We start from the raw sequence: 57671 nt of genomic DNA, 5'->3' as shown, positions 1-57671 counted from the left end.
TCAACGGGCTGCTGGGCAAGTTCGACCTCGGCCCCGTCGGCTTCCTTGAGGAGGCCGCCCTCGTGCTGCCCGCGCTGGCGGTGGTGTCGGTGTGGAAGGGCTTCGGCTACTCCATGCTGATCCTGCTCGCCGGTCTCAAGTCGATCCCGGCCTCCTATCTGGAGGCGGCGACGGTCGACGGGGCCGGGCCGTGGCAGCGGTTCCGCCGGATCACGCTGCCACTGCTCAAGCCCACCCTGTTCTTCGTCGTCATCATCGAGACCATCGGCGCCTTCCAGACGTTCGACACCATCTACGTGATGACCGGCGGCGGGCCCGCCAGGGCGAGCTACACGCTCATCTACGGCCTGTACGACCAGGGCTTCAAATTCTCCAACCTCGGCTACGCGGCCACGATCGGCATCGTGCTCTTCGCGCTGGTGCTCGTCGTGTCGCTGGTCCAGCGCCGCCTGCTCGATCGGGGAAACGCATGACGCTCACCGCCACCCGGCCCGCCACCGCGGTCGTGAAGCCTCCGGTCAAGGCACGGCGCGGGTCCTTCCGATGGCCGCTGTGGGTGCTGCTCGCGCTCGTGTCGGTGATCACGGTCAGCCCGTTCTTCATGATGTTCGTGGTGGCGCTGTCGCCGCCGGGCGAGCCGACCCTGCCCGTCCAGTGGCCGGAGTCGCTGTCCCTGGACACCATCGCGGACCTGCTGTCGTCCTCCGGGTTCGCCGGCTGGACGGTCAACACGGTGATCTACGCGCTGGTGTCCGTGGTGATCACCCTGCTGACCGCGTCGATGGCCGGGTACGCCTTCGCCAAGAAGCGCTTCCCCGGGCGCGACACGATGATGTGGGCGTTCCTCGCGACGCTCATGGTGCCGTCCCAGGCGACGCTGATCCCGATGTTCGTGCTCATCTCCAACCTCGGCGGGGTGGACACCTTCTGGGGACTGATCGTGCCGACGCTGGCCAACTCGCAGGCGGTCTTCCTCATGCGGCAGTTCATCCGTGACCTGCCCGACGAGCTGTTCGAGGCGGCCAAGGTCGACGGGGCCTCCGAGTGGCGCGTCTACTGGCAGATCGTGCTCCCGCTGACCAGGCCGATCCTGGCCACGCTCGGGGTGTTCGTGTTCCTGTGGCACTGGAACGACTTCCTGTGGCCGCTCGTCATGGCGCAGTCGGACGAGATGCGCACGCTCACCGTGGGGCTGGCGTCGATGCGCACGGAGGGGTCGTCGCTGGCCGTGCTGATGGCCTCCGCCACGCTGTCGGTGCTGCCATGCCTGTTGGTGTTCGCGCTCCTGCAGCGGTACCTGGTCAACAGCATCACGATGACCGGACTCAAATAAAGTCTTTTAGATGGATATATCGTCACAGGCCGCGCGGCTGCGGGAGCAGCTGCGCGGCACGCTGCTCGCGGCGGCGGCCACCCCCATGACGGCCTTGGGCGAGGTGGACCTCGACCTGGTGACGGCCTATTTCCGCGGCCTGCTCGCCGACGGTGCCGACGGGCTCGCGGTGCTCGCCCACACCGGCCGCGGCCCCTTCCTGCCCCCGCCGGTGCGGTCCGCCGTGATCGAGTGCGCGGTCTCCCTGGGAGTACCGGTGCTGGTCGGCGTCGGCGGCGCCCCTGATGAGACACGGACGGGCGGAGTCACGGTCACGTTGAGCACGGCGCGACCGGACAGCTCGGCGGCTCCCCGGGACGCGCCCTCGGGTTCGGTGGAGCGGGCCGTCGAGGAGGCGCGAGTCGCCGCCGGGCTCGGGGCCGCCGGCGTGCTGGTGTTCCCCTCCGCCACCGACCGGCTCGCCCTGCACGATGCCGTCTGGCGGGGTGCGGGGCTGCCCATGATCGCCTTCGATCTCTACACGCTGCCCTGCCCGCCCGCCGTACTGAAGGAGATCGTCGGCCACCCCGGGGTGGCGGGACTGAAGGCGGCGCTGCTGTCGGACGCGATGGGATGCCAGGAGGCGATACGGATCACCCGTGAGGCGGGACGGCTGGCGATCACCGGGGAGGACCGGATGTTCGGCCCGTCGCTGCTGTGGGGTGCCGAGGCGGCGCTGGTCGGCCTCGCGGCCGCGCGGGTGGGCGTCACCCGCGACGTGATGCGCGCCTTCGCCGGGAACGACCTGCGGGAGTTCGAGCGGGCGTCTGCGCGGCTCGACCGGCTGGCCGCCGCGACGTTCACCGCGCCGATGGAGGGCTACGTCCAGCGCATGCTGTGGCTGGCCGCCGCTGAGGGGCGCGTTCCGCGCTCGCACGCCTTCGACCTGTACGGCCCGGCGACGGAGGAGGCCGTCCTCGCCGAGGTCTGACCCACCCCGCGCCCGGGCCGGTCAGCCGAGCGGAAGGCGGAAGAGGGCGGCGGCGTTGCGCCAGGCCAGGCGGTCGGCCGCGTCGCCGGTCAGTCCCGCCGCCGCCACGGAGCCGAAGGCGGAGGCCGGGTCGATGAGCGTGGAGTCGGTGCCGAACAGCAGCTGTTTCGGGTCCACCGCGGCGGCGACCTCCGCGATGCGCCCGGCGGGGAAGTGCGACCAGCACGGCTCCAGGTAGAGGCGGTCGCAGGCGCGGGCGGCCTCGATGGCGTGCCGGTAGCCGTCCGCGCCCATGTGCCCGGCGATCACGCGCAGGCCCGGGGTGTCGAGACAGACCTGGGCCAGGTCGAGCACGGAGGCGCCCCAGGTGTGCACCAGCGCCGGGACGTCCGCCGCCGCCGCCAGAGCCAGCGCGTCGCGCAGCTGCGGGGAGGTGACGGGGGAACCGGTGTAGTCGGTGTGGATCTTCACGCCGACGAACCGGCCGGTGGGCAGGTAGGTGTTCAGGTCGCGCTCGGCCTCGGCCAGGCGGCGCGGGTTGACGGTCACGTAGCCGTACAGGCGGGCGGGGCCGGACACGGAGTCCAGGTAGGAGGCCAGGACGCGGTTACCCGCCGGGGCGTCGTAGATGACGGCCTCGGTGCCCGACACGATGGCCAGGTCGATCCCGTAGCGGTCCATGGCTCGGATCGTCAGCGCCGAGACGTCCATGGTGAAGAACCACGGACCCCAGTGCGCGTGGACATCTATGATCATGAGGGTTCCCCGAGGAGCAGGCGGCGGGCGTTGCCTCCGGCGACGAGCGCGACCTCGTCGGGCTTCAGGTCGCCGGTGGCCAGGCGGAGCAGGGGAACGAGCGGCTCGTAGTAGGGCGTGCGGGAGCCGAACAGCAGGCGGTCCGCCCCGATCTCGCCGGCGACGGTCTCCAACGCGTCAGGGGAGTTGAGCAGCCGGGTCGAGGTGTGGAAGCCCGGCTCGCCGGCGGCCGCCACGAGGAAGTCACCCAGGTGGTAGAAGTGCGTGTCGAGGAAGACGACCCGCAGGCCGAGACCGGTGAACGGCTGCCAGAATCGGCGCACGTCGCCTCCGGTCAGCACGGTCAGGCCGAGCGCGGCGGCCCGTACGGCGACGTGTCGCACCGAGGGGAAGCCCGCCTCGACGCCCTGCTCGTCGGGGAAGAGCCGGACCGCCCGTACTCCCAGGGCGGCCAGCCGCTCCATCTCGCGCACCGCGCCCAGGGGGTCGCGCAGGTCGAGGGCTCCGACGGGCACGACCGCCGCGCCGCCTGCGGCCGGAAGTGCGGTGCCGCCGGTCGCCGAGGCGAGGGTCTCGTCGTTGCCCGACGCCATGTCGAAGAGCGCGGCACGCAGGCTGGCCACCGCGCCCGCGGTGATGTCGTGGCGGGCCAGGATATGCGGGGCGGGCTCTTGGGGGAGGTCGCGGTCGGGGTAGGCGCCGCCGAGCACGTCGGCGTCGAGCGTCACCACCAGGTCGCCGATCAGGCGCCGGGTGTCGAAGGGTGTCATCCGGGCATCCTTCCGTTCGTATACCGGTCATGACCATAATCTTCGAGACCGGTGACCGCAAGGGTGGGAGCGTTGACGGTTTCCGGTTGAACAGGCTGTTCGGGCGAGAGTGTTGACGGCTTCTGCTCACTTGATTACGGTCTGGACCAATATGGTGCAGAAGTGAATTCTCGCAAGGAGTGGTCCCATGCCTCCCAGCCGATCGCTGCGAGCCGTCCTCGTCACCGCCGCCGCGCTACCCGTCCTGCTCGTCCCCTCGATCGCCGCCGCCGCGCAGGGGCCGCCCGCCGAGCAGAGCCCCGCCGTACAGAGCTCGCGGACTCAGGAGGCGCAGTGCGAGGGGACCGGGGTGCAGAGGTTCGGCCCCGCGTCCGTGACCGGCGCCATCGTCGGCGCCGTCACCCATGAGGGGCGCGGATACGTCGTCACCCGCGGCCTGAAGCCGCCCGTGCTCGCCGAGATCGACCTCGCCACCCGCAAGACGCTCCGCTCGGTGCGGCTGCCCGACGCGCCCGCCGCCGGTGAGGCCGAGGGAGCCTGGGCCATGACGGTCGCGGGCGGCAAGATCTATGCCGGCACCTACCCGGTGCCGGACCTGTACAGGTTCGATCCGGCGACGGGCGAGGTCGAGCACCTGGCCTCCTTCGGCGGCAGCGGCGGGTACATCTGGAGCCTGGCAGCCTCCCCCGACGGGAAGATCTATGCCGGGACCTATCCCGACGGCAGGGTCCGCGAGTACGACCCGGCCACCGGCGCGGTACGTGTCTTCGGGGTGCTGGCCGCAGGCGAGCGCTACGTGCGCAGCCTCACCGTCGACGACCATAACGTCTATGCCGGGCTGCTCGACAAGGCCAAGCTGGTCGCGATCGACCGCGCGAGCGGCGCGGTGCGCGAGCTGGCGGCGGGCGGCACCGGGTTCGGCGCGGTCGCCGAGCACGGTGACCGGGTGCTCGGGGCCAGCGGGAACACCCTCTTCGACGTGCGGAAGGACGGCACGGACGCCAGACAGGTCGGCCTCGGCGACCTCACCCTCGACATGATCGGCTTCGCCGGCGACGGCACCGCGTACGTGTCGTCCAGGCCGCGGGGCACGATCTACCGCTATCGCACGGGCGACACCGCGCTCACCGAGGTCGGCACCCCCAGGACCGGCGAGGAGACCCGCCGGTTGGTGCCCGAGGGCGACACGCTGCTCGGCTTCTCCGGCAGCGGCGGCATGTGGACGATGGACGTGCGCACCGGCCAGACCGCGTTCACCGACTTGATCGAGGCGGGCCTGCCGACCGGCTCGGAGCGCCCGCAGTCGATGCTGCTCGACCGTGGCCGGACGCTGTACGTCGGCGGCCATTTCTCCCTCACCATCCGCGACCTGCGCAGCGGCGACCAGCGCCGGATCTGGCTGCCGGGAGAGCCGAAGGACCTGGTCCGCCGCGGCGACAAGATCTACGCCGCGATCTACCCCAGCGGGCAGATCGTCGAGATCGACCGGCGCGACCGCGTCCGCAGCCTCGGCTACCTCGGTCACGGTCAGCAGCGGCCGTGGGACCTGGAGTACGACCCCCGCACCGACAAGCTGCTCGTCGCCTCGGCGCCACTGGGCGCCAACCTGAAGGGGGCACTGTCGGTCGTCGACCCCGACACCGGCAAGATGGACGTCTACCTGGACGTCATCCCCGACCAGAGCCTCATGAGCCTCTCGCTCGACTCCCGCAAGGGCATCGTCTACCTCGGCGGCGACGTGCTCGGCGGCGGCGGCACCCCGCCGGTGAAGACGTCGGCGTCCGTCGCGGCGTTCGACCTGCGCAGCCGCAAGGTGCTCTGGCAGGTGGACCCGGTCGCCGGCTACCGGACCTTCCAGGACATCAAGGTGCACGACGGCGTGCTCTACGGGGTCTACAAGCGCAACGCGAGCTGGTTCGCGATGGACCTGGCCACCCGCACGATCACTCACCAGGGCCCGCTGCCCGGGTACGGCGAGTTGACCGTCCATCGGGGCCGCGTCTTCACCTCCACCTTCTTCGGCGGCGGCAACGTTTACGAACTGGGCACCGAGGCCAAGCTCGTGGCGACCGGTCTGGGAGACGAGTGGTACACCAACCCGCAGCTCCACTTCGAGCACGGCTCCTGGAACGCCTGGGCCCTGGCCGGGCGTGACCTGGCGCTGATCCGGCTCGATCCCCGCTGCCCGACCTTGACGATCCCTCCGGCCTGAGATTCGCCTTCGAAGCAGACCCAGCCAGGTTCACGAGGCCCTCGTGAACCTGGCACAGCCGGATCAGATGAGCGTCATGTCGCGATGGCCCAGATGTTGTCGTCCACAGCCTGTGCTCCCCTGGCCGCGAAGAAGAGCTCCTCCTGCGTGAGCGACTCCTCCCGCCCGGCGCCCGGATCCCAGACCTTGAAGTTCATGGGCATCCATGGGATGTGGCTCGCGTTGGTTGTCTCGAAGCCGCCGTAGCCGTGGATGACGATGTAGTGCCGGACGCTCCCGGACACGTTCGGAGACCAGGGCAACTGGCCAGGCTTGACGAGAACGGCGACCGGCCTGCCCCTCGACAGCGACGTCACAATCGTGTTGAGTCCGATCTCCCTGGCGGTCCCGCTGGGAGGGATGTCGTAGTCCTTGTAGGGGAAGTCCTGAGGCACGCTTGCGTTGAGGCCGAGTTTCATCATCCACGGCATCGTTCCGAGGGCGGTCGTCTCCGAGATATCGGCCAGGCTGGACTGCGAGGGAGCCGAGATGCCCATCGTGGCGATGATCGTCTGCGCCGATCCGGGACCGCACCAGTTCGACTTCTCCTGATACTTGGCGGAGAGAGTCATGTCCAGGGCGCGTACGGGCGTCCTCCACGCGCCGGCGATACCGAAGGTGGCGTCGGCCACCACATAGGGCCGCCTGAGCGCGGTCCATCCGGTCCAGCATGCGCGACTGCCGTTAGTCGTCATCGTCGGGCACGACTGGGGGATGCTGACGCCGTTGCCACCGAACCAGAGCCTCATGTTGACCTGGAAATTGGTGTACGCGCCGGGGTTGATGAAGGAGATGGCCCGCACTTGCGTGCGTGCCGAGTTGAACTCCAGGCACACCTGATAAGCGGTCCCGTTGTAAGTTCTGGAATTGGAACAGGTCCTGTTCCCGGAACTTGTGGGGTACTCCCCCCAGGTGCCGGCCTGCGCGGGGATCGCGGGGACGGTGACGAACGCGAGCACCGTTCCGCTCAGGACCGCGAGTAATGCTCTGATCATTCTTCGCACGAGCCTGCTTCCTTTGTGTCGAGGGCATGGCTGGTCGAGAGGCCCATATCGGTTCAGGCCGAAGTAAGAGAGGGGCTGTCCTCACTCCTGGGGAACGGCAAGCCTGTACAGCCGCTCGTTGATCTTGTAATAGAGATTGCCGAGGCCGTCGGCCGTCAGGCCTTCCATCCCTGGGATCGTCAGCAGCACGGTCAGCACCTTCGTCGACTTGTTGATCTTGAAGATCTGGTCGCCCATCGTGCCGTACACGTGGAGGGGATCCTGGGTCACGGTCAGCAGCACCCCGTCGCGCCAGGCCAGACTGGGCTTACCGGCATAGTCGGGGTCGGGGAACAGCCGTCTGGCCGTGATCGCCGCGGGCCGCGCCGGATCGAGGGTGAACAGTGAGCCGCCCGCCAGGCCCCAAAGCTCACCGTCCACCTCCGCGAGGGCTGTGACGGCCTTGGGTGCCGTCAGCGGGAGCGGATGTGGGTGCACGGCACCGGTGGTGGGGTCGAAGGAGAACAGTGTGGCCGACGCCCCGGGCGCGTAGACGGGGTCGACACCCAGAGCGCCGCGTGTGGAGGTGCCGCCGAACAGCTTGCCTCCCGCGTAGGCCAGCGAGACGACGGACTGGTTCGGCACCACGCAGAGGGTCCGCCCGGCCGTGCCTTCCTTCCAGACGGTGAGGGCGCCGCTGCGTTTGCCGTACTTCGGCACCGTGCCCATGTAGACGGTGCCGTCCGGCCCGCCGGCGAGCGCGTATGGCCGGTCCTGCGGCGGCGGGCCCTTGCCCGGCTCGCAGTCGTTGGCCTTGTCTCCCGCCTCGCCGCCGGTGTACCTGAGCGTGGGCGGCCAGGAACCCGCGGGGTTGTGGCTGTAGAGCTTGGCCGACGGGTAGACGCCCAGGTAGAGCAGGCCGTTGTGGGCCAGCAGGCTGTCGGTCTGGCTGAGCCCATTGAGGGTCGGGGTGTCCGGCCGGCCGTCGTCGCCGTCGCCCCGCAGCGGGTCGTGGACACCGATGCCGCCGGTCAGGTAGCCGCCGGTGTAGATGTCGCCGTCGGGCCCCGCGCCGAGCGCGTTGATCGCGGCGGGCAGGACGGGGGCGCCGGAGACGACCCTGCTACTCCAGTTGCCGCTCACGGGGTCGTACTTGAAGATCCTGGTGCCGTCCGAGGCCGCACCGAGGCCGACCAACGTGCCGTCGGCCCAGGTGTACCCGGTGACGTCGAGTCCGGGCCGGACGGAGGTCGCCCGCACGGACCCGGTGCCCACGTCGTAGGAGTGCAGTAGACCCTCCTTGACGAACCAGACCTTGCCGTCGCGAGCCGGCGAGTGGTGCAGGTCCACGTCGGTGATCGCGGCGTCTGTGACGGCGGCGTGCGAGCCGTCGGCGTTGCGGACGACGCGCAGGACGAGCAGCGTGCGGTCGATCCAGGCGAACAGCCTGTTCCCCGTCCAGGTGAGCCCGCCCACCATGGAGTTGTGCGCATAGGCCGCCGGAAGGAGGCTGTCCACGCGCCCCGTGACGTTGTCGAACCTGGTCAGCGCGGCGTTCGTGCCGGTGCCCAGGTACGTGGCGTTGGCGTCCGGGTCGTGGGCGAGGCTGCGCACGTACTGAGCGCCGGCCGCGATGGGCACGTTGCCGATCGTGGTGAAGGCGCCGTTGTCGTACTTGAAGTAGCGGCCGTCGTTGTAGGTGCCGCCGTACACCTTCCCGCCCGCTCCCGGCTCCAGGTCCCAGATGAACGAGTAACCGCCCTCCGCCCGCCCGAGGTCGGTGACCGTGGACTGGCCGGGGACGTACCGGTAGAGCTTGGAGTTGGGATAGGTGCCGAGGTAGACGCTGCCGTCGGTGGCCGTGGCCGCCGCCCAGCCGCCGACGGTGGGCGTGACCGCGGTGTCGGGAATGGTGATCTTCCGGGTCACCTCCTCGCCGGCCACGTCGATCACGGCGAGCTGTGGGTTGGCGTCGGCGGTGCCGGTGTAGAGGGCGTAGGCGCTGCCGCCCGAGAAGGTGGTGGCGTTGGGCACGCTGCTCTCGATCTGCACGCCCAGATCGGTCAGGTCCCTGGTGATCAGCACCTCGTCCCAGTAGGCGGTGCCCACGTCGGCCACACCCGAGTAGATGAGGGCCGAGACGGTGGCCGTGCCGGTGGGCGCGACGCCCGAGGCCGTGACGCGGTTCCACCGTCTGCCCGTCACCGAAGCGTTCGCGCCGCCGCCGAGAAGACGGCCGGAGGCATCCCTGAAGCGCAGATACAGATGCGCGGTGCCGCTATCGGCCCAGACCTCGGCGTGCAGTGTGTAGCGAGTCCCCGCCGTGGCGGGCAGGCCCGGCATGCTCTCCCTGCCGTACGCGGCCCCCGGGTCTGTGTCGGCGACGCGCGCAGTGGTGCGCCCGTCCCAGACCACGACGCCGACGCCGCCCGGGCTGTGCGAACCGCTCCATCCGGCCAACCCCTCGTCGAAACCTCCGTTGACGATCCGCAGGTCGGCCGCGGACGCCGACGTGAACGGCACCGCGAGCAGCGCCGCCAGGAACGCCATCGCCACCGCCCCGCGCAGGGCGCGGCTCACGCGCCTGTACCTGTCCTGCGGACAGGCATCGGCCCCGCCAATAGGTCCTCCAGGCGAATCTGCACAGTGCGCCACCTCCACGATGCGTTCATTTGTGTTCAATTTCAGCCACGACCGTAATCTCATATGGCGCCCCCGCGCCCACCGTATGAACCGGCGGGCGCGGGGATCCCCTCACGGCGTGGACGTGTCGGAGCAGGTGATGTAGCCGTAGGACGTGTCCCTCTTGTCGCGATCCGGCAGCAGACTGTCGTTGTCGGCGATGACCGCCAGTCCGGCGGTCGTCAGGCGGGTCATCGAACGGGTCAAGTTCTGCTCCCCGGGTTAAGGTCGGCCCGCGGGCGGCGGGCTGAGCATGATCGTTAGTTTGCATACCGTGTCGATTACGGTCAAGGCCCAAATAAATGAAATGGGACCGAGGCGGACCAACATCCAACGCCGGCCGAGTCCCCCTGATTCGGTTCGGGAAGTTCACCTTGACCTACCGGAAACCGGCGTGTGCTCCGCGACACAGGCCCGGCTCGGCCCAGCCGATGCCGCGCGAGTTGGCGACGCGGCCGGTGATCGGCGCGCCAGTGCCGGTGACGGCACGGGTGCGCGGGGTCGCAGTAGACCCGGCCCTGCTCGCCGGGCGGGGAGGCGTCGAGCCTGTCGGCCCACGCGCCCGCGGCGGTGACCTACCCATGCGTGGGACCCGGACTCGCGCTGCCGAACGAGCGGGGCGTCCTGCGGCGGCACGCCCAGCTCGGTGATCCTGCCCAGGGTGTGGGCCTCGGCGGACCCCTGGGGTGCCGGCGCGGCGGATGCCGCGGCGACGATCGCCAATAATTTTCCTATTAGGGTCATGACCGGAAACCTAAAGGACGCTAATCTTTCCGTCGTGGGTCGATTTCGGCAACGACCGAATTGGAAAGACTCATGCGTCTACCCCCTGCCCTGCTTCTCCTCCCTGCTCCCGCCACCCCCGCCCACGCCGCCGTGCTGCCCGGCGGAAAGGTCTGCTCCGTCGTCACGCACGACCGTCCGCGCGCGACCTCGCCCTCGAACCGGGTCGATCTGGGCGGCCACATCTTCGGTACGGCCGGGTCCGCGCCGAGACCTCTTCCCACATCGGAGCGGTGTCCTACGACCCACTCCCATCCATGGTGACCGGAAAGGTTCCCCCACATGATCCACCGTCGTAGATTCCTGCAGCTCACCGCCGTCGCGGGCGGCTCCGCACTGCTGCCCGCCGTCCCCGCCCACGCCCACACCGCCGCCGAAGGCGAGGTGACCGTCCTGGGCCCCGCCAGCGTCACCAGCGCCCTCGGCAACGGCGAGTTCGTCGGCGGCGTGCTCTACGCCGGCACCCGTGGGCTGTCACCCAACGTCGTGGGCGCATACGACCTGGCCCGCGACACGGTGACCGGGCACACCGACATCCCCACGGGCATCGGCGTGTGGGCGATGTGCGCCGTCGGCACCGATGTCTACGTCGGTACCCACGGCCGCTCCGACCTCTACCGGCTCGACACGCTCACCGGCGCGCTGTCCAAGGTGGGCGCCTACAGCCACCCCTACATCTGGAACATGGCCTCCTCACCCGACGGCAAGGTCTACCTGGCGATCTCCGAACCTGGCCGGGTCGTGGAGTACGACCCGGTCACGGGAACGAGCCGCGACCTGGGCGTCATCGTCGAGGGTGAGGCGTACGTGCGGAGCATCGCCGTCGACGCCACCACCGTCTACGCGGGTATCGGCGCGCACGCCCATCTGATCGCGATCGACCGGGCCACGGGTGCCAAGCGCGACATCCTGCCCGCCGAACTGGCCGCCCGCGACTTCGTCGCGAGCCTGACGATCTCCGATACCCACCTCGCGGGCGGTATCTCCTCCAACGGCGAGGTGCTGGTGATGTCGAAGTCGGACCCGTCCGACCACCGCGTGCTCGCCACCGGAGAGAAGTACATTCCCTCGGTCCTGCTGCACGACGGCTATGTCTACTTCACCGGGCGGCCCACCGGCACGCTCTACCGCTGCCGACTGGACGGCGGCGCGGTGGAGACGCTCGGCGTGGCGCTTCCCGAGGCGGCCACCCACCGGCTCCTCTCGCACGAAGGCCGGGTCTACGGCGTCCAGGACGGCGCGGTCTTCGTCTATGACCCGGCCGACGGCTCGCTCGACTACGTCAACCTCGTCCAGCGGGGGTTCAAGGCCGCGCCGGAACAGCCCATGTCCGTGCACTCCGACGGGCGGCGGGTCTACGTCGGCGGCAAGGGCGGCGCCGACATCCACGACCTGAAGGCGGGCACCAGCACCCGCCTCGGCATCCCCGGCGAGCCCAAGACCGCGCTCACCGTGCGGGACGTCACCTATCTCGGCGTCTACACCCAGGGCCTGCTGTACGCGCACCGGGCCGGCGAGCCGTCGGCCACGTTGCTCGCCAAGACGGGCAACCAGCAGGATCGCCCCCGCGACCTCGCCCACGACGCGCTGACCGGGCTGATCGCGATGACCACCCAGCCCGAGCCCGGCCAGCTCAACGGCGCGCTGTCGCTCTACTCCCTCCGCACGGGGAAGCTGGACACCTACCGGCCGGTCGTCGAGCGGCAGAGCCTGTACGCCGTCACCTGCCGGACCGGGGTCGCCTACCTCGGCACCAATATCCAGGAGGGCCTCGGACTTCCGCCGGTCACCACGACCGCCCGGCTGGCCGCCTTTGACCTGCGCGCGCGCAGGCTGCTGTGGCAGCTCGAACCCGTGCCGGGTGCGAAGGTCGTCCGGGGCCTGGCGCACACGCCCCTGGCCGTGTACGGCGTGACGGACACCGGGATCCTGTTCGAGTACGACCTGTTGCGCCGCAAGGTCACCCGCACCGTGCAGGTCGGTGCGAAGGGGAGCGACCTGCATGTGTCCGGTCTGGTCGCCTACACCACCGACGGTGACGCGATCTACAAGGTCGACCTCGTGACGTTCGCCGTGAAGACCATCGCCTCCGGCCTGGCGGGCGAGTGGTTCGGTGGCGAGCCGAAGCTGGCCCTCGACCCCTCGCGCAGGGCACTGTACGGCGTGCGCGGCCGCGACCTGGTCCGGATCGCCGTCACCGGGCGGCGCTGACCACGGCTGGCCGGTCATCCCCGGGCCGCGAGCACCATGGCCCGGGGCCTCGCTCACATCGTCGCGCGGGCGGGGGCGTCCAGACAGTCGCTGCGAGCGCTTTTATGCCAGAAAGTTCTGCGATCGGGGTCAGGCATTGGCCGGGGTGGAGAGTAGCCAGGGGAGGGTGAACTCGTCGTCGTGGGTCACTCCGTCGAGGAAGGCGTGCCATTCGCCGAGGGTGTAGGTGACGGTGGATGTGGGCGGGGTGTCGCTGTCCTGGATCGTGACGTGTTCGCCGTCGAAGCCGATGAGGAGGCGGCCCGCGAAGAGGGCGGGGGTGCCCAGCCTCTGCGGGGCGAGATCACCGGCGTGTACGTGGTCGAGGAAGGCGAGCCAGTCCTCCGGGGTGATGGTGATGGTCGGGCCCTGGGGGGAGGGGTTGTTGGAGTTGTGCAGCCAGACGACGGTGCCGTCGAAGCGGGCTTCGACGCAGTTGCTCTGAGCGCCACTGCGAGCGCTTTTACGCCAAACTCCGCAGGAATGCTGATCGCCAACCATCGTTGAACGTCCTCCCTGGATAAATCATGCCAATTAGAGCGTAACGGCTATCTCCTGCAGGAAAGAGTCTGATTTATCAGGATTCAGGGCAAGGTCGCAGAGGTGGTCGAAAGCTCGGAGATACTGTTCGACGCTGTGTTCGTCTTCGATGTAGGCATCGGTGTTCATCGTCTCGACGTGGGCAACGTCCAGGCTGGGAAGACGCAGGATGGTGAAGGCTCCTGACATTCCAGGATGAGGTTGGCCGGTGAACGGCAGAATCTGCAGGGTGACGTTGGGCCATGCCGCGCACTCGCGTAGATACTCGATCTGATCACGGAAGATCTCCGGGCCGCCGATGGGGTGGCGGAGGGCGGCCTCGCTGATCAGGGCGTGTAGGGTGACCGGCTCCTGCCGCCTGAGGATGGTCTTGCGCGCCGCCCGGACGGCGACGAATTCCCCAAGCTCGGTGGCGCTGCTCAGACCTTGCATGGCGGATACGAACGTTCGGGCATACGCCTCCGTCTGTAGCAGCCCCGGCATCAGGTATGCCTCGTAAGTTCGGATCTCGGTCGCCGTCGATTCGAGCCGTATCAGGTCTACGTACGAAGGCGCCAACGCGTCGCCGTGCTCGACCCACCAACCGCGTCGTTCCTGCTGTATCTCGGCTGCGACGATCATGAGCTTGTCGTGGACGTTCGGGTCGGTGACTCCGTAGGCGGCCAGGATCGGAGGCACGTCGCGCGGAGGGATGCCGACCATGCCGTTTTCGATACGGCTGAGTGAGGCCGTGGAACGTTTGCATTTGTCGGCCGCTATGGCAAGTGAGGGGATTCCCGCCGCCGCTCGAAGTTCTGCCAGTTTCGCGCCGAGCCAGCGCTGTCGAAGTGACGGTATGTCGGTGTTCATTTTCCCTCCCGTAGTGATGAGCCCGATCAAGGCGGGCCGAAAATGGAACTCAGCGTAACTATTTCGCTCAACCAGCTTGCGTGACGGAACCGCGAAGCTCACTGTAGACCTCAGCGATCGGTCACCGAAGGTGATCGATCAAAAGCGATTTGTAATCAAGATTGGGCGGGCTCGGTGCTTGAAGCATCGGGGGCGTCGCTCACGTCGCGGAAGGTGGTGACCGTGTGAGCTGCCGGGTGGTGGCGTACTGCCATGGGGTCGGGCCGTGTCAGGCGGCGATGGAACGTTCCCGGGCCGATCGGCGCCGTGGACGAGGGAAGGGACAGGTATGATCATGAAGCGTTCGCGTGCTCTGATCGTCGGCGGGATCTCCGGGTTGTTCCGGGGCGGGCGTTTCGGCGGTGCGGATCGGAGGTTCTCCGGCCTGGACTGGCAGTTGTTCGCGCTGGACGTGCTGTCCGCCTCCCCGAGTTTCTCCCGCCGGTTCGCGGCCACGGCCTCGCAGGTCAGGCCCGCCCGCACCTTCGTCGCGGACCTGCTGGGGGACGAGCATCCGCGTAGGGACGACGCCGTCCTGCTCACCAGCGAGCTTGCCGGGAACGTGATCCGGCACGCGATCCAGCGGGAGTTCCTCGTCTCGCTGGCGTTCGCCACCGGCGGCGTGCTGGTCGCGGTCCGGGACTGCGGTTCGTCCAGGATCCCGTACCCGAGACAGGCGGAGGAGGAGGCCCCGAGCGGCCGGGGTCTCGCCCTGGTCGACACCCTGGCGGCCCGCTGGGGTTTCCACCGATCCCCCGGGAGCACGAGCGTCTGGTTCCAACTCGCCACGCCCCTGCCCGGCCTGGGCGGAGACGGCTGATCATTCGGGGTTGTTCCCCCGGTTTCGGCTTGTCGCCTCCTGCCTGGCCTGGGCTGGGAGTGGCTGATCATTCGGGGTTGTTGCCGGAGGCATGACCGGCGTCGTAGGGGGTGGTGACGCCCTCGTAGGCGAAGTGGAAGGTCATGCCGAGGGCCGCGTGGCCCAGGTCGTGGCAGTGCGACAGCCAGATGCCCGGATTGTCGGCGCGCAGCGCGACCTCCCAGACCTCTCCGGGGCCGACGTCGAAGGTGTCCATCCACAGCTCTCCGGTGGCGGGTACGCCGTTGCGGGACAGCACGCGGACGTGGTGGCCGTGCGGATGGATGGGGTGGACGTCCCCGCTCCGGTTCGCCACCGTGATCTTCACCAGTTCACCCTCGCGCAGCACCGGGGTGGTGATGCGCGGCCAGACCTCGCCGTTGACCGTGTGGGCCAGGGTGGGGACCCCGTCCAGCATGGCCAGGCCCCGGTCCAGGATCCAGCCGATCTCCCGGTCGAACCGTTCGGGGCGCTCGGACCCGTCGGACCTGCCGGGCTCGGAAAGGCCGTCCGAGTCGTACGTCGCGATGTCCAGCAGGGGGCCGGCGGCCGGTGCCGGGGCGGTGCCCGAGCCGGGGGTGACCAGCAGGCCGAGGTCGGCGCGGCCGTCCACCGAGAGCAGGACGGGCGCCGCGGGCATCGTGAAGGTCAGGTCGTAGCGCCCGCCCGCGGCCAGCTGGACCCGCCGGTCCCCGATCTCGCCGGGCCGTGACAGGTCCCGTCCGTCCACGGCGGCGATCCGGTACGGCGTGCCGCTCAGGCCCAGTGTCCGCCGGACGTTGTCGGTCGCCGTGACGCGGAGCCGGACCGGCGTCCCCGGGGTGACCCTGAGCCGGGCCAGGCCGTCCACCGGGCCTTCGTCGTCGACGGCCACCGTCTGGATGCCGCCGAGCACATGGGTGGAGACGGTGTGGTCCGACACCTTCGTCCCGGTGCCGGTTGAGGAGCCGGAACCGGCCGGTCCGCCCGAGGTGTCCGAGGCACCCGATGGGGACCCGGGGGAGGCCGCCGTTGGAGAGGTGCTCGCGCCTTTGGCCGCCGGGTCGACGACGAGCATGCCGTACAGGCCCATCCGGACCGCCGGGTCCGACAGGTCGTGGCTGTGGTACCAGTAGCTGCCCGGGTCCTCGGCCAGGAAGCGGTAGACGAACTCGCCTCCCGGCTTCACCGCGTCCTGGGTGACGCCCGCGACACCGTCCTCGCCAACGGGGACGTCGTAACCGTGCCAGTGCAGGGTCACCCCGATGTCGGGCATCGCGTTGCGCAGCCGCACCTCGACCAGTTCCCCCTGGCGGACGCGGATGGTGGGACCCGGCACCGTGCCGTCGAACGTCCACGCCTCGACGCGGCGGCCGGAGGCCAGGGTCACGGTCGCGGGCCTGGCGGTGAGGGTGAAGCGCCGTACCTTCGCACCGGTGGCCGGACCGCGCAGGTCCGTCACCGCCCTGGTCGCGGCGGCGGGCCGGACGGTGCTCTGGGCGCCGTCCCGGTGGTGGGCGCCGAGATCCAGCGTCGCGGGTATCCGGCTCGACCACGCCGACAGGCCCGCCCAGACCAGGGCCGCGCACAGCACCGCGATCCCCGCCGTGGTGCTCCACCTCCCGCGCGCCACGGTTCCGGTCGTGGTCTCCGCGTCTCCCGTACGGGAGACGGTACCGAGCAGCTGCCAGGTGATGGTGGCACCGACGGCGACCAGGGCGACGAGGACGCCGGACAGGACCGGAGGGACGGGGTGGGAGACCGTGAGTGCCGCGACGACACCGCCCAGGGCGCCGTACCCGGCGGTCAGCGTGGGCACGGCGGTGGCGGGTGACGGCGAGGGGCGGAACAGCCGGGGGAGGGCGACGACGGCGGTGACCAGCGCGGGGACGCCGACCAGCGGCAGGGCGAGGACGAGCTTGTCGGCGGCGAACCACCACCCCGAACGGCTCAGCATGACCGCCAGTCCGACGCGCAGGCCGGTGGCGGCCAGTGCCGCCAGGGTCAGGCCGAGGGCGATCAGGCGGGTGCGGCGGTCGCGGCGGGCCATGACCGTGCCGACCCCGGCGCCGAGCCAGAGCGCGGCGACGAGAACGAGCAGAATGCGGTCCAGGGCGAGGAGCTGCGCGGTATTCATGATCTTTCAGGGTGGGTCGAAGAGCCGGAACCGTGAGAGACGGCGCGGCAGTGGGAGGAGCGGACCGGGTGAGGTCAGAACGAGGAGGAGACCAGGTGGGGGGTCCGCCCCCTGGCGTGGGCGGCAGTCGAGGCCAGCGCCCTCGCCTCGCGGAAGATCACCACGGAGGCCCAGAGCAGCACCAGGCCGAGGACCGCGTGGAAGCCGAACACGATGTGGGCGAAGGTGTTGGTCTGCTCCTTGGTGGCGCCGGACAGCTCGACCAGCGGGAAGATCACGAAAAGCTGGCCCAGCACGACCGCCAGCGGGACGAGGCTCAGCCAGATCATCTTGCCGCCGGCGCGGGCCGCCGCGGCGACGATCGCGGTGATCAGGGAGAGCGCCGGGATCACCGCGACCCCGTTGATCGCGTGCGGGGTGATGGCACTGGAGGCACCCGGGCTCGGGGTGGGGCGCTCGAAGGCGCCGAAGGTGGAGAGGTAGAACTGGGCGATCACGGCGAGCAGCAGGAGTGCGGCGGAGCCGAGGAAGACCTTGCGCATGGAACGTTCCTTGAAGTGCAGGTCGGGGGAGGTTGACGATCCAAGGGTCGCCTTCACCACTTGGCAGGCTCTTGCTGTTGTCTGCGCCGCCACTTGGGGCCCCTGTGCCGGATCCCGGAACGGTACGGGCAGACTTTGCCGGGTGAAGCGAATCCTCATCATCGGCATCGGTGCCGGTGATCCCGACCATCTCACCCTCCAGGCGGTCAAGGCCATCGCCCGTACCGACGTGTTCTTCGTCCTGGACAAGGGCGAGGCCAAGCACGACCTCGTCCAGTTGCGGCACGACCTCGTCGACGCGCACGCCCGCCCGCCGTACCGGATCGTCGAGGCCGGCGATCCCGAACGGGACCGGACCACTCCGGACTACGCGCCCGCGGTCGAGGACTGGCGCTCGCGCCGCGCCGACGTCTGCGAGCGGTTCATCCGCGACGAGCTCGCCGAGGGGCAGACGGGTGCCTTCCTGGTGTGGGGCGATCCGGGCCTGTACGACAGCACCCTGGCCATCGTCGAGGAGATTCGGCAGCGGGGCTCGGTCCACTTCGAGCACGAGGTGATTCCGGGTGTCAGCAGCGTGTCCGCGCTCACCGCCCGGCACCGGGTCGGCCTGACCCGGGTCGCCCGGCCGGTGCACGTCACCACCGGCCGACGTCTCGCCGAGGAGGGGCCCTCGGCCGACGACGTCGTCGTCATGCTGGACGCGCACTGCGCCTTCGCCGATCTGGGCGCCGACTTCGACATCTACTGGGGTGCCTACGTCGGCACCCCCGACGAGATCCTGGTCGCCGGACCGGTGCCCGAGGTCGCCGACCGCATCCGCGAGCTGCGTGCCGAGGCGCGGGCACGCAAGGGCTGGATCATGGACACCTACCTGCTCCGCCGGGTGTCTCGCTGAGCGTTCGTCGCGGCGGCCCGCACCGGCCGCCGCACGTCCGGCAGGATGAGCTCAGCTCATGGGGTGCGCAGGGTGGGACGGCGGGCCCAGGTGGCCCAGCGCCAGAGCCACTCCATGGGGCCCTGGCGATAGCGGCGCAGCCAGAGAGTGGAGAACAGCCACTGGGCCGCCAGGATGACTCCCGCGGCTTGGAACGCGGCCGACGACGACTGGCCGATCGGCAGGCCGAGGACGTGAGCGGCCGCCAGAACGAGGAGTGTGGCGGTCAGGTAATTGGTCAGCGCCATCCGGCCCAGTGGCGCGAAGACGAACCGCAGCGCCGGTCGCAGCGGTGTTCTGAGCAGGACCAGCAGGACGCACACGTATATACCGGCGAGCAGCAGATCGGCCAGGGTGGTCGTGGCAGGCAGGTACGTCGTGGCCCCCACGGCCCGCATGTCGGCCTGTACCCATAGGGCGGCGGCCAGTCCCGCCGCGAAGACCAGGCCCAGCAGGAGCGGCCCTCGGGTGGACCGTTCGATCTTCTCGATCACCCCGTACCGGACCAGTGCCGAGCCCAGCAGGAACAGCCCGGCGATCAGCAGGGGCCCGCCCCCGCTGATCACCGCCCCTGTCACGAACGCGGCGGAGAGGCCGGCCACGGCCCACCGCGGCAGCCAGCTCGAGGGCAGCAGCACCAGCAGGCCGGCGATGGCGTACTTGGTCAGGACTTCGCCCGGCCACAGCAGCATGTGTACGAGGCCGATCGCGAGCAGCGTCAGAAGCCGGCGCAGCAGGGCCAGCCGTGGGCGGGGGGCGCGGTTCGCGGCGGAGTCCAGCAGCAGCGAGAACCCGATGCCGAACAGCAGGGAGAAAATCGGGAGCCCGAGCCAAGGGTCCCAGTCCCCCAGGGGCTGCGCCACGACGGCGGTGCCGCCGTCGGCTATCAACTGGATGTTGGCGAGCAGGATCTCACACAGCGTGAACCCGCGCAGAACGTCGAGCGCGGCGATACGCGCCCGGCCGGGAGAGGTCGTCTGCGGGGTCTCCCATGCCGTCGCCTCGGCGCGGGCGGAGGGGGCACCGGGAGCGCCGGTCGGATCTCCGGGGTTCGGTCCCGGAGCGTGATCTTCATAGGGCATGGGGCCTCATCATGCGGACGCGGCCCGGTACGGACATCGACCACAAGTCGGGTCTCGCGGTCTGCGACCATACTTTCGGCCGATTTCAGCGCAGATGTCAGTCGCTAGATGTCGGCGTGCTTTCAGCGCACGATCTTCTCCTCCGGCCACGCGCTGAGGTACCGACTCACTTGTATTTCGGCAACCCCTCCGTCGCCCGGCTCACCACGCCGGATTCCCATTCGTGCTCGACCAGTTGACCGGTCCGCGGCCCAAGTGGAAGGGCAGCGCCCTGATCGATCCGGCCCGGATCGCGATGGCGGGCCAGTCCATCGGAGGGGCCGCCGCCCCGGAGACCATGTTGAAGGACTCCCGGGTGCGCGCTGGGATCAACATGGACGGCAGCATGTTCCTCCCGATCCCCGGGAGCGGACTGGCGCGACCGTTCATGTTGATGGGCGCCCCCTCGGACGACAGCACCTGGAAACGTGACTGGGAGCACCTGACCGGGTGGAAACGCTGGCTGGTGGTGAAGGGGGCGCTGCACCCGTCCTTCACCGACTACGACATGCTGCTCCAGCAGCTCGGTGTGGATCTCGGCGGCGGCCTGAAGGAAACCCGCTCGATGGACATCACCCGTAAGTACGTCGCCGCCTTCTTCGACCTGCAGCTGCGCGGCAAGCCGCAGCCCCTGCTGGACAAGCCCTCTCCGCGCTACCCCGAGGTCCGATTCTGCGCACCTTCGGCCAGGAACTGCTGATGTTGAACGCCTGCGCTCCAGGCCGATGATCATCCATGGCAGCGGTGTCCGAGTGGTCGTTCAGCCGAGCTGCCGGGTGATCGTCGGGTCGGTGATCGCCGTGTCGTCGGCCAGGAGGTACGCCTTCGAAAGGATCACCGACAGCGTCCCCCCGTCGTCCTCGAACGGCAGGAACACCGATCCGGCCGCGCGCCCGCTCGCCGGGACGACGCACAGGTACGCGTCGTTGGGCTCCATCAGGATGTTCGTCGACCCCAGATGGATCTTGTACGTCCTCAGATCACCCCGTACGAGAAGGAATCTGTCGGTCAGCTCCACCCGGGAGGAGATCTTCAGTTTCGGCAGCAGCCGCGCCAGCACCTCGCGCCGGGTCTTGGCCGTCTCCGTCAGCTCGCCGAAGCCGTGGGAGCGCCAATAGCGTTCGTGGCCGATCAGCGCCTGGTCGTCGCGGGCGACCGAGGCCACGCCCACGGCGAGGTCGGCCTCGCGGAGGATCTCCGACAGCACCAGCGGCGGCAGATCGGCCATCGACGCCGGTCGCCCGTCGCGGTGGAAGGTGATGCTCTCGGTGGCGCACAGCATGGTGGTCTCGGCCCCGGGGGCGGAGACGATGTGCATGGCCCAGCGGGCCTGCCAGCCCGCCAGGTCGCGCACCACCTCGCCCTGGTCGCCGCCGTTCTCGTAGTCCCAGTTGCCGATCGACCGGCCGGTCCAGCCGCGCTGGCCCAGCAGGGTCCGGGCCTGGCCGTAGCGCAGAATGTGGCCGGCGAAACGGTTGGAGAAGGTGCCGGTCCGCTCCTCGGCGGGGGTCAGCAGGTAGAGCTCGCGGAAGACCTGCTTGAACGGCTGGCGTACACCACCTTCGAGAAGACGGTCGCGCCACGCCGCCACCTCGTCGGCGGTCGCGTGGATCGGGTGCCACAGGCCCGCCACGGCGTCGGGGGCGGGGCGGTGGCCGGCCAGTTCCCAGCCGTCGGCGGTCTTGACCGGCAGGGCCGCCGGGCCGCCGGCGATCTGCCAGACCAGGGCGCGGGCGTAGGGGCCGGTGACGGGATGGTCGAGGAAGTACTCGGTCACCTCGCGCCAGTGCCACGTCCGTTCATGGACGATCGCCTGTTCCAGGCGGGACCGCTCGGCCGCCTGCGTCAGCTTGAGCTCCTTCAGGATGGCCCGCAGATCGGACAGCTCCGCGCGCAGATCCTTCGGCAGCGACTTGACGGTCTTGCCGGCGGCGTTCACGTAGCGCAGGGCGGGCACGTCGGCGCACAGCCTGACCCGGTAGTCGCCGATCTTCTCCTCGCGGACGCCGTCGGTGTCCAGGCCGAAGGTGGGGACCGTCCGGTCGAGCAGCTGCTCGCGGGTCAGCCCGTTCTCGTCGGCCACCGCGTCGAGGGCGAGGCTCAGATTCCTCTGTACGGACCTCGCGCGCACCTTCGCCTGGATTCTGGACAGCGGGACGATCACGTCGAGGCCGCCCCTGCGGGCCAGGACGCCGACGGCGGCGTTGGTGACGGGTTCGCAGCGGCACGTGGAGCCCATCCCGTTGCTGCCGGTGCCGCAGGTCATCGCGACGTCGGTGACGAGCGAGGTCACCCAGCGCTCGTCGATGACCTGGCAGGTCCACAGGATGCCGCGCACCACGACGATGGTGTCCTCCTTGAGGAAGACCTTGTCCCGCCACTCCTCGTCGTCATAGCGGACGACCCAGTCTCCGCCCCGGTAGGCCACCAGCCGCGTGAGCAGCTCACGGACCAGCGCGACCGCGCCGGGGGTGAGCATCCGCGCGGCGTTCCTGAGCCACCGGGCGCTGGGTTTGGTGGAGCGTGCGGTGTTCCAGTGGCGGAACAGCGGCAGCACCTCGACCAGGCGCGGGCCGTACTCCTCGGCCAGCATGCGGGCGAAGTGGTCGGTGTCCCCGATCTCGGTCCGGACCACCCCGGCCGGGCCGTGCTCGGCGGGTTCGGTGAGCAGCTCGGTCACCTGCTCGGCCAGGAGCGCCCGCGCGTCCTTCAGCCACGCTCCCGACGTCAGCCAGCGCAGCAGGTCCCGGCGCAGCTGGTAGTCGAACCGGCGGGCCGCCGCGAGCGGGATCCGGAACAGCTCCTCGTAGCGGGTGTGCCCCTGCCGCACCCAGTACTCCGCCCGGCCCATGAGGTGGTGCGCCTCCCGGTAGGTGAAGTCGATGTCGCGCTCGGCCACCGACCGGACCACGCGCAGCACCCGCTCGTCGTAGTCGTGGCCGCCTTCCGGCCCCAGCCAGAGCCTCATCTGCGCGTAGGTGCCGTAGACCCGCCAGTCGACGCCGGGGCCGGGGTCGAGTCCCTGCTCGGTGAGCTCGTCGAACCGCTGGTAGGCGGCCCTCGTGGCCAGGTCCATGTGGTCCCATTTGCCCGCTGACGTCATGACATGGCTCCACTAATGATCGGAAACGCTGGGTGATCATGGGTATCAGCCGGAACCGACAGATTCCCCCTGCCGTGATTCGGACTTGTCTCCACGAAAGCCGCTTCCGCCTCCTCGTCCGATTCGGACCGGGGACGTCATGGCCGCGCACTGACGCGGGTGAGGTGTCGGCTCCGAACCTTTTCACGTCGCATCCGCCGGTGCGGTCACAAACCCGGCAGGCCGCACATCCGGGCCATGATGATCGAGATGACGGCGACCGCAACCGTGACCGTGCCTGATCAACGGGCTGAAGCGCCGTCCCGCAGGTTGGACAGCCGCCATCAACCATTCGGTGGATTACGGAGATTCGGCGGAGCGGGGATTCTCGAAACATGGCAGTCATCGAGATCAACGGCTTGCAGAAGAGCTACAGAACACACAAGGCGCTGGACAGCGTCACCCTGACGGTCGAGCGAGGCGAGATCTTCGGCATCCTCGGCCCCAACGGAGCCGGCAAGACCACCGTGGTGGAGTGCGCGTCCGGACTGCGCAAGCCCGACGGCGGCACCCTGCGCGTGCTCGGCATGGACCCGCGGACCCGGCGACATGAGCTGCTCCAGCGCATCGGCGCCCAACTGCAGGAAGCCGCCCTGCCCGACGCCATCAAGGTCGGCGAGGCACTGCGGATGTACGCCTCCTTCTACGACAAGCCTGCCGACTGGCGCGCACTGATGCAGGAATGGGGACTGGCCGAGAAGAAGCGCGCCCGCTTCGCGGGTCTGTCCGGCGGCTGGAAGCAGCGCCTGTTCATCGCGCTGGCCCTGGTCGGCAACCCCGAGGTCGTCTTCCTCGACGAGCTGACCACCGGCCTGGACCCCGCTGCCCGCCGGCTGACCTGGGGACTGATCCGCGACATGCGCGACCGCGGCGTCACCGTCGTGCTGGTCACCCACTTCATGGACGAGGCGGAGGCCCTCTGCGACCGCATCGCCGTAATCGACCAGGGGCGTGTCGTTCACGAGGGCAGCCCCGGCGAGCTCATCGACAGAAGTCACGCCGGCTCCCTTGAGGACGCCTACTTCACACTCATCGAGAGGACCGTGTGATGAAGGGACTCGGCAACGTCATCGCGATCGAACTCAAACTGGCCGTGCGCGATCCGATGGCCGCCTTCTTCGCACTGGCCTTCCCCGCGGTCATCCTGTGGGTGAAGATGCGCAACGGCGGCACGCTGCCCGGCGGGCTGCCCGTCATCGACGCCGTCGTCCCGATGCTCAGCGTCTTCGTCGTCGGCCTGGCCTCCCTGGTCGTCCTGCCGGCCACCCTGGCCCAGTACCGCGAACGCCACGTGCTCAAGCGGCTGCGCGCCACCCCGGCCTCTTCCACCATGATCTTCGGCGCCCAGTGGGCCGCGCACATGCTGCTGGCCGTACTCGGCACCGCTCTGCTCACCGTCATCGGCCTGGCCGCCTACGGCCTGAGCGGGCCGGCCAACCTTGCCGACGTCGTCCTCGCCTGGGTCCTCGGCGCCCTCAGCCTCGGTTCCATCGGGCTGCTCATCGGCGCCCTGGTGCCCAGCGGCCGCGCCGCCACGGTGATCGGCCTGGCCGTCTTCTTCCCCATGGTCTTCGTCTCCGGCGCCATGAGCGCCCGCGAGACACTGCCGGAGTCGATGCGCTCCATCGGCGACCTGACCCCCATGGCACCCGCCGTCCAAGCCATCCGCGCCGGCTGGGAAGGCCACCCCGTCTCTCCGCTCACCCTCGCCGTCATGGCCGCGATCTTCATCGTCGCCGGCGGGGCCGCGCTGAAGGCGTTCCGCTGGTGACAGGCACCGAACCCGACGTCTCGCGATGGGACCGCGCCTGGCCGGTCCTGCCGTACCTCTTCATCCTGCTACCGACGGTCTTCGCCCTGCTGCGGGACTGGAGGCTGGACGTGCTGGTCCTGGCGGTGTTCGTCGGAGCCTGGCACTGGTTCATGGTCTCCTCGCGATTCAGCCGGATCGAGCGGCCGGCGGTGGCGATCGTCTACTTCATCGTGATGCTCGCCTTCATCGCGGTGCTGGTCAGGATCGACTCGCTGTTCACGGTGGCCGGTCTGGGCGCGTTCGTCCAGTCCTTCGCCCTGCTGCGCGGGTGGATGGCCTACCTGGGGGTGGCCGCCACAGCCGCCGTGCTGGTCGGCGTCCGCCCCGATCCCCGGCCGCCGAGCGAGATGGTCTTCTCCTTCCTGCTCGCCGTCCTGATCACCTCGACCGTCGGCCTGTTCATCCAGACCATCTCGGAGCAGAGCCGGCAGCGCCAGGAAATGATCGCGCAGCTGAAGGCCGCCGGCACCGAACTGGTCGAGCTGGCGGAGGAGAAGGCGAGACTGCAGGCGCAACTGCTGACCAGCGCCCGCGAGGCGGGCGTGCTCGGCGAGCGCCAGCGGATGGCCAGGGAGATCCACGACACGATCGCCCAAGGGCTGACCGCCATCCTCACCCAGCTCGAAGTCGCCGAGAACGTCATTGAGAACGTGCCTGCCGCCCGCTCCAGACTGAACACCGTACGCACGCTGGCCAGGGACAGTCTCAACGAGGCCCGCCGGTCGGTTCTGGCGATGCGCCCTGCTCCGCTGGAGGAGGCCCAGCTCTCGGCCGCCCTCGAGGACGTCGCGGCCACCTGGTCACAGACGACCGGCATGCCGGTTCCGGTGTCGGTCACCGGCGAGGCCAGACCGCTGCACGCCGAAGTGGAGACGACCCTGCTGCGAGTGGCTCAGGAGGCGTTGGCCAACGTCGGCAAGCACGCCTCTGCCAGCAGGGTCGCCGTTACCCTGTCCTACATGGAGGATGTGGTGGTGCTCGACGTGCGCGACGACGGATCCGGGTTCGACCCCCAGACGGTGAACCTGTCGGTCGCGGGCGGATTCGGGCTCATCGCGATGCGTCAGCGGGTCACCCGGCTGGCCGGTGACTTCGAGATCGAGACCGCTCCCGGCCAGGGAACGGGCGTCTCCGCCACGGTGCCCGCCATCCCCGCCGACCCCGGAAACGTGTGAGGCATGCCGATTCGTATCATCGTCGTGGACGATCACCCGGTCGTCCGCGACGGGCTACGCGAGATCTTCTCCACCGATGAGGCCTTCGAGGTCGTCGGCGAGGCGGCCGACGGGCCGGAGGCTCTCGCCCTGGCGCGGCTGACCGACCCCGATCTCGTGCTCATGGACCTGCGGATGCCGAAGATGAGCGGCACCGAGCTGATCCGCCGGCTGCGCGAGCAGAAACCGGGCATCAACGTGCTGGTCCTGACCACGTTCGACAACGACGCGGACGTGCTGCCCGCCATCGAGCAGGGCGCCACCGGCTACCTGCTCAAGGACACCCCGCGTGTCGAGCTGCTCCGCGCCGCGCAGGCGGCCGCCCGCGGCGAGACGGTGCTGTCCCCCGCCGTGGCCGGGCTGCTCACGCGGAAGGTACGCGCCCCCGAGCGGCAGACGCTGAGCCGGCGGGAGCTCGAAGTGCTCGGGCTGATCGCCCGCGGCGCCACCAATCGCGAGGTCGCCGCGAAGCTGTTCATCACCGAGGCGACGGTCAAGACACACCTGCTGCACATCTTCGCCAAACTCGGGGTGAAGGACCGGGCAGCCGCGGTGGCGGCGGCCTACGAGACCGGGCTGCTCAAGCGGGCTTCAGAGACCTGATCAAGGGCGCCCGGTGCGCCGGTCCTGAGTACCGGTGTCACCACGTGAGCCGTGTCCTGCTGCAGGCGGCCCGCGCGGTGCGTTCCGCTGGAGAGATGGGCAAGACCAGGCTGGAACGGCGTCCGCGGTGCCGTGACAGATCACCCCACATTGACGGCCCGCTCTAAAAAAGGTTACATTGCGGACGATTTCGCGGTGGTCCGAGGGAAGTCCGGTGAGAAGCCGGTGCGGTCGCGCCACTGTATCCGGAACGTGAGTTCCGGGAGCCAGGTTACTTGGCCGCCGCGTCCTCACATGTCGGGACGCGTCATCCCCAAGGAGGCTACTCATGCGTGAGCTGTCCGTTTCTCAGCCCGTTCCCCTTTCCCACCTGGCCCGCTGGCTCGTGGCGGTTCCGCTGCTCCTGCTGGTGGCCTACCTGGTCACCTTCGACCAGGGGGTGGTGTCGCAGGCGGGCGACTATCTGCACGAACTCATGCACGACGGGCGCCACCTGCTCGGCGTTCCCTGCCACTAGACGCGCGCCGTGATACGTACCCTGCTGCTCCGCGGCCTGCTCGTCGGGCTGGTCGCCGGGCTGATCGCCGCCGCGTTCGCCTACCTGCTGGGCGAGCCGAACATCGACCAGGCCATCGCGCTCGAAGAGGCCGCCTCCCACGCCCAGAGCGAGGCCGGGCACTCCCACGGGGAGGAGGCACTGGTCAGCCGGTCCGGCCAGCGGGCCGGGCTCTTCCTCGCCCTGGCCCTGTACGGCATGTCCGTGGGGGGTGTCTTCTCCCTCGTCTTCGCCGGGCTGCGCGGCCGGATCGGCCCCCGCTCCGACGCGGTGCTGGCCGCGACGATGGCCGCCACGGCGTTCGTCGCGCTCGTGCTGGTGCCGTTCGTCAAGTACCCGGCCAACCCGCCCGCCGTCGGTGACCCGGACACCATCGGCAGCCGGACCGTGCTCTACCTGGTCCTGGTCGCCATCGGCCTGCTGTCCGTGGCGGTGGGCGTGGCCTGCGCCCGCAAGGTGCCGGCCAGGCCCTGGCTCGCCGGCGCGGCCGGTTTCCTGGTCCCCGTGATCGTCACCCTGCTCGTGCTGCCGACGGTCAACGAGGTGCCCGACGGCTTCCCCGCCCAGCTGCTGTGGGACTTCCGCGTCTCCTCCCTCGGCACCCAACTCGTGCTCTGGTCGGCCATCGGCGTCCTGTACGGCATCGCCGTGCAGCGCGTCGTTCGCCGTGACGCGCTCGCGGCGGCCCCGAACTGAACATTCGGCGGGCCGGACACGTCAACAGGATCTCGCAGAAAGAAACCTCGTGATCGGTGCCTATCCGTTCAGCGCCGTCGTCGGCCTCGACGACCTCAAGCTCGCGCTGATCCTCAACGCGGTCTCGCCACGGGTGGGCGGTGTGCTGGTCCGGGGGGAGAAGGGGACCGCCAAGTCCACGATCGTCCGCGCGCTCGCCGCACAGCTCCCCGGGGTCAAGGTGATCGCCGGCTGCCGCTTCTCCTGCGACCCGGCCGAACCGGATCCGGCCTGCCCCGACGGCCCGCACGGTACGGGCGAGAGCGGTCAGGAGCGTCCGGCCGCGCTGGTGGAGTTGCCCGTCGGCGCGTCGGAGGACCGGCTGGTCGGCGCGCTCGACATCGAGCGCGCGCTCACCGAGGGGGTCCGGGCGTTCGAGCCTGGCCTGCTCGCCGCCGCGCATCGAGGTGTCCTCTACGTCGACGAGGTCAACCTGCTGCACGACCACCTGGTGGACCTGCTGCTCGACGCCGCCGCGCTCGGCACCTGCTTCGTCGAGCGCGAATCGGTCTCGGTACGGCACGCGGCGCGGTTCCTGCTGGTCGGCACGATGAACCCGGAGGAGGGCGAGCTGCGGCCACAGCTCCTGGACCGTTTCGGGCTGACCGTCGAGGTGCGGGCGTCCAGGAATCCGGACGAGCGGGCCGAGGTGGTACGGCGCCGGCTGGCCTTCGACGCCGATCCCGCCTCCTTCGCCGCCGGGTGGGCGGAACAGGAGGCGGCCCTGGCGCGGCGGATCGCCGAGGCCAGGGAGCGGGTCACCAAGGTCGTGCTGCCGGATGCCCGGCTGCGCCAGATCGCGGCGGTGTGCGCCGCCTTCGAGGTGGACGGGCTCCGGGCCGATCTGGTCACGGCCAACGCGGCCGTCGCGCACGCGGCCTGGCGCGGCGGCGCCGAGGTCACGGCCGAGGACGTGCGCGCGGCGGCCCGTCTCTCGCTGCCGCACCGCCGCCGCCGGGACCCGTTCGACGCGCCGGGCCTCGACGAGTCACGGCTCGACGACCTGCTGGCGGAACACGGCGGCGACGAGCCGGACGGTCCGGACGGCGGCCCGGACGGCTCCGGCGGTCCGGGTGATTCGGACGGTCCCGAGGGACCCGCGGACTCCGGGGACGCTCCGGAGAGCGGCTCCGCGGAAGGTTCCGTGCGCGCCGGTTCCGATGAGGGGGACTCGCACGACGACGGGGCCGGCGCCTCCGCTGCTCCAGGTGCCTCCGACGGGAACGGCACCCCGCCGGATCTTCCCGCCGCGGAACCGTACCGGGTGCGCCCCTTCCAGGTCCCCGGGCTGGGCGACGGCGCCTCGGGCCGGCGGTCACGGGCCCGGACCCCCAACGGGCGGACCACCGGATCGCGGGTTCCCGCCGGGCGGCTCCAGCGGCCGCACCTGCCGGCGACGCTCCGCGCCGCCGCGCCGTACCAGCGCGAGCGCGGCCGCAGTGGCCCCGGCCTGCTGGTACGTGACACCGACCTGCGCGAGGCCGTCCGCGAGGGCAAGGAGGGCAACCTGGTGCTCTTCGTGGTGGACGCGAGCGGTTCCATGGCGGCCCGGCAGCGGATGCGCGAGGTCAAGGCGGCCGTGCTCGGCCTGCTGCTCGACGCCTACCAGCGGCGGGACAAGGTCGGGCTGATCACCTTCAGGGGGTCCACGGCGGAGTTGGTGCTGCCCCCGACCTCCTCGGTCGAGGTAGGCGCGGCGCGACTGCGGGAGCTGCCGACCGGCGGTCGCACCCCGCTGGCCGCCGGGCTGCGCCGGGCCGCCGAGGTGCTCAGGGTGGAACGGCTGCGCGACCCGGCCAGAAGGCCGCTGCTCGTGGTGGTCACCGACGGCCGGGCCACCTCGGGGTCCGACGTGGCGGCCTCCGCCGCGCTGCTCGCCGGTACGGCGGCGGTCGTGGTCGACTGCGAGAGCGGTCCGGTACGGCTCGGTCTGGCCCTCGACCTGGCGGCCAGACTGGGCGCGCCCGTCGTACGGCTCGACGCGCCGGCGGCGGGCGGTGGGCTCGGCGGGCTCGGCGGGCTCGTCCGCGACCACAGGACCGACTACCGGAAGGCGGTCTGAGATGCCGCGGGGCAAGCCGGACACGGTGCCCGAGGACGGGCTCACCACGCGCCAGCGCCGCAACCGGCCGCTGCTGATCGTGCACACCGGGCCGGGTAAGGGGAAGTCCACCGCCGCCTTCGGGATGGCGCTGCGCGCGTGGAACCAGGGCTGGCCGGTCGGGGTGTTCCAGTTCGTCAAGTCGGCGAAGTGGCGCATCGGCGAGGAACGGGCGCTCGTGCTGCTCGGCGAGTCCGCCGAGGGCGGCAGCGTGACCTGGCACAAGATGGGCGAGGGCTGGTCGTGGATCCAGCGGCCGGGCAGCGAGGAGGACCACGCCGCCGACGCCCGCGAGGGCTGGGAGCAGATCAGGCGCGACCTGGCCGCGGAGACCTACCGCTTCTACGTGCTCGACGAGTTCACCTACCCGCTGAAATGGGGCTGGCTGGACGTGGACGACGTGGTCGCCACCCTGGCCGCGCGACCGGGCAACCAGCACGTCGTGATCACCGGCAGGGACGCCGACCCGAGGCTGGTCGAGGTCGCCGACCTGGTGACCGAGATGGGCAAGGTCAGGCACCCGATGGACGCCGGGCAGAAGGGCCAGAAGGGCATCGAATGGTAGTGCCGCGACTGGTGATCGCCGCGCCGTCCTCGGGCAGCGGGAAGACCACCGTCGCGACCGGCCTGATGGCGGCGCTGCGCGCGCGGGGCCTGCGCGTATCCCCGCACAAGGTGGGACCCGATTACATCGACCCCGGCTACCACGCACTCGCCACCGGACGCCCCGGCCGCAACCTCGACCCCTGGCTGACCGGTGAGGACCGGGTCGCGCCGCTCCTCCTGCACGGCGCGCGGGACGCCGACATCGCGGTGGTCGAGGGGGTCATGGGCCTGTACGACGGCGCCGGGAGCGGGGACTCCGCCTCCACCGCGCACGTCGCCAGGCTGATCGGTGCGCCGGTGGTCCTCGTGGTGGACGCCGCGCGGCAGGGCAGGTCGGTGGCCGCGCTGGTGCAGGGCTTCGTCTCCTTCGACACCCGGGTCCGGCTGGCCGGGGTGATCCTCAACCGGGTCGGCTCGCCGCGGCACGAGGAGATCTGCCGCGCCGCGCTGGACGAGAGCGGCATCTCGGTACTGGGCGTGATCCCGCGGGTGGACGGGGTGGCGACCCCCTCCCGCCATCTCGGGCTGATCCCGGCGGCCGAGCGCAGCGGGGACGCGGTGGCGGCGGTGGAGCGGATGGGCGCCCTGGTCGCCGGCTCCTGCGACCTCGAAGGACTGGTGGCCCTGGCACGCTCGGCGCCACCGCTGCCCGCGCGCCCCTGGACCCCGTTCCTCTTCCCGGCGGTGACCGGGGCCGGCAGGCGGCCGGTGGTGGCCGTGGCGGGCGGGGCGGCGTTCACCTTCGGGTACGCCGAGCAGGTCGAACTGCTCGCGGCGGCGGGGGCCGAAGTGGTGACCTTCGACCCGCTCAGGGACGAATGCCTCCCCGACAACACCGGGGCGGTCGTCATCGGCGGCGGCTTCCCCGAGATGTACGCGGCGGAGCTGTCCGCCAACGAGCCGCTTCGCCGCCGGGTGGCCGCCTTCGACGGCCCGATCGTCGCCGAGTGCGCCGGGCTGCTCTACCTGGCGCGCGAGCTGGACGGCCATCCCATGTGCGGAAGGCTCGACATCACCGCGACGATGACCGGCGGGCTCACGCTGGGCTACCGCGACGCGGTGGCGACCGCCAAGTCCGTGCTCACCCGCGAGGGCGAGCGCTACCGGGGCCACGAGTTCCACCGCACGGCCACCGATCCCGGGCACGCGACGCCGCCGCTGTTCCGCTGGAGGGGCGCGGCCGACGGTTTCGCCGAGCCCCTGCTGGCCGCCTCCTACCTGCACCTGCACTGGGCCGGCAGCCCCGAGCTGGCCGAACGCCTGGTCGCGGCCATCGGCTGACCCGCCCCCACCCCGGGGCGGGTCAGCGGTCCTCCAGGTCGCCCTCGACGGTGAGGTACGCCTCCCGCAGGGCCGCCATGATCTCGGGGTCGGGGTGCTCCCACATCTTCCGGTCGGCCGCCTCGAGCAGCCGCTCGGCGATGCCGTGCAGCGCCCACGGGTTCGAGGCGGCCATGAACGCCCGGTTCTCCGGGTCCAGGACGTAGACGGCGGCCAGCCTGTCGTACATCCAGTCGGCCAGCACGCCCGTCGTGGCGTCGTAGCCGAACAGGTAGTCCACGGTGGCGGCCAGCTCGAACGCGCCCTTGTACCCGTGCCTGCGCATCGCCGCCAGCCAGTTGGGGTTGACCACCCGGGCACGGAAGACCCGCGCGGTCTCCTCGTGCAGGGTCCTGGTCCGCACCGCGTCCGGGCGGGTGCTGTCGCCCACGTACGCGGCGGGCGCCCGGCCGGTGAGCGCCCGCACGGTGGCGATCATCCCGCCGTGGTACTGGAAGTAGTCGTCGGAGTCGGCGATGTCGTGCTCGCGGGTGTCGACGTTCTTCGCGGCCACCGCGATCCGCCGGTAGGCGCTCTCCATGTCCTGCCGGGCCGGTGCCCCGTCGAGGTCGCGGCCGTAGGCGAAGCCGCCCCAGACCGCGTACACCTCGGCCAGGTCGGCGTCGTCGCGCCAGTTCCCGCTCTCCATCAGCGGCAGCAGGCCCGCACCGTAGGCACCCGGCCGGGAGCCGAAGATCCGCAGGGTGGCCCGCCGCTCGTCACCGTGCGCGGCCAGGTCGGCGTCGGCGTGCGCCCGCACGTAGTTCTCCTCGGCGGTCTCCGCGAGGCCCGCGACCAGCCGTACCGCGTCGTCCAGCATGGTGACGACGTGCGGGAAGGCGTCCCTGAAGAACCCGCTGATCCGGACGGTCACGTCGATCCTGGGCCGGCCGAGTTCGGCGAGCGGGACCGGTTCGAGGCCGCTGACCCGGCGGGACGCCTCATCCCAGACCGGCCGCACGCCGAGCAGCGCGAGCACCTCCGCCACGTCGTCGCCCGCCGTGCGCATGGCACTGGTGCCCCAGACCGACAGCCCGACGGAGCGCGGCCACTCACCGGTGTCGGAGCGGTACCGCTCCAGCAGGGAGTCGGCCATGGCCTGCCCGGTCTCCCACGCCAGCCTGCTGGGCACCGCCCGGGGATCGACGGAGTAGAAGTTCCGCCCGGTCGGCAGCACGTTGACCAGCCCGCGCAGCGGCGACCCGCTCGGCCCGGCGGGGACGTAACCGCCGTCGAGCGCGTGCAGCACCGCGCCGATCTCGTCCGTGGTCCTGGCGAGCCGGGGCACGATCTCCCCGGCCGCGAACCCGAGCACCTTCTCCACGGCGGCCAGGACCCCGGAGCCGCGGTCACCCCCGCCGGCCAGGACGGACGCGGTGACGGGGGAGACGGCGAACGGATCCCAGCCGCGCTCCTCCATGCCCTCGACGAGGGCGCGGGCCAGCGACTCGGCCTCGTCCACGCTCACCCTCGCGGCGCCGCCGTCCTCGGCCAGGCCGAGGGCCTCACGCAGGCCGGGGAGTGCCTCCTGACCGGCCCAGATCTGGCGGGCGCGGAGCATGGCCAGCACGAGGTCGACGCGGGCCTTCCCCTCGGGGGCGTCGCCGAGCACGTGCAGGCCGTCGCGGATCTGGACGTCCTTGACCTCGCAGAGCCATCCGTCGACGTGCAGCAGGAAGTCGTCGAACCCGCTGTCCTGCGGCCGGTCGTCGACGCCCAGGTCGTGGTCGAGCCTGGCGGCCTGGATCAGCGTCCAGATCTGCGCCCGGACGGCGGGCAGCTTGGCCGGGTCCATGGCCGCGATCGAGGCGTGCTCGTCCAGCAGCTGCTCCAGCCGGGCGATGTCGCCGTAGGTCTCCGCACGGGCCATCGGCGGCACCAGATGGTCGACCAGTACGGCGTGCGCCCGCCGCTTGGCCTGCGTGCCCTCACCGGGGTCGTTGACCAGGAACGGGTAGACCAGCGGCAGGTCACCGAGCGCCGCGTCGGGGCCGCAGGAGGCCGACATCCCCGCCGACTTGCCGGGCAGCCACTCCAGGTTGCCGTGCTTGCCGACGTGCACGATCGCGTGCGCGCCGAAGTCGTCGGCCAGCCACCGGTAGGCGGCCAGGTAGTGGTGGCTCGGCGGCAGGTCGGGGTCGTGGTAGATGGCGACCGGGTTCTCCCCGAAGCCGCGCGGCGGCTGGACCATCACCACGAGGTTGCCCGCGCGCAGCGCGGCCAGCACGATCTCGCCGTCCGGATCGCGGCTCCGGTCGACGAACGACTCGCCCGGCGGCGGCCCCCAGTGCGCCTCGACGCCGTGCCGCAGGTCCTCGGGCAGCGTCTCGAACCACGCCCGGTAGCGCGCGGCCGGGATCCGCACCGGGTTCGCGGCCAGTTGCTCCTCGGTGAGCCAGTTCCGGTCCTGGCCGCCCGCCGCGATCAGCGCGTGGATCAGCGCGTCGCCGTCCAGTTCCGCCACGCCGGGGAAACCGTCTCCGAGGTCGTACCCGGCCTCCGTCATGGCCGTGAGCAGCCTGACCACGCTGGCCGGTGTGTCCAGGCCGACCGCGTTGCCGATCCTGGAGTGCTTGGTCGGGTACGCCGACAGCATCACCGCGATTCGCCGTTCCGGTGCCCTGACGTGCCGGAGCAGACCGTGCCGTACCGCGATGCCGGCCACCCGCGAGGCCCGCTCGGGATCGGCCACGTACACGGTCAGACCCTCGTCGTCGACCTCCTTGAAGGAGAACGGCACGGTGATGATCCGCCCGTCGAACTCGGGGATCGCCACCTGGGAGGCCGCGTCGAGCGGGGACAGGCCGTCGTCGTTCTCCCGCCAGGCGTCCCTTCCCGTGGTCAGGCAGAGGCCCTGCAGGATCGGCACGTCCAGCTCGGCGAGCGCGCCGACGTCCCACGCGGAGTCGTCCCCGCCCGCCGAGGCGGTCGCCGGACGGGTGCCCCCGGCGGCGAGCACGGTGACCACCAGGGCGTCCGCGGCCCGGAGCGTGTCGAACAGGCCGGGCTCGGCGCTGCGCAGGGAACCGCAGTAGACGGGCAGGGCCTGGCCGCCCGCCTCCTCGATGGCCAGGCAGAGCGTCTCGACGAAGGCGGTGTTGCCCGCGACGTGGTGCGCGCGGTAGTAGAGCACTCCGATGACGGGGCCCTCGGTGCGTCGCGCGACACGTTCGAGGGGGCCCCAGCCCGGGGTGGGCGCGGGCGGTGCGAAGCCGTACCCGGTGAGCAGCGCCGTGTCGGAGAGGAAGGCGTGCAACTGGGCCAGGTTCGCCGGACCGCCGTGCGCGAGGTAGGCGTGCGCCTCGGCGCAGACCCCGCCGGGCACCGTGGACAGCTCCATCAGCTCGGCGTCGGGGGCCTGTTCGCCACCGAGGATCACGACGGGCCGCCGGTCGGCGAGCAGCGCGTCCAGCCCGTCCTGCCATGCCCGCCGGCCGCCGAGCAGCCGCACGACCACGAGGTCCGTGCCCTCGGTCAGCGCGGGCAGGTCCTCGGCGGACAGCCGCGCCGGGTTGCCGAGCCGGTAGTTCGCGCCGCTCGTCCGCGCGCTGAGCAGGTCGGTGTCGGAGGTCGACAGCAGCAGGACGGCGGGTGGCGCGGGCGGTGCGGCCGATCGTGGGGTGGGCGGCACGGAACGCATGCGGAAGTCCTCCCTCGGGGTCCTCGCCCCGGGTCGTCGTCATCGCGACGGCAGGAGTCTCCTGGCTCCCGGATCAACGCTCACCCCGGCCTTCCCGTCCGTTGCCGGACCGTGGCCTTCGGTGGGGTTCGCTCCCCGGTTACAGTGGCGGGACCGCGCCGGTTTCACACCGGCTTCCTCCCTGCGCCGTCGCCTAGGTCACACTATGCCAGGCGGACATCCGTAAAGAAATGGGAGCTACCATCCACTGCGTGTCAATAACCGACCCTCCCGGAAGAACCCGGGCCGACGCGTGTCCCGGAGCGCTCCAGGTGCACGCCGCGGCCGACGGCGGCCTGGCACGGATCAGGATTCCAGGCGGGGCGCTCACGGCGGGTCAGCTCCGCGTGGTCGCCGCCGCCGCCCGGGAGCTCGGATCCGGCGTGATCGAGCTGACCTCCCGGGCGAACCTCCAGGTGCGCGGCCTCCCGCCGCAGGACGGCGAGCCCCTTCCCGCCGTGCGTCCGGCACCCGGCGACGCGCGCGTTCCGGACGACGCTCGGCGGCCTTCCCCGGCATCCGACCTCGCCGTGCGGCTGGCCGCCGCCGGGCTGCTGCCGTCGGCCACGCATGAGCTGGTACGCAACATCGTGGCCTCACCCCTGGCCGGGCGGGCACCCGCGAGCCTGCTCGACGTCCGTCCGCTCGTGTCCCGGCTGGACGGGGAACTCCGCGCCCGGCCCGTGCTCGCCGACCTGCCCGGCCGGTTCCTCTTCGCGCTCGACGACGGCTCGGGCGACATGGCGGCCCTCGGCGCGGACGTCACACTGCTGCCGGTCGAACCGGTGGACGCCTCGGTGGACGACGTCTCCGAGGTGGCGCTGCTGCTCGCCGGTGCCGACCGGGGGCTGCGCGCACCCGTCTCCTCCGCCGTCACCGGCATGCTCGCGGTCGCCGAGGCGTTCCTGGCCGAGCGCGCCGAGCAGGGGTCGGGCGCGTGGCGGCTCGCCGAGCTGACCGACGGTCCAGGACGGGTCTCGGCCCGCGTTCTCGGGACGGAGCCGGCTCTCCGGCTGTCCGCCCCCGCCGTACGACGGGCGCGGACGGCGGGGGGAGGCACGGTCGGGGTCCTCGCACAGCGTGACGGAAGATCGGCCCTCACCGTTCTCGCCGCGCTCGGGCGGCTCACGGCGGCCCAGCTGGAGGCGCTCGCCCGGGCGGCCGAGCACGGCGGGGGAGAGGTCCGGGTGACGCCGTGGCGGACGATCGTCGTCCCCGACCTGCCGCCGCGGGAGGTCGACGGCCGGCGGGCGGCGCTCGCGGACGCGGGCCTGGTCGGCGACCCGGCGTCACCGTGGCTGGGCCTGACCGCCTGCGTCGGCCGGCCCGGATGCGCGAAGGCCCTCGCCGACGTCCACGCCGACGTCCACGCGGGTGTGCACGCGAACGGCGGCACCGGCTCCGAGTCCGGTGCGGGCGGTCCTGACGGCGTCCGCCCCCCGCGGAGCCGCACCCGTGCGCTTCCCGTGCACTGGTCGGGCTGCGAGCGGCGATGCGGACGCCCGCGCGGCCAGGTCGTGGACGTGGTCGCGACCGGAGACGGATACCGCGTCGAGGCGGACGGCGTGAGCCGTACGTTCGCCGACGCCGAGCAGACGAGCGCCGCGGTGGCGGCGACCAGAGAGGGAAAGTGATCGACTACATCAGGGACGGAGCGGAGATCTACCGCCGCTCCTTCGCCACCATCCGCGCGGAGACGGACCTCGGCGGCATGCCGCCGGGCGTCGCACAGGTCGCGGTCCGCATGGTGCACGCCTGCGGCATGGTCGACCTCGTCAACGACCTCGCGTGGTCGCCGGGAGTCGTCACGGCGGCGCGCGGGGCGCTGCGCGACGGCGCGCCCGTGCTGTGCGACGCCATGATGGTCGCCTCCGGCGTCACCAGGCGGCGGCTGCCGAAGGCGAACGAGGTGATCTGCACGCTCGGCGACCCGCGGGTGCCGGAGCTGGCGCTGCGGCTGGGCACCACCCGCAGCGCCGCGGCGCTGGAGTTGTGGCGCGACCGGCTCGACGGCGCGGTGGTCGCGATCGGCAACGCGCCGACCGCACTGTTCCGCCTGCTCGAACTGGTCGAGGAGGGGGCCGGACGCCCGGCGGCGGTGCTGGGCGTGCCGGTCGGCTTCATCGGGGCCGCGGAGTCGAAGCTGGCCCTGGCCGAGCACCCGGCCGGACTCGACCACCTGGTGGTGCACGGGCGCAGGGGCGGCAGCGCGATGGCGGCGGCCGCGGTCAACGCGGTCGCGAGTGAGGAGGAGTGAGCGGGTTGAGCGGGGATCTCGGGTGCCGGTACGGGGTCGGGCTCGCGATGGCGGCGGCTGTCGTCAACGCGGTCGCGGGTGAGGGGGAGTGAGCGGGTTGAGCGGGGATCTCGGGTGCCGGTACGGGGTCGGGCTCGCGATGGCGGCGGCTGTCGTCAACGCGGTCGCGGGTGAGGGGGAGTGAGCGGGTTGAGCGGGGATCTCGGGTGCCGGTACGGGGTCGGGCTCGCGATGGCGGCGGCTGTCGTCAACGCGGTCGCGGGTGAGGGGGAGTGAGCGGGTTGAGCGGGGATCTCGGGTGCCTGTACGGGGTCGGGCTGGGGCCGGGAGACCCGGAGCTGGTGACGGTGAAGGCGGCCAGGCTGCTCGGTGCGGCCGACGTGATCGCCTACCACAGCGCCCGGCACGGGCGGAGCATCGCCAGGTCGGTGGCCCTGCCCTACCTGCGGGGAGACCAGGTCGAGGAGGCGCTGATCTACCCGGTGACCACCGAGACCACCGACCACCCCGGCGGATACCAGGGCGCGCTCGACGACTTCTACGCCGACTGCGCCGTGCGGCTGGCCGCGCACCTGGACGCCGGACGCGACGTAGTGGTGCTCTGCGAGGGCGACCCGCTCTTCTACGGCTCCTACATGCACATGCACAAGCGGCTCGCGCACCGGTACCCGACCGAGGTGGTGCCGGGAGTGACCTCGGTCAGCGGGGCCGCCGCGGTGCTCGGCCGCCCGCTGGTCGAACGGGACGAGACGCTGACCGTGCTGCCCGGCACGCTCCCGGCGGACGTGCTGGCCGAGCGGCTGGCCGCCGCAGACTCGGCCGCGGTGCTGAAACTCGGCAGGACCTTCGAGAAGGTCCGCGCCGCCTTCGCCGAGGCCGGTCGTCTCGACGACGCCTGGTACGTCGAGCGGGCCACCACCGGCAAGCAGCGCATCGAGCCGCTGGCGGACGTCGACCCCGAGTCGGTCCCCTACTTCTCCCTCGCGCTGCTGCCCAGCCCGCTCACGCCGTTCTCCGCGAAGGCCGCGGCCGACCGCGAGGAGCAGGCCGGAGACGAGCGGCGCGGCGAGGTCGTCGTGGTGGGACTCGGCCCCGCCGGGCGGCCGTGGCTGACCCCCGAGGCGCAGGACGCCCTCGCCCGGGCCGACGAGCTGATCGGCTACGGCCCCTACCTCGATCGGGTGCCGCCCAACCCGCGCCAGCGCCGCCACCCCACGGACAACCGGGTCGAGGCCGAGCGCGCCGCGCACGCGCTGGGGCTGGCCGCCGCCGGATCGCGGGTGGCCGTGGTCTCCTCGGGTGATCCGGGGGTGTTCGCCATGGCCAGCGCGGTGCTCGAGGTCGCGTCCGAGCCGAGGTTCGCCGATGTCGAGGTACGCGTGCTGCCCGGCCTGACCGCCGCCCAGGCGGTGGCCAGTCGCGCCGGGGCCCCGCTGGGCCACGACTTCTGCGTGCTGTCGCTGTCCGACCTGCTCAAGCCGTGGGAGGTCGTCGCGGACCGGATCACCGCCGCGGCACGGGCCGACCTGGTGCTGGCGATCTACAATCCGGCCTCGCGGAGCCGGACCTGGCAGGTGGCCGCCATGCGCGACCTGCTGCTCGAACACCGTTCCCCGCGCACGCCCGTCGTCATCGGGCGGGATGTCGGCGGCCCGCAGGAGAGCGTGCGCGTCGTGGAACTGGCCGATCTCGACCCCGCCGCGATCGACATGCGCTGCCTGCTGATCGTGGGCTCGTCCACCACCCGGCTCACCGAACGCGGCGGACGGCCCGTCGTCTACACCCCGCGCCGTTACCCGGCCTGAGCCTCCACCCAGGCCGCGGCCGCCTCGGCGGTGTCCGCCAGCGGGACACCGCCGGGAACCGGCGGCCGCCGTACGATGACCACCGGAAGCCCCAGCTCCCGAGCGGCGGCCAGCTTGGCGGTGGTCATCTCGCCGCCGCTGTCCTTGGTCACCAGCACCTCGACGCGGTGCTCGCGCATCAGCTCCAGCTCTCCGCGCAGGGTGTACGGCCCCCGGGAGAGCACGACCACCGTCCGGCCGGGCAGCGGTGGGGTGGGCGGATCGACGGACCTGGCCAGGAACCACAGGTCAAGGCCGGTGAACGCGGCCAGGCTGCGGCGGCCGGTGGTGAGGAAGACCCGCCTCCCCAGCTCGGGCAGCAGGCGGGCGGCGGCCTCAAGCGTGGGCACCCAGCGCCAGTCGTCGTCCGGACCCTGCTGCCAGCCGGGGCGGCGCAGCACCAGCAGCGGCACCCCGGTGCCGGCGGAGGCCGCGACGGCCGAGGCGGTCATCCGCCGGGCGAACGGGTGGGTGGCGTCGACGACCAGGTCGATCGCGTGCTCCCGTAGCCACCCGGCGAGCCCCTCGGGGCCGCCGAATCCACCCTCGCGCACCTCGCCGACCGGGAGCCTGGGGTTGGCGACCCGTCCCGCCAGCGAGGACACCACGTGCAGATCCGCCTGCCCGTCCAGCCGGGCGGCCAGCGCCCTGGCCTCCGCGGTGCCGCCCAGGATCAGCAGGCGTCGCATCGGCCGCTCACCCCCGGCACCTGTCCGCCGAGTAGAGGTGGCTGTCGGGGAACGCCGAGGCCGTCAGCACCCGCCCGACCACGATCACCGCCGTCCGCAGCACCCCGGCGGCCCTGACCCGCTCGGCGATGTCGGCCAGGGTGCCCCGCAGGATCACCTCGTCGTCCCTGCTCGCCCGGGCCACCACCGCCACCGGGCAGTCGGCGCCGTAGGCGGGGAGCAGCTCCGCGACGACCGCCTCGATCCGCTGCACGGCCAGGTGCAGCACCATGGTCGCCCGGCTCGCGCCGAGCGTGGCCAGCTCCTCGCCCTGCGGCATCGGCGTGGCACGCGCGGACGTACGGGTGAGGATGACGGACTGCCCGACTCCCGGCACGGTGAGCTCCCGCTTCAGCGAGGCCGCCGCGGCCGCGAAGGCCGGGACGCCCGGCACCACGTCGTACGGGATGCCGAGCGCGTCCAGCCGCCGCATCTGCTCGGCCATCGCGCTGAAGACGGAGGGGTCGCCCGAGTGCAGCCGGGCGACGTCCAGCCCGGCCGCGTGCGCGCCGGCCATCTCGGCGACGATCTCGTCGAGGGTGAGCCCGGCCGTGTCCACCAGCCGTGCCCCGGGTGGGCAGTCGTCCAGCAGCTCGCGCGGCACCAGCGATCCGGCGTACAGGCACACCGGGGACGAGGCGATCACCCGCAGGCCGCGCACCGTGACGAGGTCGGCGGCTCCGGGACCCGCTCCGACGAAACGCACCCTGGCCGTCAAGACTCCTCCTCCTTGACCGGTGACTCTTTGACCGATGACCAGACGGTCACCGGCATCATCGTCCGCCAGCCGGTGAAGCCGCCGACCGGGGCGGCACGGCCGACCGCGAGGCGCACCAGGTCCCCGCCGTACCTGCCGTACCAGTCGGCCACCACCGCCTCGGACTCCAGGGTCACCGCGTTGACCACCAGCCTGCCGCCCGGCCTGAGCGCCGCCCAGCAGGTGCTAAGCACCCCGGGGGCCGTCGCGCCGCCGCCGACGAAGACGGCGTCGGGCGTGGCCAGCCCGGCGAGCGCGCCGGGGGCCGCGCCGACGACGATCTCCAGCTCGGGCACTCCCAGTGCGGCGGCGTTGCGCGCGGCCCGCTCCGCCCGGTCCCGGCGGCTCTCCACCGCCACGGCCCGGCACGCGGGATGGCAGCGCATCCACTCGATCGCGATGCTCCCCGCACCCGCGCCGACGTCCCACAGCAGCTCGCCGGGGACGGGCGCGAGGCGGGACAGGGTGACCGCCCGCACCTCGCGCTTGGTCAGCTGCCCGTCGTGCTCGAACGCCTCGTCCGGCAGCCCGGGGACGCGGGGGAGCGGGACGTGTCCCGGGTCAGACATTGCCGAGCACCCGGGTCACCTGGATCTCGATCACGACACGGTCGGGGTTCACCCGGGGGGCGCGGTAGCGCAGCGTGTACCGGCGCTCGGCGTCGGCGACCTCCTCGGGGGTGTCCCGGAGCACCGCACGCCCCTCCAGGGTGGACCAGCGCCGCCCGTCGACCTGGCAGACGGCGGCCGGCGCGCCCGCCGGACCCGCGGCGGCCACCAGCCGGGCCTTGTACGACCCGCGCGAGGTGATGACCCGGGCGATCGCCGTGCCGGCGTCGAGTGTCACCCCGACGGGCACCACGTGCGGCGTCCCGTCGGAGCGGACGGTGGTCAGCGTGCACAGGTGCCGCTCATGCCAGAACGCGTCGAATCCCTCGCCGAGTCCGGCCAGGTCCGGTCGCGTGGCCCCCACAAGCATCACATCATCCCAATGGTCGTCGGTACGTTCGCCCGGTGACGAACCCCCGTCACACCGTCGCGGGGTGCCGCCCCCTCCCGGTGCCGGGCGGGGCACGCCGCACGTCACCCGTGGCGGGGCCAGAGTGTACTTGGAGACGGAGGCGACGGCCGAGGCCAGGGTCCCGAGCGGCACCGGGCCGGGTACCGCGTGGGCGAGGCCGCCGCCCGGATCAGACCGGATCAGACCGGATCAGACCGGGTCGGACGACCCGGACCCGCTCGGCAGCAGCAGCGCGACCAGCACGCCCACCCCGCACAGGGCGGCGGTGATCAGGAAGATCTCGCTGTACTCGGTGTGCAGCGCCGCCCTGACCTTCCCCTCGTACTCGGCGAGCCGGGTGGCGTACACGGCCGGGTCCACGCCGAAGGGCAGCGGTGTGTCCAGGTCCGCGGTGAGGGACTGGAAGCGGTGGAAGCCCCAGGCGGACAGCGCGGCGACACCGAGCAGCATGCCCATCATCCGGGCCACGACCACCGCCGCCGAGGCCACCCCGTGCTGGACGGCGGGGACGGCGCGCAGCACCGCGGAGGAGACCGGTGCGATCACCAGACCCAGACCCAGACCGGCGACGATCAGGTCGGCGTCCATCCGGTACCCGGCCGAGGCGAGGTCCAGTGGCCACTGGCCGATGCGCACGTAGCCGACCGCGGCCAGCGCCAGCCCGATCACCGTCACCGCGCGCTCACCGTACCGGCGGGACGCCAGGCCGCCCACCAGAGCGGCCACCGAGAGCGCGACCAGGAAGCGCGACAGCACCAGGGCGCCGTCCAGGGTGTCCAGGCGCAGCAGGGTCTGGGCCGACAGCTGCACGTCGACCAGGGTGACCAGCAGCGCGGCACCGGTCAGGAAGCTCACTCCGAGCGTGGCGAAGAACGGGCCGCGCAGCACCCCCGCCATGTCGATCAACCGGGTTCTGGCACGCATCTCCCACGCGACGAACACGGCGCCGGACACGACCCCGCCGACGATCGCCGGCAGGCCCCAGGGCGGGAGGACCGCCTTGCTCGGGTCGGGGTTGTAGAGACCGGCCACGAGCAGGCCGAGCGCGAGCGCCAGCAGCAGCCCGCCGACCACGTCGACGCGGCCGCCGCCGGCGCCGCTCCGGTCACGGCCGGGGGGCGGCACCGACCGATGTACGGCGACCGCGGCCAGGGCCACCAGCGGGATGTTCAGCCAGAAGATCGACCGCCAGCCGCCGAGTTGCACGCCGCCGAACTGGAGGGTGGGCGGGACCAGGGCGGCGAGGGCCGCGCCGTACAGGGGGCCCAGCACGCTGCCGAGCTCCTGGGCCGATCCCACCGCGCCGAGCGCCACCGGACGCTCGTCCTCATCCCACAGATCTCCGATCAGAGCCATGGTGATGGGCAGCAGCGCACCGCCGGCGACCCCCTGCAGGGCCCGTCCGGCGACCAGCCAGGGCACCGTCTCACCCAGCGCGGTGACCACCGAGCCCACCGCGAAGCCCGCCAGGCAGAGCTGGATGAGCGGGCGCCTGCCGTACCGGTCGGAGAGCTGGCCGAGCAGCGGCATGGCCGCGATGTAGCCGAGCAGGAAGCCGGTGACGATCGGGGTGGCCCGCTCCATGTGGTTGAGCGGGACGTCGACGTCCTTGGCGATGTCGACGAGGACCGTGACCACGACGTACGCGTCCAGCGCCGCCAGCAGCACCGCGGTGCCGCCGACGCCGAGAGCGGCCCGTCGCCGGGCCGTCCGGCCACCGTCCTCCGAGACGGCGCGGGTCGCCATCACTGGGCCGGAGCGGTGACCTGGACCGGCACGTCGTAGTCGCCGAAGACCACGATCACCTTGCCGCCGGTCAGTGGCAGATCCGCCTTGAGCAGGCGGCTGGTGGTCTTGTCGATCCAGAGCGTGCCGTCCACGCTCTGCGCGAGGCCGGGCACCATCGTGGCGAGCACCTGCTGGGAGAGCGTCGCCGAGACCCGGTAGGAGTCGACGCCGTTCACCTTCTCGGCCGCCTGGGTCTTCGGGTCCAGCGCGTTGCTCAGCAACTGTACGAGGCCCCTCTCCGGGTTGAGGATGGCGGACGGGTCGTAGATCGCCGCCAGCTGGCTCCGTGACATCTTCTGGAAGCCTCCGGTCACCCCCTTGAAGTGGACGGTCTCCCCGATCAGCACGAAGCTGATCTCCTGGAGGCTGCCCGCCACGTCGATCTGGATGGTGCCGTCCGCGTCGCCGGTCCCGCTGAGGCGGCCGGAGGCCTTCTTGACCGGCACCGCGGGAGTGCCCTCGGTCTCCATGGAGAAGGTCGCCGACTTCACGGCACGTGTCGCCTCCGCGGACTTCTTGACCAGCTCGGCTCCGCTGGGGAGGGCCGTCGTAGCGTCGGAGGCGTTGCCGCCGCTGCAGGCGGTGACCAGGGAGCACGCGGTGAGCACCGCGGCGATGAAGATCCGGCGAGCAGACATGGGCGGATCGTAACGACAGCGTGGTCTAGTAAGGGAGTACGGGCGGTATCGGTTTCGCGTCAGCGAAAGTTTTTGAGGTGCTCCACCACCGGAGCGTAGGCGATTTCCAGCTCGATCAGCTGATCGTCGGTGAGCAGGTCGATGAAATGCCGGCGTACGCCGGCCACGTGGTGCGGCGCGACCCTGTTGATGGTGTCCCAGCCGTGCTCGGTGAGGACGGCGAAGGTGCCGCGCCGGTCATCGGCGCAGGTCTCCCTGGCGACCAGCTCGGCCTTCTCCATCCGGGAGATCTGGTGCGACAGCCGGCTGCGGGACTGGATCGTGGCGTCCGCCAGGTCGCTCATCCGCATGCGGTGCCCGGGGGTCTCCGACAGGTTCACCAGGATCTCGTAGTCGTTCACCGAGAGCCCGAAGGGCTGTAGTTCGCGGTCGAGGCGGTGTTCGAGGAGTTTGTGCGCGGCGAGGTGGGCACGCCACGCGCGCTGCTCGACTGACGACAGCCAGCGAGGCGTCTCGTCGTTCACCGGTCGCTCACCACTCTCGTTCCCCGCGCCGGTGACTTCGGCGGGTCCGCCCCCCGGCCGACCACTCCGTTCGCCGGGCGAGGCCTGCTGCAGGGTCATGGATCAGAACCTACCTCAGAAGGCGCCGATCACTCGTGGTAGGCGGCGTCAGCGCGGCCGGAGGGGGTTCTCTCCGTCGTCAATCGCTCTTCTTACTCGGCGACGGTGCCGGGGATGACGTCGGGGACGGCTCGGCGGTCTCGCCGTTCGGGTCGGTGACCAGTTCCTCGGCGGCGCCCATCACCGTGGCCGCGTTCACCTTCCACTGGCCCCCCGTCTTGATCAGGCTCAGCTCCATGTACGTGCCGAGCATGCGCCGGGTCCCGGCCGTGCTCGTGACCTGGGAGTCGACCACCGTGATCGCCTTCGCCCTGCCCTCGCCGACCTCTGAGACGTAGACGCCGCGGATCGAGGCCGAAGAGCGCGCCCGCATCGTGATGATCACGCTTTCGAGCGGGCTGAACGCCTCGTTGTAGGTCTTCTCGAAGTCCTCGCCGGAGATGGCGAAGACCCGGTCGCGGTAGGCCTGCAGGTCGGTGTGGTCGTAGGTCTGCAGGGCCACGGCGAACTCGCCCGCCCGGGTGGACACCGCCCCGCGGTCGGCCTTCTCCCGCGCCAGCCGGTCGGCGGCCGTCCACTGGAGCACCGCGGTGGTCGCGGTCGCCGCGAACAGCATGACCGCGACGGCACCGGCCAGCCTGCCGCGCCACGTGCTGAATCCGCTCTTTTCCCGGTCCGCGGCTCCGTGCTCCCGCTCGGGGTCCGCGTTCGCTCCGGCGGAGGGTCCGGCCTTCGTCTCGTCAGCGGCCTCCTGGCCCTGCTTCTGCTCGGGAACCGGAGCGTCCTCCTCCGCGCTCGTCCCGGTGGAGGGTCCGGCCTCCGTCTCCTCAGCGGATTCCCGGTCCTGGTCCGGAGTGTCCTCGGCGGGGTCGTGCCGGCGCTGTTCCGACGTGCGGGGGGTGGGGGTCAAGGGCTTACTCCTGTTCACGGCGGCGGGAGGCCCGGCCGACGGCGATCCAGCCGAGCACACCGCCGGAGACGACGACCGCGGCGAAGATCGCAACGATGAGGGGGGTCATGTCCTGGGAGGACTCAGGGGTCCGGTCGGCGTCCGCGGCCGGTACCGGCTCCTGGCTCTCCTCGGGCGCCGGCGTCGCGTCGCCTGGTTCGGCGGTCGCTCCGTCCGCCGAGTCGTCGGCGGTTCCTTCGGTGTTCTCGTCGCGGGGAGCCTCCTCGTCCCTTCCGACCGCCACCTTGCTCGCGGGCCCCTTCGGGCAGGTACGGAGCTTGGGGATCGTCGGGGGAGCCAGCGGGTTGCGATACTCCCGCGCGGCCTTGGGGCCGCCGGGGACGCTGAAGATGAACGCGGTCCTGCCGTACAGGCCGCCGGCCTGCCTGTCGCCCACGTCGGCGAGCAGCGCCTGTGCGGTGGGTATGTTGCGGAGCAGGCGGTTGACGTTGTCGGGGGCGGCGCCGCCGAACACCTTGCCGGGTTTGATGCCTCCGGCGGTCAGCACGCAGGAAAGGCCGGGGCGCGCGGTGGTGAGCAGGGTGTTGACCTGCCGGAAGAAGCTCGGTCCGTGGTCGAGGGCGGCGTTCAGCTGTTTGCGGGAGTCGCGGATGGCCTGGGTCACCCCGGCCAGGTCCTGCACCCCCTCGGACAGTTTCTCGCGTCGGCCCGCCAGGGTCCCGGTGAGCCTGGTGAGCTGCACCGACAGCTCGTCCAGCACGTCGGTGTTGTCGGCGAGGGTCGCGGTGAGGTCGTGCGCGTTGTCGACGATCTCCCGGATCGAGGTCGTCCGCCCGTTCAGCCCGGCCGCCAGCTCTCCCACGATGGTCCGGGCGTCCTCGGCCGGCACCGCGTCGAGCAGCTTGCCGATTCCGTCGAACAGTTTCCGGTAGTCGAGCGGCACCGAGGTGCTGGCCAGCGGGATGGTGGCGCCCGCGGCCAGGACGGCGCCCCCACCGGCTCCGCCTTCGGGCGGGGAGATCTCCACGTACGGCTCGCCGACGGCGGACTTACGGCGCACCTCGGCGGTGACGTCCCGGGGCAGTCGCACCCCGCGATCGATGCTCAGCGCGACAACGATCTTGCCGGGGGCCAGCTGCACGCCGCTGATCCGGCCGATCCGCACACCGAGGTAGGCCACGTCGAAGCCCTCCACCAGGCCGGGGGAGGAGAGGAACTCGGCGTTGATCCGGTACGGCCGCTCGACGAGGTCGAGCTTGATGATGGTGGTGAACGCCCACACGGTCATCACGACGCCGAGTACCACGAAGAAGCCGAGGTTGATCCAGATGCGGTTCCTCATCGCGGCGGCCCCAGCAGCAGGCGGAAGTCGTCCACCGAGTTGGGCAGGCGGGGCCGCTCGCTCTTCTTCGGCTCGGACACCAGCAGTCCTTTCAGCCACACGGAGATCAGCAACTGGCCGTTCACCACGAGCGGTGGCTGGTCGAGGAAGCTCTGCACCCGGCTCACCAGCAGCTTCAGGTCCTCCTTGCCGCGTACCGCGGAGGCGGAGACCGCGTCGAGTTCGCGCAGCAGGGTGCGCAGCCGGGCCTCGTGCCTGGGATAGATGGTGTCGTTGGCCTCGCGGGCCAGCGCGGTGAGTTCTTTGAGGGTCTTCTTGATGTGCCTGCGGCCGTGGTTCAGGCGGGTGGTGGCGTCGGCGAGCGTGCCGGGCAGCCGGTCCAGCTCCGCGGTGCCCTTGGCGAGTTCGTCGCCGAGCCTGGCCAGGCCGTCGATGGTACGGGCCAGGTCCTCGCGGGACTGCGCGTAGGCGGTGGTGACCTCGGTGGTCTGCCGCAGGAGCCGGTTGAGGTCCTTGCCCTTGCCGCCGATCCCGGTCGCCGCCGCGTCCAGGACGGCGTTCACGTCCTGGGCGCCGAGCGCGTCGATGAGCGGCCCGGCCCGTTCGGTGACCTGCTCGATGTCGGGCTTGACGGAGGTCACGGCGATGGCCGAGCCGTTCCGCAGGAACGGCCCCGTCGTCATGTCCCGTCCTTCGGGAAGATCCAGTTCGACGTAGTTCTCGCCGAGGATCGAGGTCTTGGCGACGACGGCGCTCGTCCCCTCGGGCACCTGGTTGCCGTCCTCGATGGACATGGTGACCTTCGCCCGGTAGCCCTCCAGCCGGATGTCGGTCACGCTGCCCACCCGCACGTCGGAGACCTGCACGCTGTGCCCGGCGACCAGACTCTGCACGTCGTCGAAGGTCGCGGTCAGGGTGAGCCCGCCGGTCGGCGCGCCCAGGGTCTGCAGGCTGCACGCCGTGCCCAGCCAGAGCACGGCCAGCCCGGCGGCCGGGCGGGTCCACCACCGCCACCGGTCCGCGATCCTTCGTCCCATGCCCGGCGGTGGCGCCGATGGACTCTCGGTCCGATCCCGTACCACCGCGCCCATCAGCGGCCCTTCCCGTTCTTCTGCCAGGGGCAGTTGCTCAGCTCTCCCGGCAGGCAGGGCACCCTGCCCAGGCCCAGGGCCTCGAAGAGCGGGGTCAGCCAGGCCCGGGTCAGGGCGTTGAGCACCACACGGATCTTGAGCACGTGGTTCTTCCTGTCCCACGACAGGATCATGTTGTCGAGGAACTTCCTGGTGCTCTTGATACCTTCGGCCACCGACTCGCTGTTGACCTTGAGGGTCAGCACCAGCTCGGCCAGGTTGGCCACCCCCCTGGGCAGCCGTTCCTGGTACGCCTCGATCAGCACGTCACCGCGCTGCACGAGCTCCGCCAGGCCGGTGATGAAGCGTTTCATCCGCTGCCGCTCGTCGGCGAGGGTGGCACCGGCCTCGGCGAAGGCGTCGATGGTGGTCTTCACCTGCTTCTCACGCCTGTTGAGGTTGGTGGCGATCCGGTTGAGTCCTTTGGCCAGCTCGATCAGCTGCTCGTCCTGCCCGGCGAGGGTGCGGGTCAGTGCGGCGGCGTCGGCGAGCGCGCCGTTGATCTGGGTGCCCCGGCCCCTGACGGTGTCGGCCAGGTTGCCGGCCACATCGCCCATCTTGTCGGTGTCGAGGGCGTCGGTGAGCTTGGTGAACGCCTCCAGGGCGTCGTCGATCTCCACCGGCAGGTCGGTCCGCTCCAGCGGGATCACCGTATTGGGGGCGATCTTCGGTTTGCCGGGCGTCCAGGGCGGGTGGAGCACCACGTTCCGTTCGCCCAGCGTGTTCTGCGCGGCCACGACGGCGTTGACATCGGCGGGCAGCGGTACCTCACCGTCGATCAGCAGGTCCGCCCGGACCCGGTCGCCCTCGACCGTGAGCTTCTGCACGGTTCCCGCGTCCAGGCCCAGCACCTTGACCTTCGCCTGCTCGTACAGCGAGGGCGCCGCGCTGAAGTAGGCGGTCAGCCGGTAGGGGCCGGCCCCGCCCGGCAGCAGCGAACACCCTCCGGTGGAGGCCAGCAGCACTCCCGCGAGCAGCGCCGCGATCCCCCTGCGCGCCGGGGACCACGCCGCGGCGCGGGCGCGGTGCGGGCGGCTCGCTCCCTGCTGTCCCTGTGCTGTCAACGGCTGTTCCTGTCCTTGCGGATGGCGGCGAGCACTTCGGGGTCGATCGGTCCCAGCCCGGTGGCGATGGCCTCCACCCACGGCCCGTGACCGCCGGCCGCGGCGAGCCCGGAGAAGGTGGGGCCGACCCAGGCGAGAACCGAGTTGAGGTTCTTGCCGCTGGTGGAGTCGAGGCGGTTACTGATGGCGGTCACGTCGTCGAGCACCGTGATCAGGTCCTTCTCGTGCCGGTTGACCAGGGTGGTGATGCTGCCGACCAGGTCGCTGCCGTCGCCGAGCAGCGACTTCAGCTCGTCACGGCGGAGTCGCAGCTCGTTGAGCATGACCTCGATCGAGTCGATCAGGCGGCCGATCTGCGCGTCCTTCTTCTCCAGCACATCCATGATCTTGTTGCCGTTGTCCAGCAGCCGCCGCAGCTGGGGCTCGCTCTCGCTGATGATCTCCGACAGCTCGCCGATGTTGTCCAGCAGCCTGCTGACCCTGCCCTGGCGGGCGGGCTTGAGCTCCGCCAGCTCGGCCAGCAGCTTGTCGACGGAGTCGGTGTCGAGCCGCTGCGCCAGCCGGGTCGCGTCCTTGAGCGCGTCGGTGATCAGCACGGGGGTGCTCGTCCGGGACATGGGGATCCGGCGCCGCTCCTCGGGCAGCTCGTCCATGTACGGGCGGGTGACCGGCCCGGTGAGCCTGACGTAGCGCCCGCCCAGCAGGTTGGACAGGGCGATCTCGGCCCGGGTCTGCGGGCCGAGCCTGATCCCGTCGTCCACCCTCCAGGTCACCACGACGTGCCCCTGGGAGTAGTCGGCACGGACCCCGGTGACCTTGCCGACCGTCACCCCCGCCACCCGGACGTCGTTGCCGGAACGCAGCCCGGCCGAGTCGGGCAGCACCGCCGACATCGTGTATCCCCCCTCCAGCAGCCCCAGGTTGCCGATGAGGAAGGTGACGGCCAGCACGACGGCGAGGACCGCCATCGAGACCAGGCCGACGAGGGTCCTGTCGCGGTCGCGGAACGACTTGAGCGCCATCAGGGCCCCACCAGAACCCGCCGAAGGTCACCGGTGTCGGACAGCTTGAAGGAGCCGCGCAGCGGCGGAGGGCTCTTCATCGGGTACGGGCAGGGCAGCGGGCCGAGCGCGAAGCAGGGCACGTACGCGGTGACGAAGTCGCCCTGCGCGGTCACCTGGAACGAGCGCCGCATCGGCGGGGGGAGCGTGCCGAGCAGCTTCTCCACACCGCCGATGTTGCGCCGGAAGCCGCCGGTGAACCGGGTCAGACGGCCCACCACCCGGCCGAGCTCCTGGGAGTTCGCGCCGAGCACCCGGTCGCTGACCCTGACCGTGGTGGACAGTTCCACCAGGGCGTCGTCGACCAGTTCGCGGTTACGGGCGAACGCGCCGGTCAGCGCGACCAGGTTGTCGACCAGCTGGGCTATCTGCCGGTCCCTGCGGGCGACGACGTCGGTCACCGTGGCGTAGTCCTCCAGCAGCCCCTGGATGACCTTCTTGCGTTCGGCGATCGTGCCGGTCAGGTCGTCGAGGTTGTCGACCAGCTTGGGGATGTTCTCCTGGTTGCCGTCCAGCGCCTCGCCCGCCGCGGTCAGCAACCGGTTGATCTGCTCGGGGTCGAGGCTGCGGGTGAGCGGGCCCAGGTCGCTGACGAGCTCGCCGATGTCGACCACCGAACTCGTCCGCTCCACGCGGGCGCCGTCGCCGAGCGTCCTGTCCGCGGTGCCCGGCTCCAGGTAGACCACCCGCTGCCCGATCGTGTTGCGCCAGCGGATCGAGGCCGAGCTGTCGGTTGGAACCCGGACGTCCGTCCGTACGTTGAGCGTGACCTCGGCCCGGCCGGCGACCACCTCGATCGTGCCGACCTGCCCGACGGGCGCACCCGCGATCTTCACCTGGTCTCCCTCGTGCAGACCGGAGACGTCGTCGAAGGTGGCGACGAGGCTGTAGGAGTCGCCCACGTTCACCCTGGCGATCTGGCCGCCGATCAGGATGATCAGCGTGCCCGTCACCAGGAGGAAGAGCGCGAACTTGCCCAGTGTCCAGCGGCGCTGAACCTGCTCCGCGGATCCGGCCACGCGTTCACCCGCCCTTCGTGGAGCCGCACGCGCCGACGAAGAGCTCGCACACGTCCGTCGAGATGAAGGTCTCCATCTTGATCTGGGCGGTACCGTTCGGGCCCTGCCCCGAGGCCAGGTCGTTGAGCGCGGAGAGCAGCTGGTTCAGCCCTCGCACACCGTCCCCGACGATGCCGAGCTGCGCGTACAGCAGGGAGGCGAGGCGTTCACCGGAGTTGACGGCGGCTTTGAGGTCGCCGCGGTGCTTGCGCAGACCGTGCGCGCTCAGGTGGGAGAGATCGTCGAACTCCTTGAGCAGGGCGCGTACCTTGTCGGCCCGCTTCAGCAGGTCGGGGGTGATCACGTTGGTGTTCGCGGAGATGGCCACCAGCTCGTCGCCCTTGTCGGCGAGGGACGTGCTGAGGTCCCCGGCGTCGCCGATGAACCGCCGGAAGTCGGCGCGGTGCCGATGGGCCACCCCGATGATCTTCCCGGCGTCGTCGACGATCGCCCGCAGCTGCGGACCCTTGCCGTCCAGGCCCCGGCCAAGGGTGTGCACGATGGTCGTGACGTCCTGCGGGTCGATCGCCTTCAGCCCCTCGTACGCGTCGGTGAGGGAGTCCGACAGGTCGGAGGGGGCCTCGGTCCTGGTGATGACCGCGCCGCTGAGCAGGTAGGGGCCGGAGGTCTCGCCGGAGCCGGGGACGAGGTTGACGAACTTGGGGCCGAAGACCGAGCTCGGCTCGATCGTGGCGGTGACGCTCTGGGGCACCCTGACCCCGGGATCCACATAGATGGCGACCACGGCCTGGCCCTGCCGGTTCAGGGTGACCGAGCTGACCCCGCCCACCGTGATGCCGCGGATCTTGACGGGGGAGTTGGGGTCCAGGCCCTGGCCCGAGCGGGTGAACACCGCGCTCAGCCGGGTGCCGCTCACCTCGGCCGCACCCCGCACCACCAGGAGGACGGATCCGGCCAGGACCAGCAGCACGGCGACCGAGATCGCCAGTCTGATCGGCAGCGCCACCTCGCCCCTGGTCGCCATCGGGCTCACCCCGTCAGCTTCAGGCTGCTGCCGCCACCCCAGAACAGGTAGGACAGCAGCAGGTTGAGGAGAATGACCGTGATGATCGACTGCCGGATCGCCCGCCCGGCCGCGACGCCCACGCCGACCGGGCCGCCGGTGGCGTTGAACCCGTAGTAGCAGTGGATGCTGACCACGGCGAACGCGAACACCACCACTTTGACCACGCTGTAGACGATGTCGATCACCGGCAGGCCGAGGTAGAAGTAGTAGTCGTAGACGCCGGGCGACATGCCGAACAGGACGGTGCACATCAGCCGGGTGGCGAAGAAGCTGGCGAACAGCGCGATCATGTAGACCGGGATCAGCGCGATCATCGCGGCCACCACGCGGGTGCAGATGAGGTAGGTGAACGCGTTGATGGCCATCACCTCCAGCGCGTCGATCTCCTCGGAGATCCGCATGGCGCCGAGTTCGGCGGTGAAGGACGAGCCGACCTGGGCCGCGAGCGCGACCGCCGCGATGATCGGGGTGATCTCCCGCACGTTGGCGAAGCTGCCCACCAGCCCGATGAAGGACTCGGCTCCGATCGACTGCAGGCCCTGGTAGCCCTGGAGTCCGACGGTGGCACCGACCGCGAAGGCCATGGTGAACACCACGAAGACCATGCCGCCGCCGATGACCGTCGCGCCGACGCCCACCACCACGTCGCTGACCTGGCGCAGCACGACCTTGGAGAACTTCAGCCGCAGGACGATGTCCCTGACCGAGTAGAAGACGACCTTCCACAGGAAGAGCGGCCAGTCCGACAGCGAGGCCAGCCGGTCCAGGCCGTCGCGGGCCAGCCCGTACGCGCGGACCCCCGCGGTGCGCACCTCCGGTACGGCGGCCATCACATGCTCCTCGGCGGGTAGGCGAGGAAGTAGATCATGGTGATCACGTAGTTGACCGCGAAGACCAGCATGAACGTGACGACCGTCGACTGGTTCACCGCCCGGCCCACGCCGACCGGGCTGGTCTGGCAGGTCATGCCGAAGTAGCACGACATGATGGCCGCGATGAAGCCGAAGATCCAGGCCTTGAGCAGCGTGACCAGCAGGTCGCTGGTGACCAGCAGCGAGACCGCGCCGTCGAAGTAGGCGCCGGGCGTGACGCCCTGGACGATGACGTTGAAGAAGTAGCCGCCGCCCGCCCCGGCCACGATGACCAGCGGTACCAGCAGCACCGCCACCGTGCTCGCCGCCCAGAGCCGGGGGGTGACCAGGCGGTGGATCGGGTTGACCGCCATCACCTCCATGGCGGCCAGTTCGTCGCGGATGTTGCGGGCGCCGATGTCGGAGGTCATGGCCGAGCCCCCGGCCCCGGCGATCAGCAGGGCCGAGGCCATCGGGGCGACCTCGCGGACCAGGCCGACGACCACCGCGCCGCCGGTGGCGGAGGAGGCGCCCAGCTGCCAGGCCAGCTGGCCCACCTGCAGGGCGACGGTCGCGCCCAGCGGGAGCGAGACCAGCAGCACGGGCAGGCTCGTGACACGGGCCAGGAACCAGCACTGCTGGACGAACTCCCAGAACCAGGTCCTGACGTCCCAGGTGCGGCGGAAACCCTCAAGGGCGATCACCGACATGTCGCCGACCCGGTCCAGCACGCCGGTCGTCCGGCGGACCAGGTAACCGGTGACCCTCGTCCGTCCGCCGACCGCCATCAACCCGCCGTCCGTTGAGCCATGACCACCTCGGAACTAGCGACTCAGACCATGGATCAGCCACGCTACTGACGGGTATTCCAGTAAGTCGATGCTTCTCAAGTAATTTGATGAAAAGGTATGACCCCCACCTTTCAACTTGTCAGCCCCCCACATTTTCCTCCCGCCTCCCATGGGGACGCGCCCCTACCCGCCCCACGGAAGCCGCCTCACCTACGAGCCCCATGAGGCTGCTTACCTACGGGCCCGTGAGGCCGCGCCGGCGACTGGACTGAGGAGAGCGGGGCCGCGAGGAACGAGCGACCCCGGTCGACGAGGGAAGGAGCCGGGTAAGAGCGGCCGAACCGCGACGCGTTAGCGTCGCCAGTGACTCGCGAGGAACGAGCGACCCCGGTCGACGAGGGAAGGAGCCGGGTAAGAGCGGCCGAACCGCGACGCGTTAGCGTCGCAATTAGCACTGCATCCACTTCTCGATCTCGTCCGGGTGGCGGGGCAGACCGCCTGACATGAGACGGGCGCCGTCGGCCGTGATGACGAGGTCGTCCTCGACGCGCACTCCGATGCCGCGCAGCTCCGGCGGCAGCGTCAGGTCGTCAGGCTGCAGGTAGAGGCCGGGTTCGACGGTCAGCACCTGACCCTCCTCCAGCACGCCGTCCAGATAGACCTCCGCGCGGGCCCTGGCGCAGTCGTGCACGTCCATGCCGAGCATGTGGCCGCTGCTGCACAGCGTGTAGCGGCGGTACAGGCCGCTGTCCGGCTCCATCGCCTCGTCCGCACTGATCTTCAGCACGCCCCAGTCGCGCAGTCCCTCCGCGATGACCCGCATGGCCGCACCGTGGAAGTCGCGGAAGCTCGCACCGGGTCGCAGGACGGCGATCGCCGCCTCCTGGGCCTCGTACACCAGCTCGTAGACCTGGCGCCGGACGGGGTCGAAGCGCCCGGAAAGCGGCAGGGTCCTGGTGATGTCGGCGGTGTAGAGGTGGTCGGTCTCCACGCCCGCGTCGAGGAGGAGCAGCTCGTTCTCGTTCAGCCGCCCGTCGTTGCGGATCCAGTGCAGCACGCACGCGTTCGCGCCGGAGGCCACGATGCTGTCGTAGCCGACCGCGTTGCCCTCCAGGCGGGAGCGGAGGCCGAAGATCCCCTCCAGGTAGCGCTCGCCGCGCCGGTGCCCCAGGGCGGCGGGCAGGGCCCGCACCACGTCCTCGAACCCGCGGGTGGTCGCGTCCACCGCGAACTGCAGCTCCGCGATCTCCCAGTCGTCCTTGATCAGCCGCATCTCGGACAGGAACGTCTCCAGTTCCTCGTCCCCGTCGCCGGGCGCGACTCGCCCGTCCACCGACGCGTCCACCCCGCGCAGCACCCGCGCGGGCCCGCCGAGCACGTCGTCGAGCCTGTCGATCGGCGCGCAGGCGATCTGGTACAGCGCCTCCGCCTCGGCCAGGTCGGGGCGGCGGCCGACCCAGAACTCGCCGTAGCGGCGGTCACGGTAGAACTCCTGCCCGGCCTGTCCCGGCGCCGACCGCACCGAGCGGGGGCGCAGGAACAGGACGGCCTCCCCGGAGGGCTCGACGACCAGCACATCGTCGGGTTCCTGGTCGCCGGTGAGGTAGGCGAACGCGCTGTGCGTCCGGAACCGGTAGTCGCTGTCGTTGCTACGCGCCTTGAGCGTGCCGGACGGGACGACCAGCCGCTCGCCGGGGAAGCGGGCGGCGAGCGCGGCACGCCGCTTGGCGGTGTAGGCGGCCTGTGGCAGCGCGGCCAGGTCGTCGCGGTGGGTGTCGGCCCAGCCGGTGTTCATGAACTCGGCGAGGGCGTCGGAGACCGGCAGGTCGTGGCTGCCGGTATTGAGCTTCTGGGTCATCGTGTCCCCGGGCGCGAAGGTCTGTGGTCCCCGCCACGCTAGCCCGGAGCGGGAGCGCCCCGCACCTCCGTCGCGGGAGGTGCGGGGCGCCGCCGTGAACCGCGGATCAGCCCACCGGGACCTGGTAGGTCTTGGCCAGGTCGGAGGTGGCGGCCTCCTTGAAGATCACCGCGCCGCCCAGGGCGTCCTTGTCCGGCTTGGCGACGTACGACAGCAGCGAGGCGGGCTTGTCGAACATGGTGAAGTCCATGACGGTGCCGAACTCCGCGCCCCAGGCCGACTGGCCGCGGTGCGCGGCGACCACGGCGGCCCGGGTCAGGTCCTTGCCCTCGCAGGCCTTCTTGAGCGCGTCGACGACGATCGCCGCCGCCGAGTAACCGGAGGAGACACCGCTGTCGATGGCCGCGTCCGGATACTTCGCCGCGTAGTCGGCGGCCAGCTTCTTCATGGCCGGCTGGTCGGCGCTGATCGGGGTGCCGGCGGTGATGTAGTAGAAGTCCTTCAGCAGCGCGGGGCCCGCCGGGGTGGGCAGCAGTTGCGGGGAGTAGGCCGAGTTGCTGCCGACGAAGGGCACGTCCATGCCCTTGGCGAGCGAGACGCCGACGAGCGAGGCGGTCTGCCTGGGGCCGACGGAGACCAGGACGGCCTTGACGCCCTCGGCCTTGAAGGCGGCGACCTGGGCGCTCATGTCCTGGTCGGTGGCCTTGATCTTCTGCTCCACGAGCTTGAGGCCGAGCTTCTCCGCCGCGTACTTGGAGCCGTTCAGCGCGCTCTCGCCGTAGTCGCCCTCGAAGTACAGGTGGCCGATCTTGTCGCCGGACTTGATGCCCTTCTCCTTGGTGAGGAAGTCCACCCCGTTGATCATGTCGATGTCGTAGGTCGTCCCGGTGACCTGGATGGGCTTGCTGCCGAGCAGCCCGGTCGCCCACGCCTGCGGGATGGTGAGCATGTCGTCGGCCTCGATGCGCTGCTTGACCGCGTTGACCATGGGGGAGCCGACGACATGGGCGAGGGCCACCACCTTCGGGGAGATCTCGGTGTAGGCCGCGACCGCCTTCTGCACGTCGTAGCCGTGGTCACGGACCAGAGCCTCCAGTTGCCGCCCGCACACGCCCCCCGCCGCGTTCGTCTGCTCGAAGTAGAGCTGTTGTGCCTGGGTCAGGCTCTTGCCGAAGGAGGCGTACGGGCCGGTGAGGTCGGTCATCAGACCGATCGTGATCTTGTCGGTGGTGACGCCGGGGCCGGTCTTCACGCCGTCCCCCCCGACGGCGGAGGGGGCGCCCCCGCTGCCCCCGGTGGCCTTCTCACTGGCGCACGCGGTGACGGCCAGGGCCAGGAGGGCGAGTACCGCGATTCGTCGGACCGGGGTTCTTGGGA

The 57671-nt window shown here is 71.1% G+C and carries 49 protein-coding genes, 1 pseudogene and 2 riboswitches (2 of these 52 cut by a window edge); of the genes and pseudogenes, 20 read left to right on the top strand and 30 right to left on the bottom strand.

All coding sequences use genetic code 11. The features are described 5' to 3' along the window. The 3 genes in view from ACFQVD_RS16155 to ACFQVD_RS16145 are tightly spaced (at most 10 nt apart) and all read left to right on the top strand, a layout consistent with a single transcriptional unit that may run on beyond the window. Positions 1-473 carry the 3' portion of a carbohydrate ABC transporter permease gene (locus tag ACFQVD_RS16155; protein WP_343968865.1) on the top strand. It extends 394 nt beyond the left edge of the window, so only the last 473 of its 867 coding nucleotides appear in the window; the start codon falls outside the window, past its left edge; it ends in the stop codon at positions 471-473. Next, the gene (locus tag ACFQVD_RS16150) at positions 470-1333 is read left to right on the top strand and encodes a carbohydrate ABC transporter permease (protein ID WP_343968867.1); all 864 of its coding nucleotides are present in this window, start codon (positions 470-472) and stop codon (positions 1331-1333) included. Before ACFQVD_RS16155 ends, ACFQVD_RS16150 begins: the two co-directional genes overlap by 4 nt. Before the next feature lie 10 nt (positions 1334-1343). Continuing rightward, entirely contained in the window at positions 1344-2303 is a 960-nt protein-coding gene (locus tag ACFQVD_RS16145; RefSeq protein WP_343968869.1) for a dihydrodipicolinate synthase family protein, read from the top strand. Positions 2304-2324: 21 nt separating this feature from the next. Here the strand turns inward: ACFQVD_RS16145 and ACFQVD_RS16140 are convergent, their stop codons facing one another. Then, positions 2325-3059: an amidohydrolase family protein gene (locus ACFQVD_RS16140; RefSeq protein WP_343968871.1), complete on the bottom strand. Its 735-nt coding sequence runs from the start codon at positions 3057-3059 to the stop codon at positions 2325-2327. Further along, positions 3056-3829 (bottom strand): amidohydrolase family protein, encoded by a 774-nt coding sequence (locus ACFQVD_RS16135; RefSeq protein ID WP_343968873.1) that lies wholly within the window; start codon positions 3827-3829, stop codon positions 3056-3058. The genes ACFQVD_RS16140 and ACFQVD_RS16135 overlap by 4 nt, the downstream gene beginning before the upstream one ends. A 187-nt stretch (positions 3830-4016) precedes the next feature. Here ACFQVD_RS16135 and ACFQVD_RS16130 point away from each other — a divergent pair, with 187 nt between their 5' ends. Continuing rightward, positions 4017-6041 (top strand): outer membrane protein assembly factor BamB family protein, encoded by a 2025-nt coding sequence (locus tag ACFQVD_RS16130; protein WP_343968875.1) that lies wholly within the window; start codon positions 4017-4019, stop codon positions 6039-6041. Positions 6042-6115: 74 nt separating this feature from the next. Here ACFQVD_RS16130 and ACFQVD_RS16125 read toward each other — a convergent pair whose 3' ends face one another. The 3 genes from ACFQVD_RS16125 to ACFQVD_RS16115 form a co-directional block, all read right to left on the bottom strand. Next, positions 6116-7075: a C39 family peptidase gene (locus ACFQVD_RS16125; protein ID WP_343968938.1), complete on the bottom strand. Its 960-nt coding sequence runs from the start codon at positions 7073-7075 to the stop codon at positions 6116-6118. 90 nt (positions 7076-7165) lie between these two features. Beyond that, positions 7166-9643 (bottom strand): hypothetical protein, encoded by a 2478-nt coding sequence (locus ACFQVD_RS16120; protein WP_343968877.1) that lies wholly within the window; start codon positions 9641-9643, stop codon positions 7166-7168. 174 nt (positions 9644-9817) lie between these two features. Continuing rightward, positions 9818-9952, bottom strand: coding sequence for a hypothetical protein (locus ACFQVD_RS16115; protein WP_343968879.1), 135 nt, complete (start codon positions 9950-9952; stop codon positions 9818-9820). 858 nt (positions 9953-10810) lie between these two features. Here ACFQVD_RS16115 and ACFQVD_RS16110 point away from each other — a divergent pair. Continuing rightward, a complete protein-coding gene (locus ACFQVD_RS16110; protein ID WP_343968881.1) occupies positions 10811-12739 on the top strand; it encodes a hypothetical protein in 1929 nt (642 codons plus the stop codon). A 129-nt stretch (positions 12740-12868) separates the two neighbouring features. On the opposite strand, the gene ACFQVD_RS16105 is transcribed toward ACFQVD_RS16110, so the two are convergent. After that, complete coding sequence (locus tag ACFQVD_RS16105; protein WP_343968883.1) at positions 12869-13279, bottom strand: DUF397 domain-containing protein; 411 nt, start codon at positions 13277-13279, stop codon at positions 12869-12871. A gap of 33 nt (positions 13280-13312) precedes the next feature. Next, on the bottom strand, positions 13313-14167 hold the full coding sequence (locus ACFQVD_RS16100) for a helix-turn-helix domain-containing protein (RefSeq protein WP_343968885.1): 855 nt from the start codon (positions 14165-14167) through the stop codon (positions 13313-13315). 334 nt (positions 14168-14501) lie between these two features. On the opposite strand from ACFQVD_RS16100, the gene ACFQVD_RS16095 reads away from it, so the two are divergent. Next, on the top strand, positions 14502-15026 hold the full coding sequence (locus ACFQVD_RS16095; RefSeq protein WP_343968887.1) for an ATP-binding protein: 525 nt from the start codon (positions 14502-14504) through the stop codon (positions 15024-15026). 67 nt (positions 15027-15093) lie between these two features. On the opposite strand, the gene ACFQVD_RS16090 is transcribed toward ACFQVD_RS16095, so the two are convergent. Both ACFQVD_RS16090 and ACFQVD_RS16085 read right to left on the bottom strand, forming a co-directional pair. Then, positions 15094-17181 (bottom strand): multicopper oxidase family protein, encoded by a 2088-nt coding sequence (locus ACFQVD_RS16090; protein ID WP_343968889.1) that lies wholly within the window; start codon positions 17179-17181, stop codon positions 15094-15096. Positions 17182-17255: 74 nt separating this feature from the next. Next, complete coding sequence (locus ACFQVD_RS16085) at positions 17256-17780, bottom strand: hypothetical protein (protein WP_343968891.1); 525 nt, start codon at positions 17778-17780, stop codon at positions 17256-17258. Between the two features lie 85 nt (positions 17781-17865). On the opposite strand from ACFQVD_RS16085, the gene cobF reads away from it, so the two are divergent. Beyond that, positions 17866-18618 carry a precorrin-6A synthase (deacetylating) gene (gene cobF / locus ACFQVD_RS16080; RefSeq protein ID WP_343968893.1) on the top strand — a complete coding sequence of 251 codons (753 nt, stop codon included), beginning with the start codon at positions 17866-17868 and terminating at the stop codon, positions 18616-18618. A gap of 56 nt (positions 18619-18674) precedes the next feature. On the opposite strand, the gene ACFQVD_RS16075 is transcribed toward cobF, so the two are convergent. Further along, positions 18675-19739, bottom strand: a complete 1065-nt coding sequence (locus tag ACFQVD_RS16075; RefSeq protein ID WP_343968895.1) for a DUF418 domain-containing protein — start codon at positions 19737-19739, stop codon at positions 18675-18677. A gap of 223 nt (positions 19740-19962) precedes the next feature. On the opposite strand from ACFQVD_RS16075, the gene ACFQVD_RS16070 reads away from it, so the two are divergent. Further along, positions 19963-20478: an alpha/beta hydrolase gene (locus ACFQVD_RS16070; protein ID WP_343968897.1), complete on the top strand. Its 516-nt coding sequence runs from the start codon at positions 19963-19965 to the stop codon at positions 20476-20478. A gap of 60 nt (positions 20479-20538) precedes the next feature. On the opposite strand, the gene ACFQVD_RS16065 is transcribed toward ACFQVD_RS16070, so the two are convergent. Next, the gene (locus ACFQVD_RS16065) at positions 20539-22881 is read right to left on the bottom strand and encodes a DUF4132 domain-containing protein (RefSeq protein WP_343968898.1); all 2343 of its coding nucleotides are present in this window, start codon (positions 22879-22881) and stop codon (positions 20539-20541) included. A 374-nt stretch (positions 22882-23255) separates the two neighbouring features. Here ACFQVD_RS16065 and ACFQVD_RS16060 point away from each other — a divergent pair, with 374 nt between their 5' ends. The 9 genes from ACFQVD_RS16060 (at position 23256) to ACFQVD_RS16020 (ending at position 31829) form a co-directional block, all read left to right on the top strand. Next, complete coding sequence (locus ACFQVD_RS16060) at positions 23256-23969, top strand: ABC transporter ATP-binding protein (RefSeq protein WP_343968900.1); 714 nt, start codon at positions 23256-23258, stop codon at positions 23967-23969. After that, positions 23969-24691, top strand: coding sequence for an ABC transporter permease (locus ACFQVD_RS16055; protein WP_343968902.1), 723 nt, complete (start codon positions 23969-23971; stop codon positions 24689-24691). Before ACFQVD_RS16060 ends, ACFQVD_RS16055 begins: the two co-directional genes overlap by 1 nt. Continuing rightward, positions 24688-25908, top strand: a complete 1221-nt coding sequence (locus ACFQVD_RS16050) for a sensor histidine kinase (protein ID WP_343968904.1) — start codon at positions 24688-24690, stop codon at positions 25906-25908. Before ACFQVD_RS16055 ends, ACFQVD_RS16050 begins: the two co-directional genes overlap by 4 nt. Positions 25909-25911: 3 nt before the next feature. Then, on the top strand, positions 25912-26550 hold the full coding sequence (locus tag ACFQVD_RS16045; RefSeq protein ID WP_343968906.1) for a response regulator transcription factor: 639 nt from the start codon (positions 25912-25914) through the stop codon (positions 26548-26550). A 165-nt stretch (positions 26551-26715) separates the two neighbouring features. After that, positions 26716-26847: riboswitch (cobalamin riboswitch) on the top strand. A 31-nt stretch (positions 26848-26878) separates the two neighbouring features. After that, positions 26879-27067, top strand: a complete 189-nt coding sequence (locus ACFQVD_RS16040) for a CbtB domain-containing protein (RefSeq protein WP_326830249.1) — start codon at positions 26879-26881, stop codon at positions 27065-27067. Between the two features lie 9 nt (positions 27068-27076). Continuing rightward, complete coding sequence (locus ACFQVD_RS16035) at positions 27077-27802, top strand: CbtA family protein (RefSeq protein ID WP_343968911.1); 726 nt, start codon at positions 27077-27079, stop codon at positions 27800-27802. Positions 27803-27851: 49 nt separating this feature from the next. Continuing rightward, positions 27852-29903, top strand: coding sequence for a putative cobaltochelatase (locus ACFQVD_RS16030; RefSeq protein WP_386368556.1), 2052 nt, complete (start codon positions 27852-27854; stop codon positions 29901-29903). A 1-nt stretch (position 29904) separates the two neighbouring features. Next, positions 29905-30507 carry a cob(I)yrinic acid a,c-diamide adenosyltransferase gene (gene cobO, locus ACFQVD_RS16025; RefSeq protein WP_343968917.1) on the top strand — a complete coding sequence of 201 codons (603 nt, stop codon included), beginning with the start codon at positions 29905-29907 and terminating at the stop codon, positions 30505-30507. After that, on the top strand, positions 30501-31829 hold the full coding sequence (locus ACFQVD_RS16020) for a cobyrinate a,c-diamide synthase (protein ID WP_386368553.1): 1329 nt from the start codon (positions 30501-30503) through the stop codon (positions 31827-31829). Before cobO ends, ACFQVD_RS16020 begins: the two co-directional genes overlap by 7 nt. Before the next feature lie 22 nt (positions 31830-31851). Here ACFQVD_RS16020 and cobN read toward each other — a convergent pair whose 3' ends face one another. Further along, positions 31852-35508 carry a cobaltochelatase subunit CobN gene (cobN, locus tag ACFQVD_RS16015; protein ID WP_343968921.1) on the bottom strand — a complete coding sequence of 1219 codons (3657 nt, stop codon included), beginning with the start codon at positions 35506-35508 and terminating at the stop codon, positions 31852-31854. Positions 35509-35543: 35 nt separating this feature from the next. Beyond that, positions 35544-35745, bottom strand: a riboswitch (cobalamin riboswitch). Between the two features lie 14 nt (positions 35746-35759). Here cobN and ACFQVD_RS16010 point away from each other — a divergent pair. The 3 genes from ACFQVD_RS16010 (at position 35760) to ACFQVD_RS16000 (ending at position 39609) form a co-directional block, all read left to right on the top strand. Continuing rightward, a complete protein-coding gene (locus ACFQVD_RS16010) occupies positions 35760-37181 on the top strand; it encodes a precorrin-3B synthase (RefSeq protein ID WP_386368551.1) in 1422 nt (473 codons plus the stop codon). Next, positions 37178-37804: a precorrin-8X methylmutase gene (locus ACFQVD_RS16005; RefSeq protein ID WP_343963722.1), complete on the top strand. Its 627-nt coding sequence runs from the start codon at positions 37178-37180 to the stop codon at positions 37802-37804. Before ACFQVD_RS16010 ends, ACFQVD_RS16005 begins: the two co-directional genes overlap by 4 nt. Positions 37805-38085: 281 nt before the next feature. Beyond that, the gene (locus tag ACFQVD_RS16000; protein WP_343963724.1) at positions 38086-39609 is read left to right on the top strand and encodes a precorrin-2 C(20)-methyltransferase; all 1524 of its coding nucleotides are present in this window, start codon (positions 38086-38088) and stop codon (positions 39607-39609) included. Here the strand turns inward: ACFQVD_RS16000 and ACFQVD_RS15995 are convergent. The 18 genes and pseudogenes from ACFQVD_RS15995 to ACFQVD_RS15910 form a co-directional block, all read right to left on the bottom strand. Then, a complete protein-coding gene (locus ACFQVD_RS15995) occupies positions 39597-40337 on the bottom strand; it encodes a cobalt-precorrin-6A reductase (protein ID WP_364149686.1) in 741 nt (246 codons plus the stop codon). The genes ACFQVD_RS16000 and ACFQVD_RS15995 overlap by 13 nt on opposite strands. A gap of 7 nt (positions 40338-40344) precedes the next feature. Continuing rightward, on the bottom strand, positions 40345-41094 hold the full coding sequence (gene cobM, locus ACFQVD_RS15990) for a precorrin-4 C(11)-methyltransferase (RefSeq protein ID WP_364149688.1): 750 nt from the start codon (positions 41092-41094) through the stop codon (positions 40345-40347). After that, positions 41091-41696, bottom strand: a pseudogene (cbiT, locus tag ACFQVD_RS15985) (precorrin-6Y C5,15-methyltransferase (decarboxylating) subunit CbiT); the annotation flags it as partial. The gene cobM and the pseudogene cbiT, both read right to left, overlap by 4 nt. Continuing rightward, positions 41695-42111: a pyridoxamine 5'-phosphate oxidase family protein gene (locus ACFQVD_RS15980; protein ID WP_343963730.1), complete on the bottom strand. Its 417-nt coding sequence runs from the start codon at positions 42109-42111 to the stop codon at positions 41695-41697. The pseudogene cbiT and the gene ACFQVD_RS15980, both read right to left, overlap by 2 nt. Before the next feature lie 231 nt (positions 42112-42342). Continuing rightward, positions 42343-43899, bottom strand: a complete 1557-nt coding sequence (locus ACFQVD_RS15975) for an MFS transporter (protein ID WP_386271422.1) — start codon at positions 43897-43899, stop codon at positions 42343-42345. Then, positions 43899-44579, bottom strand: a complete 681-nt coding sequence (locus ACFQVD_RS15970; protein ID WP_343963734.1) for an LppX_LprAFG lipoprotein — start codon at positions 44577-44579, stop codon at positions 43899-43901. Before ACFQVD_RS15970 ends, ACFQVD_RS15975 begins: the two co-directional genes overlap by 1 nt. A gap of 59 nt (positions 44580-44638) precedes the next feature. Beyond that, a complete protein-coding gene (locus ACFQVD_RS15965; RefSeq protein ID WP_343963736.1) occupies positions 44639-45202 on the bottom strand; it encodes a MarR family winged helix-turn-helix transcriptional regulator in 564 nt (187 codons plus the stop codon). Between the two features lie 79 nt (positions 45203-45281). Further along, positions 45282-46112: a hypothetical protein gene (locus ACFQVD_RS15960; RefSeq protein ID WP_343963738.1), complete on the bottom strand. Its 831-nt coding sequence runs from the start codon at positions 46110-46112 to the stop codon at positions 45282-45284. Between the two features lie 4 nt (positions 46113-46116). Then, the gene (locus ACFQVD_RS15955) at positions 46117-47454 is read right to left on the bottom strand and encodes an MCE family protein (protein WP_343963740.1); all 1338 of its coding nucleotides are present in this window, start codon (positions 47452-47454) and stop codon (positions 46117-46119) included. Then, a complete protein-coding gene (locus ACFQVD_RS15950; protein WP_343963742.1) occupies positions 47451-48491 on the bottom strand; it encodes an MCE family protein in 1041 nt (346 codons plus the stop codon). The genes ACFQVD_RS15955 and ACFQVD_RS15950 overlap by 4 nt, the downstream gene beginning before the upstream one ends. 53 nt (positions 48492-48544) lie before the next feature. Next, a complete protein-coding gene (locus ACFQVD_RS15945; RefSeq protein WP_343963744.1) occupies positions 48545-49648 on the bottom strand; it encodes an MCE family protein in 1104 nt (367 codons plus the stop codon). Continuing rightward, positions 49645-50670, bottom strand: a complete 1026-nt coding sequence (locus tag ACFQVD_RS15940) for an MlaD family protein (RefSeq protein ID WP_343963746.1) — start codon at positions 50668-50670, stop codon at positions 49645-49647. Before ACFQVD_RS15940 ends, ACFQVD_RS15945 begins: the two co-directional genes overlap by 4 nt. Beyond that, positions 50670-51728 carry an MlaD family protein gene (locus ACFQVD_RS15935; protein ID WP_343963748.1) on the bottom strand — a complete coding sequence of 353 codons (1059 nt, stop codon included), beginning with the start codon at positions 51726-51728 and terminating at the stop codon, positions 50670-50672. The genes ACFQVD_RS15940 and ACFQVD_RS15935 overlap by 1 nt, the downstream gene beginning before the upstream one ends. A 4-nt stretch (positions 51729-51732) precedes the next feature. Continuing rightward, positions 51733-52752 (bottom strand): MlaD family protein, encoded by a 1020-nt coding sequence (locus ACFQVD_RS15930; RefSeq protein ID WP_343963750.1) that lies wholly within the window; start codon positions 52750-52752, stop codon positions 51733-51735. Between the two features lie 5 nt (positions 52753-52757). Further along, a complete protein-coding gene (locus tag ACFQVD_RS15925; protein ID WP_343963752.1) occupies positions 52758-53624 on the bottom strand; it encodes an ABC transporter permease in 867 nt (288 codons plus the stop codon). Continuing rightward, positions 53624-54433, bottom strand: coding sequence for an MlaE family ABC transporter permease (locus ACFQVD_RS15920; protein WP_343963754.1), 810 nt, complete (start codon positions 54431-54433; stop codon positions 53624-53626). Before ACFQVD_RS15920 ends, ACFQVD_RS15925 begins: the two co-directional genes overlap by 1 nt. Positions 54434-54884: 451 nt before the next feature. Continuing rightward, positions 54885-56294 (bottom strand): aminopeptidase P family protein, encoded by a 1410-nt coding sequence (locus tag ACFQVD_RS15915; RefSeq protein ID WP_343963756.1) that lies wholly within the window; start codon positions 56292-56294, stop codon positions 54885-54887. A gap of 106 nt (positions 56295-56400) precedes the next feature. Then, positions 56401-57671, bottom strand: the 3' portion of a protein-coding gene (locus tag ACFQVD_RS15910) for an ABC transporter substrate-binding protein (RefSeq protein ID WP_343963758.1). 7 nt of this gene lie beyond the right edge of the window; only the last 1271 of its 1278 coding nucleotides appear in the window; its start codon lies off the right edge, out of view; the stop codon is at positions 56401-56403.

The sequence above is a fragment of the Streptosporangium amethystogenes subsp. fukuiense genome, assembly GCF_042665875.1.
In the GTDB taxonomy this organism is placed as follows: domain Bacteria; phylum Actinomycetota; class Actinomycetes; order Streptosporangiales; family Streptosporangiaceae; genus Streptosporangium; species Streptosporangium fukuiense.
This window is presented reverse-complemented; position numbering and strand designations above follow the sequence as displayed.

Bases quoted from the DNA above. Each gene is read 5' to 3' on its own strand.
- ACFQVD_RS16150 (WP_343968867.1), top strand. From the start codon at position 470: ATGACGCTCACCGCCACCCGGCCCGCCACCGCGGTCGTGAAGCCTCCG.
- ACFQVD_RS16145 (WP_343968869.1), top strand. From the start codon at position 1,344: ATGGATATATCGTCACAGGCCGCGCGGCTGCGGGAGCAGCTGCGCGGC.
- ACFQVD_RS16140 (WP_343968871.1), bottom strand. From the start codon at position 3,059: ATGATCATAGATGTCCACGCGCACTGGGGTCCGTGGTTCTTCACCATG.
- ACFQVD_RS16135 (WP_343968873.1), bottom strand. From the start codon at position 3,829: ATGACACCCTTCGACACCCGGCGCCTGATCGGCGACCTGGTGGTGACG.
- ACFQVD_RS16130 (WP_343968875.1), top strand. From the start codon at position 4,017: ATGCCTCCCAGCCGATCGCTGCGAGCCGTCCTCGTCACCGCCGCCGCG.
- ACFQVD_RS16125 (WP_343968938.1), bottom strand. From the start codon at position 7,075: ATGATCAGAGCATTACTCGCGGTCCTGAGCGGAACGGTGCTCGCGTTC.
- ACFQVD_RS16110 (WP_343968881.1), top strand. From the start codon at position 10,811: ATGATCCACCGTCGTAGATTCCTGCAGCTCACCGCCGTCGCGGGCGGC.
- ACFQVD_RS16105 (WP_343968883.1), bottom strand. From the start codon at position 13,279: ATGGTTGGCGATCAGCATTCCTGCGGAGTTTGGCGTAAAAGCGCTCGC.
- ACFQVD_RS16100 (WP_343968885.1), bottom strand. From the start codon at position 14,167: ATGAACACCGACATACCGTCACTTCGACAGCGCTGGCTCGGCGCGAAA.
- ACFQVD_RS16095 (WP_343968887.1), top strand. From the start codon at position 14,502: ATGAAGCGTTCGCGTGCTCTGATCGTCGGCGGGATCTCCGGGTTGTTC.
- ACFQVD_RS16090 (WP_343968889.1), bottom strand. From the start codon at position 17,181: ATGAATACCGCGCAGCTCCTCGCCCTGGACCGCATTCTGCTCGTTCTC.
- ACFQVD_RS16075 (WP_343968895.1), bottom strand. From the start codon at position 19,739: ATGCCCTATGAAGATCACGCTCCGGGACCGAACCCCGGAGATCCGACC.
- ACFQVD_RS16065 (WP_343968898.1), bottom strand. From the start codon at position 22,881: ATGACGTCAGCGGGCAAATGGGACCACATGGACCTGGCCACGAGGGCC.
- ACFQVD_RS16060 (WP_343968900.1), top strand. From the start codon at position 23,256: ATGGCAGTCATCGAGATCAACGGCTTGCAGAAGAGCTACAGAACACAC.
- ACFQVD_RS16055 (WP_343968902.1), top strand. From the start codon at position 23,969: ATGAAGGGACTCGGCAACGTCATCGCGATCGAACTCAAACTGGCCGTG.
- ACFQVD_RS16045 (WP_343968906.1), top strand. From the start codon at position 25,912: ATGCCGATTCGTATCATCGTCGTGGACGATCACCCGGTCGTCCGCGAC.
- ACFQVD_RS16040 (WP_326830249.1), top strand. From the start codon at position 26,879: ATGCGTGAGCTGTCCGTTTCTCAGCCCGTTCCCCTTTCCCACCTGGCC.
- cobO (WP_343968917.1), top strand. From the start codon at position 29,905: ATGCCGCGGGGCAAGCCGGACACGGTGCCCGAGGACGGGCTCACCACG.
- ACFQVD_RS16020 (WP_386368553.1), top strand. From the start codon at position 30,501: ATGGTAGTGCCGCGACTGGTGATCGCCGCGCCGTCCTCGGGCAGCGGG.
- cobN (WP_343968921.1), bottom strand. From the start codon at position 35,508: ATGCGTTCCGTGCCGCCCACCCCACGATCGGCCGCACCGCCCGCGCCA.
- ACFQVD_RS15995 (WP_364149686.1), bottom strand. From the start codon at position 40,337: ATGCGACGCCTGCTGATCCTGGGCGGCACCGCGGAGGCCAGGGCGCTG.
- ACFQVD_RS15980 (WP_343963730.1), bottom strand. From the start codon at position 42,111: ATGCTTGTGGGGGCCACGCGACCGGACCTGGCCGGACTCGGCGAGGGA.
- ACFQVD_RS15975 (WP_386271422.1), bottom strand. From the start codon at position 43,899: ATGGCGACCCGCGCCGTCTCGGAGGACGGTGGCCGGACGGCCCGGCGA.
- ACFQVD_RS15970 (WP_343963734.1), bottom strand. From the start codon at position 44,579: ATGTCTGCTCGCCGGATCTTCATCGCCGCGGTGCTCACCGCGTGCTCC.
- ACFQVD_RS15965 (WP_343963736.1), bottom strand. From the start codon at position 45,202: ATGACCCTGCAGCAGGCCTCGCCCGGCGAACGGAGTGGTCGGCCGGGG.
- ACFQVD_RS15955 (WP_343963740.1), bottom strand. From the start codon at position 47,454: ATGAGGAACCGCATCTGGATCAACCTCGGCTTCTTCGTGGTACTCGGC.
- ACFQVD_RS15950 (WP_343963742.1), bottom strand. From the start codon at position 48,491: ATGGGACGAAGGATCGCGGACCGGTGGCGGTGGTGGACCCGCCCGGCC.
- ACFQVD_RS15940 (WP_343963746.1), bottom strand. From the start codon at position 50,670: ATGGCGCTCAAGTCGTTCCGCGACCGCGACAGGACCCTCGTCGGCCTG.
- ACFQVD_RS15930 (WP_343963750.1), bottom strand. From the start codon at position 52,752: ATGGCGACCAGGGGCGAGGTGGCGCTGCCGATCAGACTGGCGATCTCG.
- ACFQVD_RS15925 (WP_343963752.1), bottom strand. From the start codon at position 53,624: ATGGCCGCCGTACCGGAGGTGCGCACCGCGGGGGTCCGCGCGTACGGG.
- ACFQVD_RS15920 (WP_343963754.1), bottom strand. From the start codon at position 54,433: ATGGCGGTCGGCGGACGGACGAGGGTCACCGGTTACCTGGTCCGCCGG.
- ACFQVD_RS15915 (WP_343963756.1), bottom strand. From the start codon at position 56,294: ATGACCCAGAAGCTCAATACCGGCAGCCACGACCTGCCGGTCTCCGAC.